Annotated in this window: 48 protein-coding genes and 5 pseudogenes (2 of these 53 cut by a window edge); 15 read left to right on the top strand and 38 right to left on the bottom strand. The window is 70.2% G+C overall.

The window, feature by feature from the left end:
• From ABTX78_RS24205 to ABTX78_RS24195, 3 genes are all read right to left on the bottom strand, one after another.
• Positions 1-595, bottom strand: the 5' portion of a protein-coding gene (locus ABTX78_RS24205; protein ID WP_352208876.1) for a wax ester/triacylglycerol synthase family O-acyltransferase. 752 nt of this gene lie to the left of the window's left edge; the window shows 595 of its 1,347 coding nt (coding positions 1-595); the start codon lies at positions 593-595; its stop codon lies beyond the left edge, outside the window.
• Positions 596-695: 100 nt separating this feature from the next.
• On the bottom strand, positions 696-2,774 hold the full coding sequence (locus ABTX78_RS24200) for a SpoIIE family protein phosphatase (RefSeq protein WP_352208875.1): 2,079 nt from the start codon (positions 2,772-2,774) through the stop codon (positions 696-698).
• 53 nt (positions 2,775-2,827) lie between these two features.
• Positions 2,828-3,865 carry a DUF6777 domain-containing protein gene (locus ABTX78_RS24195; RefSeq protein WP_352208874.1) on the bottom strand — a complete coding sequence of 346 codons (1,038 nt, stop codon included), beginning with the start codon at positions 3,863-3,865 and terminating at the stop codon, positions 2,828-2,830.
• Positions 3,866-4,168: 303 nt separating this feature from the next.
• Between ABTX78_RS24195 and ABTX78_RS24190 the strand changes: the two genes are divergently transcribed.
• The gene (locus tag ABTX78_RS24190) at positions 4,169-4,726 is read left to right on the top strand and encodes a DUF1990 domain-containing protein (protein WP_352208900.1); all 558 of its coding nucleotides are present in this window, start codon (positions 4,169-4,171) and stop codon (positions 4,724-4,726) included.
• Complete coding sequence (locus tag ABTX78_RS24185; RefSeq protein ID WP_352208873.1) at positions 4,704-6,110, top strand: lipase maturation factor family protein; 1,407 nt, start codon at positions 4,704-4,706, stop codon at positions 6,108-6,110. The genes ABTX78_RS24190 and ABTX78_RS24185 overlap by 23 nt, the downstream gene beginning before the upstream one ends.
• On the opposite strand, the gene ABTX78_RS24180 is transcribed toward ABTX78_RS24185, so the two are convergent.
• Complete coding sequence (locus tag ABTX78_RS24180) at positions 6,088-8,433, bottom strand: alpha-L-fucosidase (RefSeq protein WP_352208872.1); 2,346 nt, start codon at positions 8,431-8,433, stop codon at positions 6,088-6,090. The genes ABTX78_RS24185 and ABTX78_RS24180 overlap by 23 nt on opposite strands.
• Positions 8,434-8,750: 317 nt before the next feature.
• Here ABTX78_RS24180 and ABTX78_RS24175 point away from each other — a divergent pair, with 317 nt between their 5' ends.
• Entirely contained in the window at positions 8,751-9,596 is an 846-nt protein-coding gene (locus tag ABTX78_RS24175; protein WP_352208871.1) for a poly-gamma-glutamate hydrolase family protein, read from the top strand.
• A gap of 139 nt (positions 9,597-9,735) precedes the next feature.
• Here ABTX78_RS24175 and ABTX78_RS24170 read toward each other — a convergent pair whose 3' ends face one another.
• The 5 genes from ABTX78_RS24170 to ABTX78_RS24150 form a co-directional block, all read right to left on the bottom strand.
• A complete protein-coding gene (locus tag ABTX78_RS24170; protein WP_352208870.1) occupies positions 9,736-10,821 on the bottom strand; it encodes a C40 family peptidase in 1,086 nt (361 codons plus the stop codon).
• A 31-nt stretch (positions 10,822-10,852) separates the two neighbouring features.
• Positions 10,853-11,335, bottom strand: coding sequence for a poly-gamma-glutamate biosynthesis protein PgsC/CapC (locus tag ABTX78_RS24165; RefSeq protein ID WP_352208869.1), 483 nt, complete (start codon positions 11,333-11,335; stop codon positions 10,853-10,855).
• Entirely contained in the window at positions 11,332-12,831 is a 1,500-nt protein-coding gene (gene pgsB, locus ABTX78_RS24160) for a poly-gamma-glutamate synthase PgsB (protein WP_352208868.1), read from the bottom strand. Before pgsB ends, ABTX78_RS24165 begins: the two co-directional genes overlap by 4 nt.
• 6 nt (positions 12,832-12,837) lie before the next feature.
• Positions 12,838-15,087, bottom strand: coding sequence for a PDC sensor domain-containing protein (locus ABTX78_RS24155; protein WP_352208867.1), 2,250 nt, complete (start codon positions 15,085-15,087; stop codon positions 12,838-12,840).
• Positions 15,088-15,295: 208 nt separating this feature from the next.
• On the bottom strand, positions 15,296-16,453 hold the full coding sequence (locus tag ABTX78_RS24150; RefSeq protein WP_352208866.1) for a CapA family protein: 1,158 nt from the start codon (positions 16,451-16,453) through the stop codon (positions 15,296-15,298).
• 134 nt (positions 16,454-16,587) lie between these two features.
• Here ABTX78_RS24150 and ABTX78_RS24145 point away from each other — a divergent pair, with 134 nt between their 5' ends.
• Positions 16,588-17,478 (top strand): hypothetical protein, encoded by an 891-nt coding sequence (locus ABTX78_RS24145; protein ID WP_352208865.1) that lies wholly within the window; start codon positions 16,588-16,590, stop codon positions 17,476-17,478.
• A 477-nt stretch (positions 17,479-17,955) separates the two neighbouring features.
• Here the strand turns inward: ABTX78_RS24145 and ABTX78_RS24140 are convergent, their stop codons facing one another.
• The 9 genes from ABTX78_RS24140 to ABTX78_RS24100 form a co-directional block, all read right to left on the bottom strand.
• Complete coding sequence (locus ABTX78_RS24140) at positions 17,956-18,132, bottom strand: NUDIX domain-containing protein (RefSeq protein WP_352208864.1); 177 nt, start codon at positions 18,130-18,132, stop codon at positions 17,956-17,958.
• A gap of 337 nt (positions 18,133-18,469) precedes the next feature.
• Positions 18,470-18,643 (bottom strand): hypothetical protein, encoded by a 174-nt coding sequence (locus ABTX78_RS24135; RefSeq protein ID WP_313942786.1) that lies wholly within the window; start codon positions 18,641-18,643, stop codon positions 18,470-18,472.
• Positions 18,644-19,233: 590 nt separating this feature from the next.
• Positions 19,234-20,697, bottom strand: coding sequence for an SDR family NAD(P)-dependent oxidoreductase (locus ABTX78_RS24130; protein WP_352208863.1), 1,464 nt, complete (start codon positions 20,695-20,697; stop codon positions 19,234-19,236).
• Between the two features lie 242 nt (positions 20,698-20,939).
• Positions 20,940-21,668, bottom strand: a complete 729-nt coding sequence (locus ABTX78_RS24125; protein WP_352208862.1) for an SRPBCC family protein — start codon at positions 21,666-21,668, stop codon at positions 20,940-20,942.
• A 109-nt stretch (positions 21,669-21,777) separates the two neighbouring features.
• Positions 21,778-22,437, bottom strand: a complete 660-nt coding sequence (locus ABTX78_RS24120; protein WP_352208861.1) for an ArsR/SmtB family transcription factor — start codon at positions 22,435-22,437, stop codon at positions 21,778-21,780.
• A gap of 478 nt (positions 22,438-22,915) precedes the next feature.
• Complete coding sequence (locus tag ABTX78_RS24115; RefSeq protein WP_352208860.1) at positions 22,916-23,332, bottom strand: ATP-binding protein; 417 nt, start codon at positions 23,330-23,332, stop codon at positions 22,916-22,918.
• Positions 23,333-23,497: 165 nt separating this feature from the next.
• Complete coding sequence (gene glgC, locus ABTX78_RS24110) at positions 23,498-24,715, bottom strand: glucose-1-phosphate adenylyltransferase (protein WP_352208859.1); 1,218 nt, start codon at positions 24,713-24,715, stop codon at positions 23,498-23,500.
• Positions 24,716-24,759: 44 nt separating this feature from the next.
• Entirely contained in the window at positions 24,760-25,923 is a 1,164-nt protein-coding gene (gene glgA / locus ABTX78_RS24105; RefSeq protein WP_352208858.1) for a glycogen synthase, read from the bottom strand.
• Between the two features lie 49 nt (positions 25,924-25,972).
• Positions 25,973-26,662: a (2Fe-2S)-binding protein gene (locus ABTX78_RS24100; protein ID WP_352208857.1), complete on the bottom strand. Its 690-nt coding sequence runs from the start codon at positions 26,660-26,662 to the stop codon at positions 25,973-25,975.
• 210 nt (positions 26,663-26,872) lie between these two features.
• On the opposite strand from ABTX78_RS24100, the gene ABTX78_RS24095 reads away from it, so the two are divergent.
• Positions 26,873-27,943, top strand: a complete 1,071-nt coding sequence (locus ABTX78_RS24095) for a DMT family transporter (RefSeq protein ID WP_352208856.1) — start codon at positions 26,873-26,875, stop codon at positions 27,941-27,943.
• On the opposite strand, the gene ABTX78_RS24090 is transcribed toward ABTX78_RS24095, so the two are convergent.
• A complete protein-coding gene (locus tag ABTX78_RS24090) occupies positions 27,845-29,107 on the bottom strand; it encodes a transglycosylase family protein (RefSeq protein WP_352208855.1) in 1,263 nt (420 codons plus the stop codon). The two genes, ABTX78_RS24095 and ABTX78_RS24090, sit on opposite strands and share 99 nt — an antisense overlap.
• 127 nt (positions 29,108-29,234) lie before the next feature.
• The gene (locus tag ABTX78_RS24085; RefSeq protein WP_352208854.1) at positions 29,235-30,572 is read right to left on the bottom strand and encodes an ROK family transcriptional regulator; all 1,338 of its coding nucleotides are present in this window, start codon (positions 30,570-30,572) and stop codon (positions 29,235-29,237) included.
• A 142-nt stretch (positions 30,573-30,714) separates the two neighbouring features.
• Between ABTX78_RS24085 and ABTX78_RS24080 the strand changes: the two genes are divergently transcribed.
• The 4 genes from ABTX78_RS24080 to ABTX78_RS24065 are packed head-to-tail and all read left to right on the top strand — an operon-like array spanning position 30,715 to position 35,299.
• Positions 30,715-32,028 carry an extracellular solute-binding protein gene (locus tag ABTX78_RS24080; protein ID WP_352208853.1) on the top strand — a complete coding sequence of 438 codons (1,314 nt, stop codon included), beginning with the start codon at positions 30,715-30,717 and terminating at the stop codon, positions 32,026-32,028.
• Positions 32,029-32,038: 10 nt separating this feature from the next.
• A complete protein-coding gene (locus tag ABTX78_RS24075) occupies positions 32,039-33,067 on the top strand; it encodes a carbohydrate ABC transporter permease (RefSeq protein WP_352208852.1) in 1,029 nt (342 codons plus the stop codon).
• Positions 33,060-33,923 carry a carbohydrate ABC transporter permease gene (locus ABTX78_RS24070; RefSeq protein ID WP_352208851.1) on the top strand — a complete coding sequence of 288 codons (864 nt, stop codon included), beginning with the start codon at positions 33,060-33,062 and terminating at the stop codon, positions 33,921-33,923. Before ABTX78_RS24075 ends, ABTX78_RS24070 begins: the two co-directional genes overlap by 8 nt.
• 20 nt (positions 33,924-33,943) lie before the next feature.
• Positions 33,944-35,299, top strand: a complete 1,356-nt coding sequence (locus tag ABTX78_RS24065) for a GH1 family beta-glucosidase (protein ID WP_352208850.1) — start codon at positions 33,944-33,946, stop codon at positions 35,297-35,299.
• Positions 35,300-35,457: 158 nt separating this feature from the next.
• On the opposite strand, the gene ABTX78_RS24060 is transcribed toward ABTX78_RS24065, so the two are convergent.
• From ABTX78_RS24060 to ABTX78_RS24035, 6 genes are all read right to left on the bottom strand, one after another.
• Positions 35,458-36,372 carry a carbohydrate kinase family protein gene (locus ABTX78_RS24060; protein ID WP_352208849.1) on the bottom strand — a complete coding sequence of 305 codons (915 nt, stop codon included), beginning with the start codon at positions 36,370-36,372 and terminating at the stop codon, positions 35,458-35,460.
• Complete coding sequence (locus ABTX78_RS24055) at positions 36,369-37,358, bottom strand: zinc-dependent alcohol dehydrogenase family protein (protein ID WP_352208848.1); 990 nt, start codon at positions 37,356-37,358, stop codon at positions 36,369-36,371. Before ABTX78_RS24055 ends, ABTX78_RS24060 begins: the two co-directional genes overlap by 4 nt.
• Positions 37,355-38,248 carry a carbohydrate ABC transporter permease gene (locus ABTX78_RS24050; RefSeq protein WP_352208847.1) on the bottom strand — a complete coding sequence of 298 codons (894 nt, stop codon included), beginning with the start codon at positions 38,246-38,248 and terminating at the stop codon, positions 37,355-37,357. The genes ABTX78_RS24055 and ABTX78_RS24050 overlap by 4 nt, the downstream gene beginning before the upstream one ends.
• On the bottom strand, positions 38,245-39,207 hold the full coding sequence (locus tag ABTX78_RS24045; RefSeq protein ID WP_352208846.1) for a carbohydrate ABC transporter permease: 963 nt from the start codon (positions 39,205-39,207) through the stop codon (positions 38,245-38,247). The genes ABTX78_RS24050 and ABTX78_RS24045 overlap by 4 nt, the downstream gene beginning before the upstream one ends.
• On the bottom strand, positions 39,204-40,562 hold the full coding sequence (locus ABTX78_RS24040; protein WP_352208845.1) for an ABC transporter substrate-binding protein: 1,359 nt from the start codon (positions 40,560-40,562) through the stop codon (positions 39,204-39,206). The genes ABTX78_RS24045 and ABTX78_RS24040 overlap by 4 nt, the downstream gene beginning before the upstream one ends.
• Positions 40,563-40,687: 125 nt before the next feature.
• A complete protein-coding gene (locus ABTX78_RS24035) occupies positions 40,688-41,449 on the bottom strand; it encodes a DeoR/GlpR family DNA-binding transcription regulator (RefSeq protein ID WP_352208844.1) in 762 nt (253 codons plus the stop codon).
• Between the two features lie 383 nt (positions 41,450-41,832).
• Here ABTX78_RS24035 and gnd point away from each other — a divergent pair, with 383 nt between their 5' ends.
• Entirely contained in the window at positions 41,833-43,275 is a 1,443-nt protein-coding gene (gene gnd / locus ABTX78_RS24030) for an NADP-dependent phosphogluconate dehydrogenase (protein WP_352208843.1), read from the top strand.
• Between the two features lie 454 nt (positions 43,276-43,729).
• Here the strand turns inward: gnd and ABTX78_RS24025 are convergent, their stop codons facing one another.
• The 4 genes and pseudogenes from ABTX78_RS24025 to ABTX78_RS24010 all read right to left on the bottom strand — a co-directional run.
• Positions 43,730-44,362: an aspartate/glutamate racemase family protein gene (locus tag ABTX78_RS24025; protein WP_352208899.1), complete on the bottom strand. Its 633-nt coding sequence runs from the start codon at positions 44,360-44,362 to the stop codon at positions 43,730-43,732.
• Between the two features lie 8 nt (positions 44,363-44,370).
• A complete protein-coding gene (locus tag ABTX78_RS24020; protein WP_340476651.1) occupies positions 44,371-44,715 on the bottom strand; it encodes a GNAT family N-acetyltransferase in 345 nt (114 codons plus the stop codon).
• A 69-nt stretch (positions 44,716-44,784) separates the two neighbouring features.
• Positions 44,785-45,219, bottom strand: coding sequence for an aspartate 1-decarboxylase (gene panD / locus ABTX78_RS24015; protein WP_352208898.1), 435 nt, complete (start codon positions 45,217-45,219; stop codon positions 44,785-44,787).
• 28 nt (positions 45,220-45,247) lie between these two features.
• Positions 45,248-45,430, bottom strand: a pseudogene (locus tag ABTX78_RS24010) (short-chain fatty acyl-CoA regulator family protein); the annotation flags it as partial.
• Between ABTX78_RS24010 and ABTX78_RS24005 the strand changes: the two are divergent.
• Positions 45,392-45,633, top strand: a pseudogene (locus tag ABTX78_RS24005) (helix-turn-helix domain-containing protein); the annotation flags it as partial. The pseudogenes ABTX78_RS24010 and ABTX78_RS24005 overlap by 39 nt on opposite strands.
• A gap of 110 nt (positions 45,634-45,743) precedes the next feature.
• On the opposite strand, the gene ABTX78_RS24000 reads toward ABTX78_RS24005, so the two are convergent.
• Positions 45,744-47,168, bottom strand: coding sequence for an NAD-dependent succinate-semialdehyde dehydrogenase (locus tag ABTX78_RS24000; protein WP_352208842.1), 1,425 nt, complete (start codon positions 47,166-47,168; stop codon positions 45,744-45,746).
• Positions 47,169-47,811: 643 nt separating this feature from the next.
• Between ABTX78_RS24000 and ABTX78_RS23995 the strand changes: the two genes are divergently transcribed.
• On the top strand, positions 47,812-48,657 hold the full coding sequence (locus tag ABTX78_RS23995) for an aldo/keto reductase (protein WP_352208841.1): 846 nt from the start codon (positions 47,812-47,814) through the stop codon (positions 48,655-48,657).
• A 13-nt stretch (positions 48,658-48,670) separates the two neighbouring features.
• The gene (locus ABTX78_RS23990; RefSeq protein WP_352208840.1) at positions 48,671-49,282 is read left to right on the top strand and encodes an NADPH-dependent FMN reductase; all 612 of its coding nucleotides are present in this window, start codon (positions 48,671-48,673) and stop codon (positions 49,280-49,282) included.
• Positions 49,283-49,322: 40 nt separating this feature from the next.
• Here ABTX78_RS23990 and ABTX78_RS23985 read toward each other — a convergent pair whose 3' ends face one another.
• The 4 genes and pseudogenes from ABTX78_RS23985 to ABTX78_RS23970 form a co-directional block, all read right to left on the bottom strand.
• Positions 49,323-50,375 (bottom strand): LLM class oxidoreductase, encoded by a 1,053-nt coding sequence (locus ABTX78_RS23985; RefSeq protein WP_352208839.1) that lies wholly within the window; start codon positions 50,373-50,375, stop codon positions 49,323-49,325.
• A gap of 17 nt (positions 50,376-50,392) precedes the next feature.
• A complete protein-coding gene (locus ABTX78_RS23980; RefSeq protein ID WP_352208897.1) occupies positions 50,393-50,704 on the bottom strand; it encodes a glycogen debranching N-terminal domain-containing protein in 312 nt (103 codons plus the stop codon).
• A 158-nt stretch (positions 50,705-50,862) separates the two neighbouring features.
• A pseudogene (locus tag ABTX78_RS23975) lies at positions 50,863-51,270 on the bottom strand (DUF2267 domain-containing protein); the annotation flags it as partial.
• A gap of 434 nt (positions 51,271-51,704) precedes the next feature.
• Positions 51,705-51,875, bottom strand: a complete 171-nt coding sequence (locus tag ABTX78_RS23970; protein WP_352208838.1) for a hypothetical protein — start codon at positions 51,873-51,875, stop codon at positions 51,705-51,707.
• Between the two features lie 219 nt (positions 51,876-52,094).
• On the opposite strand from ABTX78_RS23970, the pseudogene ABTX78_RS36185 reads away from it, so the two are divergent.
• Positions 52,095-52,307 (top strand): annotated as a pseudogene (locus ABTX78_RS36185) (transposase); the annotation flags it as partial.
• Between the two features lie 275 nt (positions 52,308-52,582).
• On the opposite strand, the gene uvrA reads toward ABTX78_RS36185, so the two are convergent.
• A complete protein-coding gene (uvrA, locus tag ABTX78_RS23960; RefSeq protein WP_352208837.1) occupies positions 52,583-55,051 on the bottom strand; it encodes an excinuclease ABC subunit UvrA in 2,469 nt (822 codons plus the stop codon).
• A 163-nt stretch (positions 55,052-55,214) separates the two neighbouring features.
• Between uvrA and ABTX78_RS23955 the strand changes: the two are divergent.
• Positions 55,215-55,528 (top strand): annotated as a pseudogene (locus tag ABTX78_RS23955) (hypothetical protein); the annotation flags it as partial.
• Positions 55,529-55,572: 44 nt separating this feature from the next.
• On the opposite strand, the gene drmC reads toward ABTX78_RS23955, so the two are convergent.
• Complete coding sequence (drmC, locus tag ABTX78_RS23950; RefSeq protein ID WP_352208836.1) at positions 55,573-56,352, bottom strand: DISARM system phospholipase D-like protein DrmC; 780 nt, start codon at positions 56,350-56,352, stop codon at positions 55,573-55,575.
• Positions 56,349-56,921, bottom strand: the end of a protein-coding gene (gene drmB / locus ABTX78_RS23945) for a DrmB family protein (RefSeq protein ID WP_352208835.1). The gene runs 1,323 nt beyond the window's last position; only the last 573 of its 1,896 coding nucleotides appear in the window; the start codon falls outside the window, past its right edge; it ends in the stop codon at positions 56,349-56,351. Before drmB ends, drmC begins: the two co-directional genes overlap by 4 nt.

Here is a 56,921-nt window from a genome sequence, read left to right as displayed (position 1 = left end):
CGGCGTTGCCGAGGTCGTCGATACGGTCCCGGGCGAAGCCGATGAGCTGTCCCGGCACGCTGCGCCACGACGACGACGGCACCGGCCGGGACCGGCGCGCCCGCATCCCGCGGGCGCCGGCGATCTCGTCGAAGATGCCGGCGCCGATGGCGACCGCGCGCATCCCGTCGGCGAGGGCGTGATGGAGCTTCACGAGCACCGCGAAGGGGCCACCGGGCTCGCCGGTGAGGAGGTACATCTCCCACGGCGGGAGTCCGCGCGCCAGCGGGCGCTCCATGAGCTCACCGGCGATGCCGGTGGCAGCGGCGGTGAAGTCGCCCGCCGTAAGGCGCACATGGCGGACATGGCGCGTCACGTCGAAGTCCTGGGCCACCGACCAGGCGGCCCCGCCGACGGGCAGCAGGACGTCGCGTACCTGCATCCGCAGCCGCGGGATCGCCGCCGCGCGGGTGGCGAGCAGGTCGAGGACCTCGTCGTCGCTCCTGTCCCCTTCGGCGGAGCCGAAGAAGGCGAGGGCACCGAGGTGCATGGGGTGGCCGACGGATTCGAGGTGCCAGAACGCCAGGTCGAGGGGGGCGAGAAGCTCGCTGCTCACGGTGTCCTCATGTCCTAGATAGCCAGGGAGTGCGAAGTCAATCGTCTTCGGTCGGTTACGGTCAAGTACAATCAGTTCACGGACAGTTAACATCGGATCCTCATTCTCCGCCCTCTCTGTCCGGGACGGTGAACTCGCACCACACGCACTTGCCACTGCCGCGTGACTCCACCCCCCATGCATCGGCCAGTCGGTCCACCAGCAGAAGCCCCCGTCCGGAGACTCCTGACTCGCCCGCGTCCCGCCGCCGCGGCAGCGCGCTGGAACGGTCCTCGACCTCCACCCGCAGCCGCCGCTGCGGCCCGGAGAGGACCCGCACCGTGACGATCGCACCTCCGTCGGTGTGCATCAGCGCGTTGGTGATCATCTCGTCCGCGGCGAGTTCGATCTCGTCGGCGCGCTCGCGCGCGCCCCACGCGCGTACGGCGGCACGGACCATGTGCCGGGCCGAGCGCAGCGCCTCCGGGTCGTTCTGGGCGACGTGCTGACGCAGCCGGCCGCCCGCCCGCGGAGCGAACGCGCCCTTGCGGCGGAGCAGCAGCAGCGCCACGTCGTCGTCGCCGCCCCGCTCCTCCACCACGTCGCACAGATGGTCCGCCAGCAGCTGGAGATCACGAGGGCCGGCGCGGACCAGGGCCGTGAGCAGTTGCAGTCCGTCGTCGAGGTCCGCGCCGGGCATCTCGACCAGACCGTCGGTGTAGAGGATGAGCGTCTGTCCGGGGTCCAGCTCCACCGTGTTGACCGGGTATTCGAGCCGGCCGAACTCCGCCGACAGTCCCAGCGGCAGTCCGCCTTCCACCGGGACCCTGCGGCAGTTGCCGTCCGCGTCCCTGATGAGGGGGTCCATGTGCCCGGCGCGCACCACCTGGACCACCCCGGTCGTCAGATCGACCTCGGCGTACATGCAGGTCGCGAACCGGTCGGTGTCCAGCTCGTGCAGAAAGACGGAGGCGCGCGCCATCACGGTGGCCGGGGTGTGGCCCTCGGCCGCGTACGCCCGTAGCACGATGCGCAGCTGCCCCATCACCGCCGCGGCGTCCGTGTCGTGGCCCTGCACGTCGCCGATGACCGCCCCGACCCGGCCGCCCGGCAGGGTGATGACGTCGTACCAGTCGCCTCCGACGTCCCGGCCCATCCGGGCCGAGCGGTAGCGCACGGCGATCCCGGCCCCGGGGACCTGGGGGATCCTGCGCGGCAGCATGGCCTGCTGAAGCCCCTCCGCGAGGTCGTGCTCCTGGTCGTAGAGCACGGCACGCTGGAGGCTCTGCGCGATGCTGCTGCCGAGGGCGACCAGTACGTTGCGCTCCTCCGCGCTGAAGCCGGACTTGTCGCGGTAGAGCAGTCCGAGCGCTCCGATGGGCTGCGCCTGGGCGATGAGCGGCAGATAGGCGGCGGCCTCGACGCCGAGCCCCTCGATCTCCGGCCACAGCACCGGATAGGAGGTGGCGAAGTCCTCCGGCGACTCGATGAAGCGGGGAGCCAGGGTGCGCACCACCTCGCTCATCGGGTACTGCTCGTCCACCCGGGTGTAGCGGGTTCCCGGCACGAACGATCCCTCGGGCCCCTCCGCGACCAGATGGATGCGCCCGCCCGACTCCAGCAGTCCCATCACCAGGCTGGTCGCGCCGAAGTGCTCGAGCCCCTGCGAGTCCTTGAGCACGTCGATGACGTCCTGCACGGTTCTGGCGTGGGCGAGAGCGGCGGTGGTGCTCTCGACGACGCTGGTCTGCCGGCGGCGCTCGATGTCGACCGCGATCCGCGCGGAGGAGTCGGCCAGCTCCTCGGTGGCGTCGCGGACGATGCCGATGATGCGCACCGGCCGGCCCTGGGCGTCGCGGCGGACACGCCCCTGGGTGTGGGTCCAGCGCAGACTTCCGTCACGGCGGCGGATACGGAAGTACGCGCCGTAGTGGTCGCTGCCGGTCTTCAGCGCCTGCGCGACCATGGCGTCGAGCCGCACCGCCTCGTCGCGCGGCACGCGGAAGGCGAGGCTCTCCGGCCGGCCGTCGTACTCCTCGGGACGGACGTCGAACACCTCGAGAGCGGGCTCGTCCATGTGCATCAGCCCGCTGGCCAGATCCCAGTCCCAGAGCCCCATGCGGTTGAGAATCAGGCTCAGATCGGGGTCGGCAGGCCAGTCGTCGGGAAGCGACAGAGCCCCCGATGCCCGGTCAACCATGGAGCCACTCTGCCATCATTCGTCCGATTCTTCGACTGGTTCGGACGGCCCGCTCAGCCCTCGAAGGTGTCCGGTTCGGACGGCTCGTCGAAGGGGACGAGCAGGTTCGGATCGGAAGGATCGACGTCCTCCTCGGAGGGCATGTCGGGATCGGCCGGTGGCAGTTCCTCGCTCGGCGGGTCGGCCGGCGGGGCCACGTTCTGACCGGACGGGGACTCGGCCGGGCCGGACGGGTCGCGGGGGGCTGCGGGCTCGCTCGGAGCGCTCGGCGGAGTGGCGCCGTCGGGCTGGGGCGGTATGGCCGGCGGGTAGGTGAAGATGTCGTCCGGGGCGACGGGCGGGAGCACCTCGGGCATTCTGTCCTTCTCACCGTCGCTCCCGGTCTTCCGCTCGATCCAGGTGCTGTCGAGGATGTTGACGATGATCAGGGTGTCGACGGCCTGGGCGGTGGGCTTGATGACGACGACCCGGTCCGACCGGAATCCCGTCCACGGCCTGCCCTGGTGAATCACGGCTCCCTTGACGGCGACCGGCGGCTTCAGCGGATTTCCGCCGACGCAGCGGACGCGGGGCGCGCCGTACTCGTCGACGAGCACGGGGGTGCCCGCCTGGAGCAGGGACTGCCGGGCGACCGCCGACCCGTCCTCGAAGCCGTGGCCGGTCACCCGGGTGTCGGCGCGCAGGACGACCGGGGTCAGGGCGCGCAGATGGGCGGGCAGCTTCGCCTCGGAGACCCCGGCGGCCTCGGCGAAGGCGCGCTGCTTCGCCGCGTCCTTGCCGAGGAAGGTGATCTGCTGCTCGATGTCGCAGCTGCCGATGGTCTCGGTGCCGCCGTAGAGACCGGGGGTGCCGCCCGAGAGGGTGCGCAGGCTCTGACCGCGGGCGGGTTCAGTGCTCGTGGCGACCGACGGGGCCGGCGGGTCGGGCGCGGGCGAGGAGAGGGAGCGGACGGTCGACGCCGTGAAGGGATGCGGCCCCGGAGCGGTCGCCGACTGGAGGAGCACCTCTTCCTCGGTGTCCGTCGCCGCACTGCTGTCGCCGCCACAGCCGGCGGTCAGGAGTCCGAGTGAGAGCGCGACGGCCAGAGCCATGGCCGCGGAGTACCGACGACGAACGGGACGCACGAACCTCTCCCACCTTCCTTGTTCTCCCGATGCATTTCTCAAGTTCTGCCGGACCACCGCCACCTCCGCTACTTGAACGCGTTCAAGTACGGGCCTAGGCTTCAGCTCCAGGAAGGTGAACGTGCTCGGCCTCCGGGAGGGATGCGCGATGTCCGCGCTGGTCAACGTGATCATGATGCTCGCAGGACCGGCTCCCGTACCACGGGAGCTGCCATCGGCCCGGTGCGCGGGGCTCGCACCCATTCGGCCGACCTCACCGCCGGCGGACGTATGAACAGCGCCCACCGCACCGGCGCCCTCAGCTACCCGGAGGCCGGGGCTACCCGTCTCGGGCCGATGCCCGACGGCTACCGCCATCTGCATCACACGGTCAGGATCGGCCGCGGCCGGGCGGTGTTCGAGGCGGCGGGCGAGGCCGTGCTCACCTGGCGTGCGCACCGGGCTTCGGGGGCGCGGCTGCGCAGCAGGGCCCGGCGCGCCGAGCCGGGCGCCCGGGTCGAGGTCTCCGCGGGCTTCGGCCCGCTGCGGATCACCGCCCCCTGCGAGGTGGTCTGGACCGTGCACGAGCGCGTCCGGACCGGTTTCGGCTACGGCACCCTGCGGGGACACCCCGTGCGCGGAGAGGAGTCGTTCGTCGTCGATCTGCGGGACGACGGCTCTGTCTGGTTCACCGTCATGGCCTTCAGCCGCCCGGCGGTCTGGTGGTCCCGGCTCGGCGGGCCTCTCGTACCGCTGATGCAGATGGCGTACGCGCGCCGGCTCGGTCGCACCGTGCGCCGGCTCGCAAAGGCCGATACTGGAGGTGATGGAGTGGTTCGTCGACAGTGACTACTGGCTGAGCCGGCTGGTGTTCCAGCGGGCTCTGGCCGGCGTGTACCTGGTCGCCTTCCTGACCGCGGCCCTTCAGTACCGGCCTTTGATCGGCGAACGCGGCATGCTGCCGGTACCCGCCTTCGTACGCCGGGTGACGTGGCGGCAGGCGCCGAGCCTCTTCCAACTGCACTACTCCGACCGCTTCTTCGCCGTCGTCGCCTGGAGCGGCTGCCTGCTGTCCGCTGCACTGATGGCGGGAGCCGCCGACCACATCCCGCTCGGGGCGGCAATGGCCTGGTGGGCGGTGCTGTGGCTGCTCTATCTGTCGATCGTCAACGTGGGCCAGACCTGGTACGGCTTCGGCTGGGAGTCCCTGCTGCTGGAGACCGGGTTCCTGGCCGTCTTCCTCGGCAACGAACGCACCGCCCCGCCCGTCCTGGTGCTGTTCCTGCTGCGCTGGGTGCTCTTCCGGGTGGAATTCGGGGCGGGTCTGATCAAGATCCGCGGGGACGAGTGCTGGCGCAAGCTGACCTGCCTGGACTACCACCACGAGACCCAGCCGATGCCCGGCCCGCTGAGCTGGTTCTTCCACCGTCTGCCACGCCCTGCCCACCGCGTCGAGGTGGCCGCCAACCATGTCACACAACTCGTCGTGCCGTTCCTGCTGTTCACGCCCCAGCCGGTGGCCGGTGCGGCCGCCGCGCTGATCGTGGTGACGCAGCTGTGGCTGGTGCTCTCCGGCAATTTCGCCTGGCTCAACTGGATCACGATCGTGCTCGCGCTCTCCGCCGTCGACGGCTCACTGATCGCCGAGGCGCCAGCGCTGCCCGCTTCCCCACTCTGGTACGAGATCGTGGTCATGGCGGTCACCGTGCTCGTCCTGGTGCTCAGCTACCGCCCGGCGCGCAATCTGTTCTCCCGGCGGCAGCAGATGAACCGCTCCTACGACGCGCTGCATCTGGTCAACGCCTATGGCGCGTTCGGTACGGTCGGGCGGATCCGCCACGAAGTGGTGATCGAGGGCACCGACGAGACCGTTCTCCACGAGGGCACCGTGTGGCGGGAGTACGGCTTCCGGGGCAAGCCCGGCGATGTGCGCGCGATGCCGCGTCAGTACGCCCCCTACCATCTGCGGCTCGACTGGATGATGTGGTTCGCCGCGCTCTCCCCCGCCTACGCGGCCCCCTGGTTCGGGACGTTCATGGAACGGCTGCTGGAGGGCGACCGGGACACGCTCAAGCTGCTGCGTCACAATCCGTTCCCCGACGCGCCGCCCGCGTACGTCCGCGCCAGGCTGTACCACTACCGGTACACCACCTGGCGCGAACTGCGGGCCACCGGCGCCTGGTGGCACCGGAGCCATGTGCGCGAGTTCCTCAGGCCGACCAGGCTACTTTGAAGACCCAGGCATGCCGGCCCGCCCGGCGGGCCGCGGCCGGCACGTCGACGACGAACGTGTCCCCCTTGATGCGCCAGTTCAGCGGACGGTCGTGGCCGAGCATCGTCACGCGGTCGCCCTGGCGGACCGGAACCGGTGCCTCGACGGTGAGCGTGCTGCCGGGAGCGGCGAGCGAGTGGATGTAGAAGGCCTTGTCCGGCCGGACGGTGAAACGCAGATCTTCGCCGAGCTGCGGCATCCGTGCCCAGTACGTACTGCCGTAGATCGCCTCGCCGTTGACCTTCAGCCATGCGCCCGTCTCACGCAGCCGGCGCTCCATGATCTCGGGGATGGTGCCGTCGGCCCGCGGTCCGATGTCGAGCAGGAAGTTGCCGTTCTTGGAGACGATGTCGACGAGCGAGTGCACCACCTCCTCGGTCGTCATGTACCGGTCGTCGGGGGTCTGCGCGTTGTAGCCGTAGCTGTACGGGTCGAGTCCCCGGCTCGACTCCCACTTGTCGGTGACGATCGAGTCGTATGTCGTGTACTCGGGCGTCGTGAAGTCGTGCGGCCCGATGCCCGAGCGGTTGTTGACGGTCACCTCGATCGGGCGGGCCCGGTTCTTCGCGTGGTTGAAGTACTCCGCGAGCACCCGGTGGCTGTCGTTCGCACCGCCGATGTCGCACCACAGGACCTCGGGGTCGTAGTCGTGGATCAGCTCCAGCATCTGCGGTGCCTGGAGATCCTTGATGTAGTCGCCACGGCGGTGGCCGGTGTACGGCACGGGCTCCAGCGTGTACGGGTTCCGCGGCGCGTGTCCCGCCCAGGGGTTGTCGGGGTTGAACCACTCGGGCATGGAGAAGTACAGGCCGCGGTGCAGCTCGGGGGCGTAGCGGCGGGAGGCGTCGAAGAGCTCTTTGATCAGGTCCCGGCGCGGGCCCATCTTGACGGAGTTGCGGTCGCTGACCTTGGTGTCCCAGAGCGCGAAGCCCTCGTGGTGCTTGGAGGTGAGGACGTGGTACTGCGCTCCGGCGTCGCGGAACAGCTCGACCCAGGAACGCGGGTTGAAGCGCTCGGCCCGGAACCGCGGAATGAAGTCGTCGTAGGCGAAGGACTCCCCGTACGTCTGGCGGTGATGGGCGTACGCCGGGTTGTTCGGATCCTGCATCTGGCTCCAGTACCACTCGGCGTACTGCTTGCCGACCGGCGCCCAGGCCGGGACCGAGTAGAGACCCCAGTGGATGAAGATGCCGAACTTGGCGTCCTGGAACCAGTAAGGGGCCTGATGGGTGTTCAGCGAGGCGTCGGTGGGCTCGTAGTCGGGGACGCCCAGCGTGAGGGTGCGCCGCGAGGCGGCGGCCTGCTGCCCCCGGCCGCGGGCGAGGACGGTGCCGTCCTGCCGGGTGCCGGGCGGGCTACCGGGCCGACGGCGGATGCCGACGCGCACTCTCGCCTGCTCCCCCGGAGCGAGCCGGCCGACCGTGGCGGGGGCGACCGTGCGGGCGCCGGGCACATCGACGGAGACGCTGAGCCGGTCGGAAGGAAGGATGCCGACGGTGCCGGCGTTGACGACGGTGGCCTCGACGCTCTGTGCACCCGCGTCGAGCAGCAGGGTCGTCGAGTGCGCCTCGCGCAGCGCCAATGCCCGTCCGTCGGCCGCCGGCTGGAGGGTGAGGGCGAAGATGTGGAGCGAACTGCTGTCCGCCTCGGCGGGGTTGGTGACCGGCAGCGTCAGCGCCACGGCCTCTTTCGTCGCGTCCATGGTGAGTTCGGCGGTGGCGATGACGACCGGGTGCGGGTCCTTGGCACCGGTCGGGGTGTAGCGGTACGCGGCGGTGATCGCACCGCTGCCGGAGTACCAGTCGGGGCCGCCGAGTGCCGCGGGCCGGCTGGAGCCGTCGGCGTAGTGGACGGTTGCCGTACCGGAGGCCGCGCCGTAGCTGCTCGTGAGGAGAAAGAGCGCTGAGAGATAGCGGCCGGGCGGGAGGTCGATGCGCTGGCCGAGCGCGACGATGTTGTCCTTGGCCCCCGCGGTGGCGGTGGGGAAGAGATAGGGGATGCCGTCGATCTCCCGCTTCCCCGCGGGGAGTTCCTCACCGGGGAAGGTGTAGCCGGAGCCGTCGAAGTCGCCGCCGCGGGCGTCCGCGGTGTCGATGCCGTCGTTGTCGAACCAGCGGTCCAGCGGTACGGGCACGGCGGCCGGGACCGTGCCCCAGTCACCACCTGTGGTGCCGCGTGGTGTCGCGTGCGGGCTCGCATCGGCCGTGGCCGGGCTGATGAGGGCGGCGCCGACTGCCGCCCCCGCCGTCATTCCGAGTACCTGGCGCCTGGGAAGTTCGGTCATGAGGTCCGATGATTGAAGGGTGTCGCGAACCTGTCAATACGCTTTACAGTGCGGCACGTAGATATTCTCGCCCATCCATCGGATGAATGGGGGTTGAGGGATCGCGGCCGGCCGGCGTGGCACCCGAACCTGTGCGCTTGACGGGCGGAGGCTCTGGTGTCCCGGCGATCTGGAGAGTTCACCACGGGCCGTCTGCCGTAGCCGGCGGCGCAGGCACCTGCCCTGCACGGCAAGGAGTTCGACCACGCTGTCACCACGATGAAGTACCGGGCCTTCCCGCGGCCTCACAGGCGGCCTACACCGCGATGATTACACGCATGACATATGCCAATCGCCGCACCGTGCTGACCGGCCTCGCCGGCGCCGCCATCAGTGCCTCCGTACTCAACGCCTTCACCGTCGCACCCGCCTACGCGGCCGACCTCTACGCATCGAACACGGATTTGTACACCAAGCTCGCGGGGAAGGAGGGTACGGACTTCACCCGCCGGTACAAGCGTCATGAACTGTTCGACAACAGCGACGCCCAGAGATCCCCCATCAACCGAACCACGGTCATGGCCCTGCACGGCGGCGGAATCGAGGGCGGTACCTCCGAACTGTGCCTGGCGACAGCCGGGTACCACCCTGCCACGCTCGCCCTCGCGCCGGCAGGCGGCCCGGCATACGACTACTGGATGTTCGAAGGAGTGCGAACGTCCAACAATGGCGACCTGCACGTCACCTCGACGAACAACGACGACCGGACCGCGCTGTCCATGGCCGCCGGCAGCCTCAATGTCCTGAGCCTGCACGGTTGTACGGCGGCGCAGGCCAAAGTTCCCGCTGACCGGCCGGAGGCCGTCGTCGTCGGCGGTCTCAACACCGACTTCACAACATGTCTGCGTGAGGAATTCCGGGCCGCCGGTTTCCAGACCGTTGACGGCTCGACCGTCCCTGCTCTCGCCGGCGAGGACCCGAACAACATCTGCAACAAGACCCTGCTCGGCAAGGGCGCACAGTTGGAGATGACCACCGAACTGCGCCAGAGCATGTTCGACCCTGGCTGCTTCAACCAACTCGAACGACCCACCCACACCAATGGCCTCTTTGACGCCTTCGTCGGTGCCGCTCGCAAGGCCATCGCCCGCCTGGAGGCCCAGACGGACCAGGTCATACTCTGATCCACTGACGCCGAAGGATTCACCGAGAAGGTGAACTGGGCCTTCGTGCTCCGGACCTGGCGGCGGGCTGAGCCTACGGCAGCCGGACAGCCAGGTCGGTCTGCTCGATGCCCCCCCTACGGGGTGCGGGCAGTCACGGTCACAGCCGCTTGGCGCTGCGCAAGGTCTTCGCGTAGTAGCCGTTGCCGTCCAGCCGGGAGACGCCGCCGACGTCGCCGATGGTGGGGCCGTTGACCTCCTCGCGGCTGGAGACGAAGATCAGGTGGCCTCCGGTGTCGTACCCGAGCACCATGCCGACGTGGTCGAGCCGGTCCTTGGTGCGGGCGTCAAGCTTGAAGAAGACGAGATCGCCGGGCTGGAGCTGGTCGATGGAGGAGGGCCGGGCGGCGGCCCCCACTCCGGACAGCGGGAGCACGTCGACGCCCTCGTCGGAGCGGGCCATGCCGTTGGCGGTGCGCGGCAGTCCGTCGCCCGAGGTGTCCGAGGACATCAGCGGGTAGCGGGTGCGGTAGCCGAGCACCATCCGTATGAAGCCCGAGCAGTCCAGGGACTTGGCGCGCAGGGTCTCGGGGGTGCCGGTCTGGCCGTCCCGGAAGGGGTAGGGCAGGCCGAGGTAGTCGTAGAAGTCGGACTGCTCCAGGCGCAGGTCGCCGCCTTCGGCGCCGGCGGTGTTCAGCGGTCCGAAGTTGGCGTCACCGGCGTAGACGGTGCCCTGCTTGTCCTTCTTCTGCGGGGCGCCGGCCACGTACTGGAAGGCGATGGCGAAGAGGTCGTCCTCCTTGCTGTCCTTGTACTCGGTGTACCAGTCGGTGAACCACTTCTCCTTCTCGGCGCCCTTCTTCCAGGACTCGGGCATCAGCCGCACCCAGTCCGTGGTGGAGACTTTCGAGGAGGTGGAGGCCGGTTCGGCAAAGGTGCGGGCCGAGCCGGTGAGTGTGGCCAGGCGCGCCCCGTCGGTGAATTCCGCCCGGATCTGGCCGTCGGAGCCACGCAGCACCGAGCGCCCGGGATTCTCCAGCCGGGCCCACTGGGCCTCGCCCTTGTCGTCGGAGGCGGACCCGGATCCCTTGCCCTTGCCGCCTTCGAGGACGCCGATGTTGCGGACCTCCGTCACCCCGGGCGCCTCCTGCTTGCGCAGTTCCAGGGTCAGGTACCCGGAGGTCGCGACGAGCGCCAGCACCGCCAGACCCGAGACGACGGGCCGTGACTTCTTCTTTCCTGCCATCGGTTGCTCCTCGGTTGTTCTGGGCGGTCTGTCAGACGGTGGGCATGATGCCGAGCAGCAGCCCGGCGGCGACGACGATGTAGGCCATGAGCGAGACCGTGCCGGTGGCCAGCAGGGTGGCGCCCTTGGGCTGGCGCACCATCTGGTAGGCGATCAGGCCGGGCACGATGAAGCCGAGAGTCTGGTTGCCGTAGAGCAGCGGGAACTCCAGCGAGAGAAGGATCATCACCGTGCCCTGGAGCAGCACTCCGAGCAGCACCACCGAGGCGAACAGCCGCTTGCCGTAGAGGATCACCAGCCGTTGCATGATCTTGGTGCCGCCGTAGGTGAGAGCCGTGACGCCCACCACCATGGCCGCGCGCTGGACGTCCTCGATGAGCGTCAGGGCCAGCCAGCCCGGAGTGATCATGCCGCCGGGCGAGAGGTTGGTGGTGAGGTAGCACAGCAGCGAGAAGAACAGCCCTACGGCGATACCCAGGGCGGCCATCTCGGGGGTCAGTGCGGCGGTGGTCAACGGGATCTCCGGGCGTCATCGTGCGGCTCGTCGTAGGGCGGCCAGGTCTGTTGGGCGGATTCGTACGGCCGCTGCCGCGGCACGTCGACGTACTGCTCGGAGGGCTGGTACCGCTCCTGCTGTGCGTACTGCCCATGGGGCTCGTACTGCCGCGACGGCGGGGCCGGGATGCGGACCACCGGGATCTCCTGGGTCTGTGAAGCCTGGTAGCGCTCCTCGTACGCCGGGGGGTACGAGGCGAACGGGTCCAGACGGGGCCCCTGCACCGGGGCCGCCGTGGAGGTGGGGTTCGGCGTCTCCTCGTCCGCCTCGCTCTCGTCGGCGGGGAGTTCGGCGAGGTACTCCAGCAGTTCCTCACCCTGGCCGTGGATGTTGCCGATGGCCACCAGGGAGGAGCCGTCGGACATGCGGCCGAGCAGGGCCGGCATGAACTCCTCGGCCGACCGCTTCTCGCCGCCCAGGTCGACCGCCCGGTCCCGCCAGTCGGCGGGGATGGCGTCGATGGCGCTCTTGGCGGGGTGCCCGATGACGAAGACGTGGTCGGGCTGGAGGTCGGGGATGATCTCGCCCATCTGCCCGTTGCGCTCGACGCGGTCGGGGCGGCAGTTGATCACCACGTTCAGGGGGCGACGGATGGCGCCGAGGTCGAGGAGCTGGTTGATGTTCATCAGCGTCGACTCGGGGTCGTTGGCCGCGAAGACGTTGGCGAAGGCGAGCCGGTTGCCGCCGGGGGCGACGTAGCGCTCCACGGAGAGCACGCCGGGGTCCGGCGGGGCGTCGTACATGCCCTGGAGAGCTACCTCGCGCTCGACACCGACCAGTTCGGCGACGACCAGGGCGATCGCCACGTTCTCCTTGAAGGTGAACCAGCTGAAGCCGCGCAACTCCTCGTCGCTGACGGTCTCCGGGTCGGCGTAGATCAACTGGCAGTTCCGGGCGTCCGCCTCCTCCTGGAGGATGTGGAAGCGCTCCTTCTCGGCGGTGACACAGATGCCGTCATGGGGCATCGAGCGGCACAGCGAGCGGGCCACGTCGTCGAGGGTGGGGCCCATCTCGGCGAGGTGGTCCTCGCGGACGTTGCACAGCACGCCGATGGTGGATCGGATCAGCTTGCTCTGGTTGACTTCCTGGAGGGCCGGCATCACGGCCATGCACTCGATGACGAGCGCGTCGGGCCGGTAGGTGGCGGCCCGGCGGACGATGCCGATCTGTTCCACCACGTTGGCGATGCCGAACTTGCGATAGACCGGCTCCTCCGTGGCGTCGGGGTGGATGAAGCGGGCCGCCGTCCCGGTCGTCTTGGCGACGGTGATCAGGTCACCGCCTCGCAGCGCGCCCGCGCAGAGCCGGGTGATGGAGGACTTGCCGCGGATGCCGTTGACGAGCACCCGCGAGGGGATGGTGTGCAGCGCGGCGTAGTGCCGCCGCTGCTCCACGATGCCGGCAGCGAGCAGGAACAGACTGCCGGTCAACAGGACGAAGTAGAGGTAGAGCACGCTTGGTCACCTTCCTCCGGCGTCGAGCCGGGGCTCGGCGGGCCGGCGCGCCTTGTTCTGCCGGCGGGCCTGCAATTGCTGGCGGATCAGTTCGAGGCTCCGGACGACGGCGCCGACCTCGTCCTGGTAGCGGGGGTAGTGCACGGTCTTGAGGTCGCCGTCGGCGAGCTTCTCGGCGTCGGCAGCGAGAGCCCGCAGGGGACGTACGACAACGAGGTGGATCCAGCCGAGGCAGACCACGATCAGGGCGAGGCCGAGCAGACCGGCGAGCACCGCCCGGTCCTCGCGTTCGTAGGCGGTGATCTCGAAGCGGTCGGCTTTCTGCCAGCTCACGACGGTCCAGCCGAGGTCGGAGGCGACGCCGCCGCCGGTGAACGGCGCTGCGGCGGCCACGGTGACGGCGCCGCCGTCCCGGATGAGCAGGCCGTTCTCCACCGGCCCGGCGCCCACCTGCACATTGCCGGCGCGCACCAGGTCGGGCAGCGCGTCGTTCGGCAGCCCCTCGAAGGCGAGGAAGCCGTCGCTGGCGGCGAGGGTCCGCGCGTCGGGGTTCACGATCCGGACCTCGCCGAGGCCGGGCCGCTTCAGCAGCGAGTTGAGGAACTCCACCCGTACTTCGCCGACGAGGGTGGTGCCCTTGTGCTTCGGCACCGGCGCCCCGGTCTGGACGACGGGCTTCTTCTGGCCCTTGCCGGAGACACGGACCAGTGCCCCCTCCTTCTCCTCGCTCCACCCGTGCGGGTCGCCACCGGCCCGGGCAACGGTGTCGCCGTCCTCGTCGACGACGTAGAGAGCCTGGTAGCGGGTGTGCTCGCGCAGGGCGTCCTTCAGCAGGATCTCGGTGGCGCCGGGGTCGTCGACGTCGATCAGCCGTGAGATGGAGAGCACGTCGGCCTGGGCCTCGTTCAGCGCCCGCCGGACCCGGTCGGCGACCAGATCGGTACGGTCACGCTGGTCGTTGACCATGGCGGCGGGGATGCTGACGCTCCCGTCCGTGCGGTTGAGCAGGAGCCCGACGGGGACGCACCACAGCAGCAGGAGTACCGCCGTCAGCGCCAACGGCCCGCGTCCGCCGAACCGGAATCTGCTGCGGCGGTCATCAGCGCCGCTGTCCGGATCGCTCGTGCCGCCGAGTTGGCCTCGGGTGCGCTCCAGTGCGGAGCCGATGCGGGCGGCCTCGCCCCAGCGGGGCACCGTGACGGGGCGGATCAGGTCACCGCGGGCGAGCCGGCGGGATTCCAGGAACAGTCCGAGCAACGGACGCTGCACGGTCACCCACAGCACAGCGACCGCGAGCAGTCCGAGCAGGACCAGGGCGCCCGCCGCGAGCAGTCCGAAGAGCTGCCTGCTGTCCGCGGCGCTCTGCTGCTGGACGACGGGGAGCATGGCGACGACCGTGAGGCCGAGGCCGGCGGCGACGCTCTCCCCGTCCTCCGGGTCGGAGGCGGCGAGGGAGGCGTACCCCGCGGTCGCGACGCGGCCGTTGTACGCATCACCGACCAGTGTTCCGCTGACGCCGGGATAGCCGCCGGAACCGGGTTCCCGGGCGCCGATGGGGTTCTGCTCGGTCTCCTCGGCGGCGCTGTCGGACAACCGGGACATCTGCTTCTGCAGGAAGGTGAGTTCTTCGCGCTCCGCGTCCGAGTTGAGTGCCTCGGACTGCTCGAAGCCCGCTGTGGCGAGGACCTCGCCGCCCCGCGCGACCACGGCCATGCTGCGGAACGGGCCCAGGTTGATGGAGGGCACGGAGAGGCTGTTGGAGGCGATCAGCAGTTGCTGCGTCTCCCCCTTCCCCTCCAGCACGGCCATGGTCATCAGCCGCACATCACCGGTCTCCAGCCGCACCATGCGCGGGGTGAGCGCCTCGTCACCGCTGAGGACGTCCTTGTCCAGCCAGGCGAGCGGGATGCGCTCCCCGCGGGCGGCGAGCACCTCGCCGCTCTCCAGGTCCAGCACCGTGGTGCCGGTCCACTTCTGGTACGCCTTGCCGAGGTCCGACAGGACGCGCTCGGGGTCGGCCCCACTGCCCCTGTTGAGCGCGGTGGCGGTGCGTTCGAGGTCGGTGACCCGCTCGTCGATCGAGGCGCGCAGCGCGATGGCGCCGTCCTGGGCGAAGTACTGCTGCGAGGAGAGCACCGCCTTCGGCACGACCGGTTCCGCGTCCGGGCCCAGCACCTTGGCCGTCAGACCCGCGAGGGCCAGCACCAGCACGCACAGCAGCGCGATCGGCGGCCGGATGCCGCCAAGCAGCGGCATGTCCGCACGTCTGCGGCTGCGCCGCCGGCCTTTCGGCACGAGAGGCGCGGCAGGAGTCGATGTCACTGGTCTTCTTCCTTGATCGCTGCGGGTGCTCAGCGCCCGAAGGAAGCCGCGCCGGCGCGCGGCAGCGAGACACTGCCACATAAAAGACTGATAAAAGCCGACAAGGTTGCGTCCGTTGGGACACAGGGGTGTGTGGCTCTGATCACTTCTCCAGCGACAGCCGTCTCAGGCCGTCACCGCCCGGCGCTCCCCGGTTGTAGAGGAAGCCGCGTGTGCGGTCCTCGGCCAGCCGGTAGCGGGCGATCCGGTCGTCGGACAGCCCCTTGGGGTTCTCCAGCTCGTGCTGGACGTCCACCACCCGGAGTTCCTCGACCGCGCCCTCGGGCGCCTTGTCCCCGGCCTCGATCTCGGGCGGGATGTTCACCAGCGTGGTGCGGTAGCGGGCGGAGACGTCCCACCCGTCAGCGGTCTCGCGGAACTCGAACCAGCCGATGGCACCCTCCTCGGTGAGGCCGGTCGGCGAGGAGTGCCGGGCCACCTGGTTGCCGAGGCTGTAGGCGACCCAGGTGCCGTTGACCTTCTGGATGGGCTGCACGACGTGGGAGTGGTGCCCGATGATCAGGTCGACCCCGGTCTCCTCGGTGATCCGCTGGGCCATGTCCAACTGCGGGACGCTCGGCTCGTTGTAGTGCTCCAGGCCCCAGTGCAGGGAGAGGATCACCACCTCGGCACCCTGGTCGCGGGCTCGCTTCTCGGCCTTCTTGACCTTGTCCGTGCTCGAACGGTTGAAGGCCCAACTCTCCGTCTTCGGTGTGGGGTTGAGGAAGGACTCCCAGGAGTAGGAGAGGTGGGCGACCTTGACGCCGTTGACGTCACGGATGTTGATCTGCTCTGCTTCCTTCGGCGTCCGCGCCGACCCGGTGTGCCCGAGGCCCACCTGGTCCATGGTGTTCAGCGTGTGGCGCACCGCCTTCAGCCCGTGGTCGAAGGTGTGGTTGGAGGCCGTCGAGCAGGTGTCGTACCCCACATCCTTCAAGGTGGTCAGGATCTGCGGCGGAACCAAGAACTCCGGATACCCCTCGAACGGGCCCTTGGGCTTCCCGACGGGCGTCTCCATGTGACAGATCGCCAGGTCGGCTTTGCTGACCACGGGCTTCACCCCGGCCATCAGAGGGCCGAAGTCCAGTCCCGCCGCTCCGCGCCCGGTCTCCTCGGCATCCCTTGCCGCCTGCTCGACCAGCTCGGGATGGATGAGGACATCGCCGGCCGCGGCAACGGTGAAGCTGCGACCGTCGGCCTTGGCCTGCGGCTGAGCCGTCTGAGAGCCGCACGACACGGTCAGACCGGTGGCTGTCGCCACTACCGCCAGCAAACGACCTATACGGAGAGACTTACGGAATGTCACTGAGCAATATTCGCATGATCCGCACAGGCGACCTTCGGATTTCCATCACGAGGAGATCACGCTTCTTGCACACTTTCGCTCAAATAAGTTTGCTTCTCACCCTGTTCGGTTGCCAGGCCGGCACGTCCCCGAACTCGGAGGATTCCGTTCCGCACACGCGAGAACTCGTCGACCTGCGCAGCCGCATCCTCGCGTACACGGCGAAGTTCCGCGCCGACTCCCCCTACACTCCACCCCGCAAGGCAGAGCGGGCGCGGCTGGCGAAGGCGGTCGGAAGCCTGCTGTCGGGCGACACCCAAGAGGCGGAACGGCAGCTCGCCCCGCTCGGCCTCGGGCTCACCCGCCTCACCGACACCGACTCCGGCCGCCGCTACGACGAGATCGCCGCTACCGGCACCGGTGAGAGCACCCGCTGGGGCCGCCTGTACCTGAACGCCGACGCCACCGTCCGCTGGGTCGCCCAGGTCCCCCACCCCGTCTCCGACCGCGACACCGAGGCCCTCGGCATCCGGCTCTTGGAGGAGAACCCCGGCGGCGCCCTCGTCCTCGCCGGCACACACCGCCGGGCAGGCCGCGACGACGCGGCCGATGTCGCCCACCGCGAGAACAGCGCCTTCCATACGATCGTCGTGGAGCTGCAGAAGCGCGGGGTGCCCGGCGTCCAGCTGCACGGTTTCACCGACTCCTCCGACCGCCCCTACGACGCCGTCGTCTCCACCGGCGCTGTCGAGACCGCGCCGGCCGAGGTGGCCGCCTTGGCCGACCGCATGGACGGCGACGGACTGCGGGTCTGCCGGGCCTGGGCGGCAAGGTGCCCGCTCGAGGGCACGATCAACGTCCAGGGGCGTTCGGCGCAGCGCGAACACGCCGGGTTCGTCCACGTCGAGCTGGCCCGGCACGCCCGCGCGGGCGACGGCCGCGACAGCGAAGAGGCCGCCGAGGCCCTGGCCGGGCTGGTCACCGCATGGAATGAGGGCTGACCCGAGACCGGCGGGGACTATTCCCTGCTGACCGAGTGCGCGGGTTGGAGCCGGCCCAATTGGCGCGGACACCGCAGCCGAGGATCGCCTTCGCCGCCGCCCCTTCAACTCGGTTGGAGTGCATCCATGTTCGCCGATTCGGCACAGGACCCCCGATGAACGGGCGAGCAACCGCCGCTGCTGCTGATCAGCGGGGACGATGGACACCTGGGTGACCCGGTGTCCCGCCGTCGGCTGGTGGAGTGCGCCCGGCTCATGGACCGACCGCCGATCGTCGTAGCGGCCACCGAGTGCGGTCCCGTGGGCGGGACCTCGGTCAGTGCGAGCGCACCGGACCCTCAGCCGCCAGGCGGCACACCGGCACACATGTGCGCGGATGTGGTCGCGGTCCTGTGGGAACACCGACTCCCGCTGCTCGTCGAGCGCGAACCACCGCGGGGGGCTGCCCGGCTTCGCCGCCCAGCGGCACATCGCGGCTCACGATGGCGGCGTAGGAAAGACCCGCCTCGGGACTCCGTGGGACCGGTACGAACGCACGGAGACCGCCGCCGGACGTGGCAGAAGATCCGCCCGCACGCCGGTCCCCTCGGCGAGTTCGCGGGCTGCGGCGGCGCGAGGCGTCTCGTCCGGTTCGGCCTTCCCCCCGGGTGGCATCCAGCGGGCGCCGGCGGTGCTTCACCAGCAGGATGGGGCCGAAGGCCGGGTCGACCACCCAGGCCTCTGCCGCCGGCAATGCCATCGGGCGGTGTCTCGACTGGTCGAACCAGGCCCGCGCCTCGTCGAGCTCCAGAGCAGCGAGCCGGACATCGGTCACGTCCAGGATCGGGGACGCGGGAGTCAACTGCCCACCACACAAGCCTTGTCGGGGTCGCACTCGCCGACGGGACGGCACAGACTCGGCCAGGACGTACTCGTCCGACGGGATGCGCGCGGCACGTTGGCCGTTCGTGCCCCCTGCCGACGGCAGGGGGCACGGGGTGAAGCGATCCGCTCAGTCGATGCCGGGCAGGATGTGCGGCTCTGCCAGGTCGTCCTCGTAGCCGGCCAGCCGGATCGGGGCCGAGCGGGCCCAGACTTCCAGGCTTCCGAGCTCGTCGGGACGACGGGACCGCTCACCGCTGAGATCCAGCGGTCGCTTCTCGTGTTTCTTCACATCAGGTGTCACCGCGCACTCCTCTGTGTCGCGTAACTGGGACAAGGGCAGTTCGGTCGCGGTGGCGCCGGTCTTCGGGCGGGACCGCAGCCTGGTTGCAGGCTTGTCCCAGGACGGCCAAGGGATTTTCGTGAACCCCTTGGTGGCGTCCGTTCGCCCCAGAGTAACCAAATGAGCAGAGGAGCGCTCTATGGGGGCCGTAAAATCAACGCAAATCCGGCCAACGATCTCTGCCTGTTTGGGGCTTCGAGGATCAGGGGCAGACGGCCTCGAGACGATCACCGAGATCGCCTCGACTCCGGTGCGGCAGCGGAGACCGGGGCTGCCTCGGCAGAGGTCCGACGGGTGACCGGAGACCTGCTGACGGGGAGGTCGGGCGGGCGGCACGGCCCTCGCCCGGACACCCGGACGGAGTAGCGGCCGTGGTGTCCGGCCGCGGACGAGAGGCGCACGAGAGGCGGCCGCGGGAGGATGGGTGGAGCAGGTCGACGGAGCCCGGAGACCGGCGATGCGGTCTTCCACAAGGGCCTCCCGCCGGGACGGCGTGCGGTACGCGAAGACGGCGTACGGGAGCCCCGCACGCCGTCCACCAGCAATGCCGGCTACCAGTTCGCCTGAGCGTAGTCCTTGAGGAAGCAGCCGAAGAGGTCCTCGCCCAACTCGCCGCGCACGATGGGGTCGTAGACGCGGGCGGCACCGTCGATCAGGTCGAGCGGGGCGTGGAAACCCTCGTCCGCGAGACGCATCTTGTCCGGGTGCGGGCGCTCGTCGGTGATCCAACCGGTGTCGACGGCCGTCATCAGGATGCCGTCGCTCTCGAACATCTCCTGGGCGCTGGTGCGGGTGAGCATGTTCAGCGCGGCCTTGGCCATGTTGGTGTGGGGGTGGCCCGCACCCTTGTACCCGCGGCTGAAGACACCTTCCATCGCGGAGACGTTCACCACGTAGGTGCGCTTGGCGGCCGAGGCGGCCATCGCCGGGCGCAGCCTGCTGATGAGGATGAACGGGGCCGTGGAGTTGCAGAGCTGGACCTCCAGCAGCTCCACCGGATCGACCTCGGACACCGTCTGGATCCAGCTGTTGGTGTGGTGCAGATCGGGGACCAGACCGCCCGCGTCGATCGCGTTGCCGGCCGCGATCCGCGCCGGGGAAGCGGAGCCGCTGACCAGGGCGAGCCCGGTCACGTCCTGGGCGGTGAGGCCCTCGCCCGCCGCGGAGGGCAGCGCGGCCACGGTCTCCACCGCGCCGCTGCCGAAGGTGCCGATGACCTCGGCGGGCGGCAGCTCACCGGCGGGCAGCGGGGCGGACTCGGCGCTGACCAGTTCGCTGTACGCCTGCGGGGAGCGGCGTACCGTCTGGGCCGCGTTGTTGATCAGGATGTCCAGGGGGCCCTGTGCGGAGACGGAGTCGGCGAGCGCGACGACCTGAGCCGGGTCACGCAGGTCGATACCGACGATCTTGAGGCGGTGGATCCACTCGTCACTGTCCGGCATCGCCTTGAAGCGGCGGATCGCGTCGTTCGGAAAGCGCGTGGTGATCGTGGTGTGGGCGCCGTCACGGAGCAGCCGCAGCGCGATGTACATACCGATCTTGGCGCGCCCGCCGGTGAGGAGTGCCCGCTTGCCGGTGAGGTCGGTACGGGCGTCGCGGCGGGCCCGGTTCCCGGCCGCGCAGTTCTGGCAGAGCTGGTGGTAGAAGGCGTCGACCTCGACATAGCGGGTCTTGCAGATGTAGCAGGACCGGGGGCGCTGGAGTATGCCGGCGATCTCGCCCGTGGCCGACGACGACGGGAGGACGCCCTCGGTCTCGTCGTCGATCCGCTCGGCCGATCCGGTGGCGGTGGCCTCGGTGACCGACTTGTCGTGCGCGGTCTTGGCGGCCCGGCGCTCCTGGCGGCGGCGCTGCTTCACGGTCCGGTAGATACCGGCGGTGGCCCGGCGGACCGCGATGGCGTCGGGGTGGTCGACGTCCAGCTTGTCGAGCTCGTCGAGCACGCTCAGGCAGACGGCCATCCGCTCCGGGTCGATGCCCGGACCGAACACCTGACTGTCCTCTATCACCGTCATGGGCCTTTGCCGTTCCTCGGTCGCTCGCGCGCTGTGGGGGTTTCAAAAGCGCAACTTTACTGAGCAAATGGGTGACGGCAAAATCCTGTGACCGGGGGCTTCCAGCCTGCCCGCGGACGCCCGCGCCCACCGACCATCCGCCCGCGCGCCCCGTCCACCCGGCCTCGGCCTCCCCGTCCGGCCGGCGTCGGTCTCCCCCGGCCCGGCTGATCCGGGGTGACCGACGGCGCGGCACGGGACGCCTACGCGAACAGGCCGGTCAGCCAGGTGCGCCAGGCCTCCTCACTCTTCCGCGCGTCCGCTCCGGCAGCGAAGTCATGGACGCTGACCCCGACGGGGGCACCGAAGTGGTTGCGGCCGAAGACGCGGTACATGGCGTCGTCGGTGCGCAGCCCCACGAAGTAACGGTTGCGGTAGTCCAGGACGGCGTCGACCGGGCCGGTGCCGGGCAGTTCGACCCGTACGGTCGCGCCCTCGGCCGCGTCGTCCGCCAGCCCGAGGCCCCGGCTCACGACGTCGAGACCGCCCGGCTCGTTCGAGGCGTCGGGCGCGTCCACGCTCATGAACACAGCCGCCTTGCCGGTGTAGTGCAGCAGGTACTGGCGCAGGGTGTGCAGATAGAAGTCGGTGTGCTTGTCGGCACCGTCGTACTGGTTGTCCCAGTCCTCGACCAGGATGCCGCTGTGGACGTAGCGCACCCAGGAGCCGCCGCCCTCGCGGGGCTCGATGACGTGATCGAGCTGGTTGAACGTCTGCTGGGTGATGCCTTCCACATCCTCGGTGCGGCCGGTCAGCCGGTGGGGCGGGTCCCAGGCGGTGACGGTGCCGCCGTGGGGGGCGGCGCCTCCCTCGCGGGGTTCGTACTCCATCGGCCAGAGCCAGCCGGCGGTCCCGATGGTGATCGCCTCCCATACCTGCTGGGGCTCCGCGTCGACCTCGAACTCCCGGACGATCTCGAACTCCTTGGACATGACGTCTCCTTGTGTCGTGCTCGGGTGCGTGAATGACGGATGAGGGTGGCCGGTCAGGCGCGCCGCGGCGCCCCGGCGCGGTGATGGACGCGCGGACCGGGTGGCCTCGTCATGACGGATCCCCGGGCAGCGCGGCGAGGGTCCCGGCATCCGGACCCTCGGCGTCCGGGCTCTCGACGGCGTCCGGGATCTTCACGGTCGGGTGGAGCGCCACGACCAGGCGGTGATCGCGGCCGCCGGGGGCGTCCTCGGCGTGGTACCGGGCGATCAGCGCGCTCACGCCCTGGGTGAGCTCCTCGACGAAGGCGGCGCGGTCGGCGGCGGAGGCGAAGCGCACCTCGCCGTCGAGCGCGTAGGTCGCGAGTCGCTTGCGCGCCTTGGTCGCGCCGGTGATCAGGCTGCCGACGTCGCGCACGAGGCGGGCGGCGACCGCGAGCATCCAGCGCGCGGAGAGCTGGTCGCGGAAGCCTGCCGGGTCCGGCTGCACCGCGGCCAGAGCAAGCGGAGAGATGACGTACGAGGCCGCTGTGGCCCGCATCAGTCGCTCCGTGACGTTGCCCTTGCGGCGTTCACCGGCCAGCTCGACGAGTCCGTGCCGCTCCAGCGCCTTCAGGTGATAGTTCACCTTCTGGCGGGGCAGCCCGATCCGGCCGGCGAGCATGGCCGCCGAGGCGGGACCCGCGGCGAGCTCCGCCAGGAGCCGGGAGCGCACGGGGTCCAGCGAGACGGCGGCTGCCGCGGAGTCCTCGATCACTGTGACGTCCAACATGGCTCCACGGTCTCCGGAAACTTTTCTTGTCCAGCACTCTTTTATTGTCGGTCATGGCCATGGCCGGACGACGGTGGGCCGCACCCCAGGCTTGGGCAGGTACAGAACATGGGACGTTTGGTTGTCCGGGAGGGCGTGAGAGCACCAGGATCAAGCCGTGTCGCGAGCACGGGTGCGACGCTGTCGACCCGATCTGCCGGACGCTTGTCTCCAGGAGACCGGCTTCCCGCCGACCACCGCTCACCAGCCCGCGTACGACCGGATGATCGCTGCGTACGAAAGACCGGCGTCGGCGGGGTCAGGAACGACGTTCGTGGCGGTCGGCGCGGCCCTGTTCCACGTCGAATACGCCCCGTCGGCCGACGAGTTCTGACACTACGCGCGGCGAGCGGGGCTCAGCTCTATGCGTGAAGCCCGGCCTCGGTGTGTGGCATGGCGTCAGCCGTGCAACGGCAGCGGCGAGAGTCCCTGAAACTCCTCAGGACGCGGCGAGCACCGCCTGAACGGTCTTGCCTCCGCCCGGTCCGCCCCGTACCGCGAAGTGCCGGGAGAGCTCGCGCACCATGACGATGCCGCGCCCGCCCTCGTCGCTCTCCAGGGGCGAGCACACCCTCGGGTGTACCGGACTGGCGTCCTCCACCTCGACGGTGACCAGGCCCGGGTCGACGTGCAGCCGGAGCCGGCAGCCGCTGCGGCCGTGCCGCGTGGCGTTGGTGACCAGCTCGGACACGACGAGGGTGGCGTCCTCGATCTGGTCCCCCGTCACCGGCTCGCCGCAGCGGCGGCTCAGGAAGACCGTCGTCAGATGGCGCGCCCAGCGGGCGGATGTCTCCGCCTGCGGCAGTTGGTATGTCGCACGCGCGGCACGCCGACGGGTGCGCCCTTGCGTACGCATCCTCATCACTCCGTTCCGGTCGACGACACCCTCAAAGCCGAGCGGGGCTGCCGTGCTCCGCGGATGCGCGACGGCGTGCCCCTACCCCTCAGTGGTGCCCGGACAGGGTGATCCGCAATCGGGGTTCACGTCACTGCGCGTTCACAGGACAGATCCCAGGACGGTTCACAGGACCCGCTGGTCCTTGCCGAGCGCGATGACGCCGTTCTTGGAGACGGTGTAAAGCTCCTGATCCCGCTCGGGGTTGACGCCGATGGTCGCACCGGGCGGCACGTCGACGTTCTTGTCCAGGATCGAACCGCGGACGACGGCACCACGGCCTATGCGGACGTTGTCGTGCAGCACCGAGCCCTGCACCACCGCGCCCTCCCCGATGACGACACCGGGAGACAGGACGGACCGAGTGACCTGCCCACGGACGACACAGCCGGGGCTGACGATCGACTCGCTCGCGATACCGGCGCCGATGAAGCGGGCCGGGGGAAGCTGACCCGGGTGCGTGTAGATGGGCCAGCGGCGGTTGTAGAGGTCGAAGGCGGGCCGGTCGGGTATCAGGTCCATGTGGGCGTCGTAGTACGAGTCGAGGGTGCCCACATCGCGCCAATAGCCGTGTTCCCGCGGTGTCTCCCCCGGCACATGGTTCTCGTTGAAGTCGTAGACCTGCGCCATGCCCTGCTCCGTGAGCATCGGCAAAATCGAACCGCCCATGTCATGGACGGAGTTGTCGTCCTCGGCGTCCCGGTACAGCGCGTCGACGAGGACCTTGGTGGTGAAGAGGTAGTTGCCCATGGAGGCGAAGACCCGCTCGGGATCGCCGGGCAGTCCGGGCGGGTCCACGGGCTTCTCCAGGAACCGCTCCACTCTCGCGCCGTCGGGCGCGGGCGTGATGATCCCGAAGGACGACGCCTCGGCGCGCGGAACCCTGATCCCGGCGACGGTGACGCCTGCTCCGCCCTCGATGTGCTGCTTGAGCATCTGCCGCGGGTCCATCCGGTACACATGGTCGGCGCCGAACACCGCGATGTAGTCGGGCTGTTCGTCGTTGACCAGGTTGAGCGACTGGAGGATCGCGTCCGCGCTGCCGAGGTACCACCGCCGGCCGAGCCGCTGTTGGGCCGGAACGGGCGTCACGTAGTTGCCGAGAAGACTCGACATCCGCCATGTCGTGGTGACATGGCGGTCCAGCGAGTGCGACTTGTACTGCGTCAGCACGCAGATGCGCAGAATGTCCCCGTTGACGAGACTGGAGAGGACGAAGTCGACGAGACGATACATCCCGCCGAAGGTCACCGCCGGTTTCGCACGGTCGGCGGTGAGCGGCATCAGCCGCTTGCCCTCCCCGCCGGCCAGAACGATCCCGAGCACCGAAGGTCCACCGCGCATCGTGCCCCCTCACACCTGCTGTGCGTGTCGCACTGCCGTCCCTGTCACACCTGCTTGAGCAGGTCCTCGTAGAGCTCGTACGTCCGCCGGGCCACCTGGTCCCAGCCGAACTCGCGCACCGCGCGCTGCCGTCCGGCAGCGCCCATCCTGGCTGCCTCCGCCGGATCGTCGAGTACCCGGTTCACCGCCTGTGTAAGACCGGATTCGAAATCCTCCGGATGGCGCGCCTCGTAGGGCACCAGCAGACCGGTGCGTCCGTCGTCCACGACCTCGGGGATGCCGCCGACCGAGGAGGCGACAACAGGGGTGCCGCACGCCATGGCCTCCAGGTTGACGATGCCGAGAGGCTCGTAGACCGAGGGGCAGACGAACACGGCCGCATGGCTGAGGAGTTGGATGACCTGCGGCCGTGGCAGCATCTCGGGGATCCAGTGCACGCCGTCGCGCACCCGCTCCAGTTCGTCGACCAGTTCCCGGAACTCGGCGCCGATCTCGGGGGTGTCCGGCGCTCCGGCACACAGCACCAGCTGGGCGTCGGGGTCGAACGAGCGGGCCGCGCGCAGCAGGTGCGGGACTCCTTTCTGGCGGGTGATGCGGCCGACGAACAGGACGAAGGGCCGGTCCGGGTCGAGCCCGATCCGTCTCAGCGCGGCCGTCTCGTGATCGGGCCGGTAGAGCCGGGTGTCGATGCCGTTGTGGATCACGTGCACACGGTCGGCGTCGAGGGCGGGATAGCAGGCGAGGATGTCGTCCCGCATGCCGCGGGACACGGCGACGACCGCGTCGGCCGACTCGATCGCCGTGCGCTCGGCCCAGCTGGAGAGGGCGTAGCCGCCGCCGAGCTGCTCGGCCTTCCAGGGCCGCAGCGGCTCCAGGGAATGCGCCGTCATCACGTGCGGGACGCCGTGGAGGAGCTTGGCGAGATGGCCCGCCAGGTTGGCGTACCAGGTGTGGGAGTGGACCAGTTCGCGTCCGCCGAGCTCGGCGGCCATGGCGAGGTCGACGGCGAAGGTGCGCAGTGCGTCGTTCGCCCCGTCGAGCTGGGAGGGCGCCCGGTGCCGCAGCACCCCTTCCGCCGCGCCCTCGCCCCAGCAGTGGACCTCCAGGTCGGCGAGGGCTCTCAACTCCCGGGCGAGGAACTCCACATGGACACCGGCGCCCCCGTACACGTCCGGGGGGTACTCGCGTGTGAGCAGTCCGACCTTCACCCCTTGATGGTCACCCACGCGCGGCGTACGGGGAAGAGCGCGGTCAGGATCACTGCGCCGTCCGGCGGGGCGGGCGGTCGAAAACGCAGTCGCCGCACAGGCCGCCGCCGGGAACGCGGTAGTAGAGGCAGCAGGTGCTGCGGCGCATGGCCGGGCCGCGGACGGTGCCCGCCAGATCGGGGTGGCTCAGCAGCTCGGCGGCGAGGGCGGCGGCCCGTTCGGCCACACCGGTCCTGCCGCCGCGGCGGGCCCAGTCGGCGAGCGTGCGCGCGGCTCCGGCGAGTGCCGAGCCGGCGTTTCCCCACAACAGCTGCCGGGAGACGGTCGTGTCCCGGCGCAGCGCGTCGGCGAAGGGGACGAGATGCCCGTACTGGACCGCCTCACGCACGGTGGCCGCGGTGGCGGACCGTGAACCGGAGCCGGTGAGCCACAGATCGTCGGGTGCGCCGCGCTCGGGAGCCCAGTGCAGTCGCGCGGGATCGAGATCGGGGATCTGGCCGTAGAGCGCGGCGGACCCGAGGGCGATGGACCACAGCCGGGCCGCGAGTCCCAGATGCGCGACGGACGCGGCCACACGCCGCTCGGTGGCCCCGAGGCGTTCGGCGACGGTGTCGATCCTGGTGATGAGGGGAGCGGTCTCTCCGGCGTACAGCCGGGCCAGGGGCGCCGCTCCGCCGCCGGACGGACCCGTGCGCAGTGCGAAGAAGCCGCCGACAGCGTCCAGCTCCGTCAGGTCCATCCCCTGCTCACCGCCCTGTTCTCGAGCATTTCTCGACCACCGCGCAACACCGGTCACCGTAGCGTCGGGCGTACACCGGTCCACCCGCGCTGACCTGCTCGACCGCCGCACGGGGGACTTTTGGCCCAGGCTCGTACTACGTCGGCAGTACGTCCAAATGCCTGCTCAAGGACGACGACGCGAACGCGGAACAGGGAGATCGTGGTCTCTATGAGTTCCCTTGTGCCGGCAGTGCTGCTGTCACTGGTCTCCGCGGTCGCCTATGCGGCCGGGGCGATCGTGCAGGAGCGTGTCGCGGCATCCACGTCCGCCCGGCCCTACGCCCCGCTCCACCACGCGGGGTGGTGGTTCGCCGTGGCCCTGAACGCCCTGGGTGCGGTGCTCCACGTCGTCGCGCTGGCGTACGGGCCGCTCAGCCTGGTGCAGCCGCTCGGCGCGCTCACGATCGTCTTCGCCCTGCCGATGGCCGCCCTGTTCGTCCGGCGCGGGGTGGGCGCCACCGCGTGGAAGGGCGCGCTGATGGCGACGGCCGGCCTCGCCGGTCTGCTGGCACTGACCGACACGGCGGACGCGAACTCGCTGGGGACGGGCCGGCGCGGGGTGCTCGCGGCAGTGACGTTCGGCGGGGTGGCTCTCCTCTTCCTCGTCGCCCAGACCATTCACCGGCCGGTCCTGCGCAGTGTGCTGCTCGCGGCGTCGGCCGGTGTGGCCTTCGGTATCGCGTCGGTGTTCACCAAGACGGTGGCGGTGGACTGGGACTGGTCGGCGCCGCTCGCCCAGTGGAGCAGTCTGCTGGTGATGGCGGTGCTGGCGATCGGCGGTCTGCTGCTGTCGCAGGCGTCGTACCGGGGCGCGGGTCTGGCCGCACCGCTGGCCACGGTGACCGTGGTCAATCCGGTCATCGCGGCGGCCGTCGGCATCACGATGTTCGGCGAATCGTTCCGGGGCGGCATCCCGGGCACTCTGTTCGCGCTCGGCTTCGGCGCCCTGGCGGCCGGCGGTCTGATCCTGCTGACGACGGAACGTCTCGCCGCCGCGGGGACGAAGGACACGGACGGTTCCCCGGCGGCGGGAGACGCGGACGGGCGCGGGCCCCGGGACGACCGGGGCGCGCCCGGGGGCGACCGGTCGTCACAGACCCCCGGGACGCCGGACAGGACGCCCGAGCAGCGGGCCGCCGTCTCAGAGCGAGACGCCGCCCGCCCTGAGGTAGGCGAGGGGATCGATGTCGGATCCGTACCCCGGACCCGTGCGGATCTCGAAGTGGAGATGCGGTCCTGAGCTGTTGCCGGTGGACCCCGAGCGGCCGATCCGCTGGCCGCCGGCGACCTGCTGTCCGGAGCGCACGGTGAGCGCCGACAGATGCGCGTACTGGCTGTACTTGCCGTCTGTGTGACGGATGACGACCTGGTAGCCGTACGCACCGCCCCAGCCGGCCGAGATGACGCGGCCGGAGGCGACGGACTTCACCGAGGTCCCGGTCGGGACGGGGAAGTCGACGCCCGTGTGGTAGCCGCTGGACCAGGACGAGCCGGCCTTGCGGTACGGCGTGCCGGTGGAGGCGTCCACCGGGGCGCTGAAGCCGGACCTCTGCGCGGGCTTCTTGACGTGTGCGGGCTTGGCCGCCTGCTGCTTGGGCGCCTGCTGCTTCGGGGCCTGCTGCTTCGGGGCCTGCTGCCTGGGGGCCTGGCGGGGCTTCGCCGCGGGCTTGCGCTCGGGTGACTCGGCGGACGGCACGGGGCCGGTGCGGCTCTTGGGCGCCTCGATGCGCAGGATCAGCTTCTGGCCGGGATGGATGAGGTCGGGGTCGGGCCCCACGACCGTACGGTTCTGTGCGTACAGGCCCTGCCAGCCGCCGCGCACCTCTTCGGCGTCGGCGATCCGGGAGAGCGAGTCGCCGCGGGCCACGGTGTAGCCCTCCCGTTGCGTGGGCACCGTCGTCGGCGTCGCCTTCGGGGGCGCCGACTGCCGCTGGGCCACGGGTCTGTCCCGTCGGTCGCTCTGCCCGCTCTTCGCCTCGGTCTTCGCAGCCGATCGGCGGTCCGGCGCGATGTCCGGGGCGTCCCCGCCGCGGGTGAGACCGGCGCGGGCCGAGCAGACGGGCCACGCTCCCGGGCCCTGCCCCTTGAGAACCTTCTCGGCGACGGCTATCTGCTGGTCCTTGCTGGCGAGGTCGGCGCGCGGGGCGTACTGCCTGCCGCCGTAGGCCTCCCAGGTGGACTGGGTGAACTGGAGGCCGCCGTAGTAGCCGTTGCCGGTGTTGATACGCCAGTTGTTGGTGGACTCGCAGGCGGCCACCTTCTCCCAGACGTCCACCGAGGCCGCATGGGTGGTGCCGGCACCGATGAGCGGCAGCGCCATGCCCGCTCCGCCCGCGGTGACGGTGAGTGAGGCGCGGTTGATGCGGCTCGGCTGATATCGGCGGTGCCGACCGGTTGCGGCCATTTCGAGACTCCCCCACTGACATGTAGGTCACGTCGCAAGCGGTCAACTTAGGTGCTGGACAACGACCGTGACAAGGGTTCAGCCCCGGCGTACCGAGGCGGAGGAAGTGGGAGAGCCGTCGCCGTGATCAGCCGGCCGCGCCCTCGGTCGCGGCCGGGGCGGGTGACCAGCGGCGGCCGGCGCCGACCCGCTCGGCGCCCTCCGGATCGCCGGCTACGGCAGCCGGCGGACGACTGCCGCCCCGGGCGAGGAAGTCGGCGAGCGGAAGGGTCGCGGCGCCGACGGTGACGGCGTCGGGGCCGAGCTGACCGAGTTCGATGGTGGTGCGGGCGGCGGCGTGGTCGAGGGCGTACTCGCCGGCGTACCGGCGCACTTCGGGGAGCAGATGGGGTCCGATCAGCAGTCCGGCCCAGCCGCCGAGCAGGATGCGTTCGGGACGGAAGAGGTTGATCAGGTCGGCGACGGCGGCACCCAGGTACTCGGCGGTGTCGTCGAGCAGGGAGAGTGCGACCGGGTCCGGATCGGGGCCGTGGGGCCCGGGGAAGGCGGCGGTCAGCAGAGTGGCGAGCGCGGTCTCGTCGTCGGCGGCGGCCGGGAGCGGGCCACCGGCCTCCTGCCAGCGTTCGCGCAGCGCCTCAGCGCCGGCGTACGCCTCCAGACAGCCGAGGGATCCGCAGCGGCATCGCCGCCCCCGGATACGGACTGTGGTGTGACCCCATTCGAGGGCGCTGTTGCTGGCGGACTCCTCGCGGGTGGCGGCGTGGACGACGCAGGCGCCGACGCCGGACCCGATGAGGGCCACGGCCGCTTCCCGGGCGCCGCGGCCGCCGCCGAACCACATCTCGGCCTGGCCGAGGGTCTTGGCGCCGTTGTCGATGAACAGCGGTACTTCCCGGGGCAGTCGGATGGCGTCGCGGAGCAGTTTCTCGAAGGGGACGGCGGTCCAGCCGATGGTCTGGCCGTGCACGATCGCGCCGTCCCGGGCGTCCTGCTCGATGATGCCGGGCACGCCGATGCCGATGCCGAGCAGACCGGCCGCGTCCACGCCCGCGTCCCGCAGGACGTCGGCGACGCCGATGCTCACATGGGAGACGACGCGGTCGACGTCGTAGCCGTGCTGGGCCAGCAGCCGTTCGGTGCGGGCGAGTTCGGTGAGGGACAGGTCGAAGAGTTCGACCCGTACGCGGGTCTCGCCGATGTCGATGCCGATGAGCAGACCGCCGGACGGCGTGACGCGCAGCAGGGTGCGCGGTCGGCCGCCGTCCGAGTCGACGACTCCGGCCTCTTCGAGCACTCCTTCGGCGGCCAGTTCGGCCACCACGTTGCTGATAGAGCCTGAACTCAGTCCGGTGGCCGGTCCGAGCTCCTGGCGGCTCAACGGGCCGTCGAAATACAACCGTTGCAGAACCCTGGCCCGATTGCCGCGCCGCAGGTCACGCACTGTCCGTCTGTTGCGTTCCGCCATGGTGCTCCTTCCCTCGTCGCAACATACCCCGGTCGCAGACCTTGACGCGACCTTCCCTCACCTCTTAAATCACGATCTAAATTAAGTCATGGATGCCGTTCGGGAGTCGAACGCAGCCATCCCCGGGAAGGGGCCATCTCTCATGCGCACCATCAGAGCCGCAGCAGCCGTCACCGTCATCAGCGCGCTCGTCGCCATATCCGGCTGCGGCGGTGGTTCCTCCACCGACGGAAGCGGCAGCAACGAATCACCCGAAACACTCACGTACTGGGCCTCCAACCAAGGCCCCAACATCGAGGCCGACAAGAAGATCCTCACGCCCGAGCTCAAGAAGTTCGAGAAGGAAACGGGCATCAAGGTCAAGTTGGAGGTCATTCCCTGGTCCGACCTCCTCAACCGGATCCTCGCCGCCACGAGTTCCGGGCAGGGCCCCGATGTCCTGAACATCGGCAACACCTGGTCCGCCTCGCTCCAGGCGACGGGTGCCCTGCTGCCCTGGGACCAGAAGAACTTCGACGCGATCGGCGGACGGGACCGCTTCGTCGACTCGGCCGTCGCCTCCGCGGGCGCCGAGGGCAAGGACCCCGCGGCCGTGCCGCTGTACTCGCTCGCCTACGCCCTCTACTACAACAAGAAGATGTTCGCCGACGCGGGCATCACGCAGCCGCCGGCCACCTGGGACCAGCTCGTGGCGGACGGCAAGAAGATCTCCAAGGACGGGAAGTGGGCGCTGGGCGCCGAGGGCGGCAACCTCGCCAACAACATCCACCAGGTCTTCGTCCTCGCAAAGCAGCACAACGCGGAGTTCTTCGACTCCGCCGGCAAGCCCACCTTCACCTCCGACGGCGCGGTCGCCGCGGTGAAGCAGTACGTGGACTTCATGGCCAAGGACAAGATCGTCGCGCCGGGCAACGCGGAGTACGCGCAGAACCAGTCGCTCCAGGACTTCGCCCGCGGCAAGACGGCGATGGTGCTGTGGCAGGCGGCCGCGTCCACCTTCGCGGCCCAGGGCATGAAGCCCGCCGACTGGGGCGTGGCCCCCGTCCCCGTCCAGCAGGGCGCGCCCGGCGCCGGCGCGAACACCAACTCCATGGTCGCCGGCATCAACATCGCGATCTTCAACAACACCAAGAACGTGGACGGCGCGAAGAAGTTCGTGAAGTTCATGACCAGCGACGCCGAGCAGACGCTCCTCAACAAGACCTACGGATCGATCCCGCCGGTCACGGCCGCGCAGCAGGACCCGGCGTTCGCCGCACCCGACCTGAAGGTCTTGCGCGACACGCTGTCCACGAGCGCCGCGCCGCTGCCGCAGGTTCCGACGGAGTCGCAGTTCGAGACCACGGTCGGCACGGCCGTGAAGGAGCTGTGGGCGGACGCCGCGGCGGGACGCCCGGTGACCACGGCGTCCGTCAAGGAACGTCTGAACAAGGCCCAGCAGCAGATGCAGCAGTGAGGCACACCCGATGACCACCACCGTCACTCCCGGCCGCACCGGCCCGGCGGACAGCGGTGAGCGGGTGGGGAAGGGGGATGCGCGGCGCAGGATGCCGCGCATCCCCGACCGGATCCGCCACGGCGGTCTGCCCTATCTCCTCCTGCTGCCCGCGGTCCTGCTCGAACTCCTCATCCACCTGATCCCGATGGTGATCGGGATCGTGATGAGCTTCCGTCAGCTCACGCAGTTCTACATCCGCAACTGGGGCGAGGCCCCCTGGACGGCCTTCGACAACTACCGGATCGCTGTCGACTTCAGCGCGCCGATCGGCGAGGACCTGCTCAACTCGTTCCTCGTCACCTGTGCGTTCACCGTCCTCGCCGTCGGTCTGTCCTGGCTCTTCGGCGTCGCCGCGGCGATCATGATGCAGGAGAACTTCCGCGGCCGGGGACTGCTGCGGGCCGTCTTCCTCACGCCGTACGCCCTGCCGGTGTACGCGGCCGTCATCACCTGGGCGTTCATGTTCCAGCGGGACAACGGCATGATCAATCACGTCCTGCACGACCAGCTGGGGCTGACCGATCAGCCGTCCTTCTGGCTGATCGGCGACAACGCGTTCTTCGCCGTGGTCGTCGTCGCGGTCTGGAAGTCGTGGCCGTTCGCGTTCCTGATCGTGATGGCGGGGCTCCAGAACATCCCGCGCGAGCTCTACGAGGCCGCCGCGATCGACGGCGCCGGCGTCTGGCAGCAGATCCGCAAGATCACCCTGCCGTCGCTGCGGCCGGTCAACCAGGTGCTCGTCCTGGTGCTGTTCCTGTGGACGTTCAACGATTTCAACACGCCCTACGTGCTCTTCGGACGGGCGGCCCCGGAGGCGGCCGACCTGATCTCGGTGCACATCTACCAGTCGTCCTTCGTCACCTGGAACTTCGGCCAGGGTTCGGCGATGTCCGTCCTGCTGCTGCTCTTCCTGCTGGTGGTGACGGCCGTCTATCTGCTGCTCACCTCCCGCACCCCGCGAGGAGCCTCCCGCGTAAGGAAGAGCGCCGATGCCTAGGCCGCCCCGATCCCCGATCGCACCGCCGCAGTCCTTCCTCTGGACCCGCCGGGTGGTGCTGACCCTGCTGACGGTATTCGCCCTGCTGCCCGTCTATGTGATGCTCAGCAGCTCGCTGAAGCCGCTCCAGGACGTCTCGGGCCAGTTCCGCTGGATTCCCTCCGGGCTGACCATCCGGCCCTACATCGACATCTGGAACACCGTTCCCCTCGCCCGCTACTTCGTCAACTCGCTGATCGTGGCGGTGTCGGCGACGGTGCTGTCCGTGGTGATCGCGGTGTTCGCCGCGTACGCCGTGAGCCGCTACCGCTTCCGCGGCAAGCGGATCTTCACCGTCACCGTGCTGTCCACACAGATGTTCCCGGGGATCCTGTTCCTCCTCCCGCTGTTCCTGATCTTCGTGAACATCGGCAACAGCACGGGCATCGCCCTGTACGGCTCACGCGGCGGACTGATCCTCACCTATCTGACGTTCTCGCTCCCCTTCTCGATCTGGATGCTGATCGGCTACTTCGACTCCATCCCGCGAGACCTGGACGAGGCCGCCATGGTGGACGGCTGCGGCGCCCTCGGGGCGCTCTTCCGGGTCGTCGTGCCCGCCGCCGTCCCCGGCATCGTCGCCGTGTCCGTCTACGCGTTCATGACCGCCTGGGGCGAAGTCCTCTTCGCCTCCGTCATGACGAACGACACCACACGCACGCTCTCCGTCGGTCTGCGCGGCTACGCCACCGAGAACGACGTGTACTGGAACCAGGTCATGGCCGCGTCGCTGGTCGTCAGCGTGCCCGTCGTCGCCGGGTTCCTCCTCCTCCAGCGCTACCTCGTCGCCGGCCTCACCGCCGGCGCAGTCAAGTGACCTCAAGCGAAAGGCAGTCCGTGAACGACCTCAACGCCCTTCCGCCCGATTTCACCTGGGGCGTCGCCACCGCCGCCTACCAGATCGAAGGTGCCGTGGCCGAGGACGGCCGCTCGCCCTCGATCTGGGACACGTTCTCGCACACCCCGGGCGCGGTGGACAACGGCGACACCGGCGACGTGGCCTGCGACCACTACCACCGCTGGCCCGAGGACATCGGCTTGATGCGGCAACTGGGCGTGGGCGCCTACCGGTTCTCGATCGCCTGGCCCCGCATCGTCCCCGGCGGTGACGGTCCGGTGAACCCCGCGGGCCTCGCCTTCTACGACCGGCTCGTCGACGGACTGCTGGAAGCGGGCATCACCCCCTTCGCCACGCTGTACCACTGGGATCTGCCCCAGGCGATGCAGGACCGCGGCGGCTGGCCGGCCCGCGAGACCGCCGAGCACTTCGCCGCGTACGCGTCGGCCGTCGCCGAACGGCTCGGCGACCGCGTGAAGGACTGGGCGACGCTGAACGAGCCGCTGTGCTCGTCATGGATCGGCCATCTGGAAGGCAAGATGGCGCCCGGTCTCACCGATCTGACGGCAGCGGTACGCACCTCGTACCATCTGCACCTCGGGCACGGGCTCGCCGTGCAGGCGATCCGAGCGGCCTCGTCCGACGCGCGTATCGGCATCGTCAACAACCTCTCCCCCATCGAGCCCGCGAGCGACCGTCCCGAGGACCGGGCCGCCGCGGTGCGGGCGGACGGTCACACCAACCGCTGGTGGCTCGACCCGATCCACGGCCGCGGGTACCCGCAGGACATGCTGGACCTGTACGGGGTCGAACTCCCGGAGAAGGCGGGCGACCTGGAGACCATCGCGGCTCCGCTCGACTGGCTCGGGCTCAATTACTACTTCCGCCAGATCGTCACCGCGGACCTCAGCGGCCCGGTCCCGTACGCCAAGCAGATCTACACGCCCGGCGCCCGGCACACCGCCATGGACTGGGAAGTGCACGCCGACGGTCTGGAGCAGCTGCTCGTGCGGCTGTCGGAGGAGTACGGCGCGCAGCGTGTCTTCGTCACGGAGAACGGCTCGGCGTATCCCGACGTCGTCCGCGCGGACGGGACCGTCGACGACCCCGAGCGGGTGCGTTATCTGGAGGAGCACCTCGCGGCGTGCGGCCGGGCGGCTCGCCGTGGCGCGTCCGTGGCGGGCTACTTCGCCTGGTCGCTGCTGGACAACTTCGAGTGGGCGTACGGCTACGACAAGCGCTTCGGTCTGGTGCATGTCGACTACACCACGCAGAAGCGGACCATCAAGGGGAGCGGCTACCGGTACGCGGACATCGTCCAGGCCGCGTCCCGCAGGGCCCGCCGGGCGGCCTGAGCCGATGACGGGCCCCGCCGGACCGGCTCCGGCGCGGCCCGTCTTCTCGGCCTTCGCTCTCCTCCGGCCGGACCTCGAACGCCGCGGCAGCCCTGCCGTCGGGCCTCACACCGCGACGGGGGCTGTCGGCCTCACACCGCAGCAGGGGCTGTGGGGCCTCACACCGCGGCCGGAGCCGTGGGCTCGGTCCCCGTCCTGGCGCAGACGGAGGCGGCGACCTGGGAGGCGAACTCCAGCATGGTCCTGGCGGACGACGGCGACAGCGCCAGGCCCCAACTCCTCTCGGTGCCCAGCCAGGTCAGGATCCCGGTCATGAACGCGTCGCCCGCGCCGATGGTGTTGACCACCTCGACGGGAACGGCGGGGACGGAGACGGGTTCCGCACCGGGCACATAGGCGGTCGCGCCCCGAGCCCCGCGGGTCACCACCACCAGCCGTCCCTCGTCCGCCAGTCGGCGACAGCTCCGGTCCGGGTCGGTGTCCGGCCAGAGCCGCACCAGGTCCTCGTCGCTGGCCTTCAGGACATGGGCGAGGGCGCACAGGTCCCGCAGCCGCCGAAGACCGCGGACGGCGTCGACGGTACGGTCCTCGCGCACGTTGGGGTCGACCACCAGGAGCGAGTGCCGTGCCGCCTCCCGCGCGGTGGCCGCGACCGCCCTTGCCGCCGGTTCGACGACCGCCGCGAGACCGCCCACGTACACGGCACCGAAACGGGCCGCCTCCTCGGCCGGCTGCGGCAGCCGGAAGGTCGCCGTGTCCTCCAGGTGGAAGTGGTAGGCGTTGCCGCCGCTGCCCGGGTCGGCGACCGCGAGCGCCGTCGGGAGGTCCGACCTCGCGCTGAGCCCGAGGTCGACGCCCGCACCGGTCAGCCACTGCTCGACGGTCCGGCCGAAGCCGTCGTTTCCGAGGCCGCCGGCGAAGGAGGCCCGTCGGCCGAGCCGGGCGAGGCCGACCGCCACATTGGCGGGCGCGCCGCCCGGCTGGGCGCGCAGCACACCGGGCTCGCCACGGACCGGGACGAGGTCGATCAGCGCCTCGCCGACGACGAGGACCGCATCGGACGCGCCGGTCACGGCTCCACCACGATCTTGCGCCCGATGCCGGCCTGGAAGCGTTCGATGGCCTGCGGGTACTGCTCCAGGGGCAGCCGGTCGCTGATGAAGACGGACGGGTCGAGCACGCCGGCCGCGAAGAGGGCGGCGGCCCGTTCGTAGCTGTGGAGCACCGCCATCGAACCGGTGATGGTGATCTCCTGGTTGTAGATCCGGTAGGGCTCGATGACGGCGGTCGTCGCGTAGTCGGCGACCCCGAACTGGAGGAAGGTACCTCCCTTGGCGACCCGGCCGAGGCCGTCCTGGATGGCTCCGGCGTTGCCGGTGGCGTCGATGACGACGTCCCAACCGCCCGGCCGGTCCAGCGCGTCGGCGCCGGATGCCGTCCGCGAGCAGCCGAGCAGGCTCGCGGTGGCGAGGCGCTCGGGGTTGACGTCGAGGACGTCGACGGAGGCGGCGCCGGTGCGCTTGGCGAGCTCCAGCATCATCAGGCCCATGGTGCCGGAGCCGTAGATCAGCACTTCGGCGGCGAGCGTGCTGTTCAGTACGTCGTAGCCGCGCACCGCGCAGGACAGCGGCTCGATGAGGGCCGCGTCCTGGACGTCGATGTGGTCGGGCAGGCGTACGCAGTTGGCCACCGGCGCGACGGCGTACTCGGCCGCGCCGCCGGGGACGGTGACCCCGATGGCGGCCCACCGGTCGCACAGATTGCCGCGGCCCGACCGGCAGTAGCGGCACTCGTGGCAGTGCAGCGAAGGATCGACGGCGACCTTGTCCCCGACGGCCAGTTCGGTGACGTCGGCGCCCGTGCCGACGACCTCACCGGCGAACTCGTGACCGGGCACGATCGGCAGCGTCGGCGCGAACTCGCCCTGGAGGATGTGCAGATCGGTGCCGCACAGCCCGCAGGAGGCGACGTCGACGACGACCTCGCGGGGCCCGGGGGTGGGGTCGGGAACCGTGGTGACCGAGACCTTGCCGGGGGCTTCGACGATCGCTGCCCTCATTTGACTGCTCCAAGCGAGAGGCCCTGGACGAGCTTGTCCTGGGCGGCGTAGCCGGCGGCGAGCACCGGCAGGGACACGATGACGGAGGCGGCGCACAGCTGGGCGAGGAAGAGACCCTGGCTGGTGACGAATCCGGTCAGGTACACGGGGGCCGTCTGGGCGACGACGCCGGTGAGCACCCGTGCGAACAACAGCTCGTTCCAGCTGAAGATGAAGCAGATCAGCGCGGTGGCCGCGATGCCCGGCCCGGCGACGGGTGCGACGACCCGGGCCAGCACGGTGGGCAGCCGGGCGCCGTCCACCTGGGCCGCCTCGATGATGGAGACCGGCACGTCGGCGAGGAAGGACTGCATCATCCACACCGCGATCGGCAGGTTCATCGAGGTGTAGAGGATGACGAGCAGCCAGATGTTGTCCAGCATCCCGGCGTTCTTCGCGAACAGATACACGGGCAGCAGTCCGGCGACGACGGGCAGCATCTTCGTGGAGAGGAAGAAGAACATCACGTCGGTCCACTTGCGGACCCGCCGGATGGACAGGGCGTACGCGGCCGGCAGAGCGAGGACGAGCACCAGGACGGTCGAGAACAGCGACGCGGACAGGGAGTTGATCAGCGGCGGCCAGGGGGTCGGTCCGCCTCCGCCGCCGAAGAACTGGCGGTAGCCGTCCAGTGTCAGCGACGCGGCGAGCGAAGGCGGGTTGGTGGCGGCGTCGGCCTCGGAGTGCAGCGAGGTCAGCACCATCCACAGGGCGGGCAGGCAGAAGGCGAGCCCGACGATCCAGGCGACGACTGCGAGGGCCGCGGAACGCCTTCTGGCTTTGCGCGCGGCGGGAGGCAGTTGGGGGGTACGGCCGGTGGCCGCGGGCGGAGTGGTGGTGGCAGCGCTCATGCGCGGTTCGCCTCCTCACGGAAGAGGGAGGAGACCACCCGGAGAGCGAAAGTCGCGATGATCATGGTGCCGATCACCACGACGACTCCCGCGGCGGACGCCAGCCCGTACTCGTGGGCTCGGTAGAAGGTCTCGTAGATCGTGTAGGGAAGATTGGCCGTGCCCAGTCCGCCGGAGGTGATGGTGAACACCGCGTCGAAGTTCTGCACGATGTACACGGAGCCGAGCAGGACGCCCAGTTCGAGGTAGCGGCGCAGATGCGGCAGGGTCAGATAGCGGAAGGTCTGCCAGCCGCTCGCGCCGTCCAGCCGCGCGGCCTCCATCATCTCGGCGGGCCGGCTCTGCAGACCCGCGAGCAGGATCAGCATCATGAACGGGGTCCACTGCCACACCAGCGCCGCCTCGACGGCGAGGAGCGGCATGCCGGAGATCCAGTCCGGCTGCGACATGCTCTCGATCCCGAAGAGGTCGCCGACCCAGGTGAGCGCTCCGTTCAGGAGGCCGTACTCCGGGTTGTAGAGCGCGTGCTTCCACAGCAGGGCGGCGGAGATCGGCACGATCAGGAAGGGCGTGATGAGCAGCGTGCGCACCATGCCCCGGCCGAAGAACGTGCGGTCGAGGAGGAGGGCGAAGAGCAGGCCGAGGACCACCGTGACGAGGACGACCGCCACCGTCAGCACCACGGTGGTGATGACGGAGTCCCGCAGCGCCGGGTCGGTGACGACGGAGCCGTAGTTGGACAGGCCCGTGAAGTGGCGCTTGTCCGGGCTGAGGGAGTTCCAGTCGAAGAGCGAGATCACCAGGGTGGCCACGAACGGCAGCTGGGTGACGGCGATCAGGAAGACGAGGGCGGGCAGCAGGGGGGCGCGGGTGGCCCATGCGCGGGCCCGGCCGCTCTTTCCGGTTCGCGCCACGGCGGGCCGGCGCGACAGAGCCGGGCGGCTGATCGATGTGGTCATCGGTACTCCTCGGCGACCTTCTCGGCGAGCTTCTGGGAGGCGGAGAGGGCCTTGTCCACGGACTGGCGGCCGGCGATGGCGGCACTGATCTCCTGTGCGACCTTGGTGCCGAGGTCGGTGAACTCGGGTACGCCGACGAACTGGATCCCGGCGGTCGGCCGGGGCTGGGTGCCCGGGTTCTTCGGATCGGCGCTGGAGATGGCCTGCTCGGTGACGTCGGCGAACGCGCCGGCTTCCTTGCGGTAGTCGGGGTTGGCGTAGGTCGACGCCCGTTTCCCCGCGGGCACGTTCGCCCAGCCGCTCGTTTCGCCGACGAGGGCCTCGTAGTCCTTGCCGGAGGCCCAGGAGATGAACTCCCAGGCGTCGTCGGACTTCTTGGAGGCCTTCTGCATGCCCCACGCCCAGGTGTAGAGCCAGCCGGAGCTCTTGGTGCGCTCGACCGGGGCCGGTACGTAGCCGATCTTCCCCTTCACCGGGGAGCCGGACGCCTCCAGTGATCCGGCGCCGGCGGTGGCGTCGTACCACATGGCCGTCTTGCCCTGCGTCATGTTGTTGAGGCACTCGGCGTAGCCGGACTGCGGTGCGCCCAGCTCCCCGTGCTCGCGGACCAGGTTCACGTAGAACTCGGTGGCCTTCTTGAACTCCGGCGAGGTGAGCCGCGGTTCCCAGTCCTCGGTGAACCAGGTGCCGCCCATCGTGTTGACCACGGTGGTCAGCGGGGCGATCACCTCGCCCCAGCCGGGCAGGCCGCGCAGACAGATGCCCTTCATGCCGCGTTCGGCCCCGTCCGCCTTCGCGGCGAGGTCGGCGACCTGCTGCCAGGTGGGTTTCGGGGGCATCGTCAGCCCCTTCTTGACGAAGACGTCCTTGCGGTACATGAGGAAGGACGACTCGCCGTAGAAGGGTTCGGCGTACAGCTTGCCGTCCTCGGCGGTCAGGGAGTCCCGCAGCGGTTCGAGGATGTCCTGCTGGTCGAAGGCGGTGTCGGCCCGGGCGTACTCGTCGAGGGGGCGCAGCCAGCCGTTCTTCGCGAAGAAGGGCACCTCGAAGTTGCTGATGGTGGCGATGTCGTACTGGCCCGCCTGATTGGAGAAGTCCTGGCTGATCTTGTCGCGGACGTCGTTCTCCGGGAGCACCGTGAAGTTGACCTTGATGCCCGTCTCCTCGGTGAAGTGCTTCTTGGTGAGCTTCTGCAGCTCGACCATCTGCGGGTTGTTCACCATCAGGACGTTGAGCGCGTCGCCGCCTCCGAAGGAGGTGCCTCCCGCTCCGGCGCAGCCTGCCGCGAGGAGTGCCATCGCTGCCGTGCCCGCGCCCGCACGTACGCGGATTCCCCGTCGTCGGTGGTGGGGCATGAGTTCTCCTGATCAGTCGTAGCGGCTCGGTGATCGGTGGTGCGGGACATGGCCGGCCCGCCCCCCGCCGGTGACGGGGGCTGGACGGGACATGTATGGGGGCTGTGGTGGAGGTCCGGTCCTCCTCAGACGCGGACGACCTGGGGGCCGAGGAGTGAGTAACGCTGGGCCTCGGCGGAGGGCAGCCCGGCGTCGGTGACGATGGCCTCGAAGTCGCCGACGTCGGCGAAGCGGCAGAAGCTGACCGCGCCGAACTTCGTGTGGATCCCGGTGAACACCCGCCGTCGTGAGCTGCGCATGGCCTGCGCCTTGACCTCGCTGACGGCCGGGTCGGGCGTGGTCAGTCCGTACTCGCGGGAGATTCCGTTCGCGCCGACGTACGCCAGGTCGATGACGAAGTCGGCGAGCATCCGGGTGGCCCAGTGGTCGACGGTGGCCATGGTGCCGCCGCGCACCCGGCCGCCGAGGAGGAGTACGGCGATCTTCTCGGCGTCCGCGAGGACGGTCGCGACCGCGAGGGACGCGGTGACCACGGTCAGTGGCCGGTCCCTCGGCAGTGCCTCCGCGACGAGCTGCGGGGTGAAGCCCTCATCGACGAAGACGGTTTCCGCGTCACCCAGCAGATCGGCGGCCGCGGCCGCGATCCGTGACTTCTGCGGTACATGACGCGTGGTGCGCACGGCGAGGGTGGTCTCGAAGCCGGCGGACTCGACGGGGTACGCCCCGCCGTGGGTGCGCCGCACGAGACCGTGCTCCTCCAGGGCGTGCAGATCGCGCCTGATGGTCTCCTTGGCCACCCGGAAGAGACCCGCGAGAGCGGTGACGTCGACCGACCCGTCCCGCCGGGCCGTGTCGAGAATTCCCCGTCGGCGTTCCTCGGTGTCCACGACACACTTCCCTGCTTCGCTCCGTGCACTGTTCGCGCCGGGCCCGAAGTCCGTTCGGGCCCATGCGTCGTTTGTACAAGCACTCCCGGCCGCTCGACCAGGCTCTACGCCGAATCCGGTGCGCCCGTATGCGCCCGTTTCCCGGACGCGATCCGCGCTGGTCGCGGGGCCGGGCACGGGGTTCGCGGGCCCCGGCCGTGCCCGCTTGGGCCCCGGTGGCGTCCGAACGGTGCCCGAGGGCGGAGACTGGAGCCGCACACCCCTTCGGGACCCGGAATGCGGTGAGCTCCCGAGGGCTGGAAAATCGATGAATGGCTGGGTCCGCCCGTACGTATGCGTAGGCGCGGACATGGATTCTCCGACGGACTTCCAGGAGCACACGTATGAGTGGTACAGCCCAGATCGGTGTCACCGGGCTCGCGGTGATGGGGCGCAACCTCGCCCGCAACTTCGCGCGCAACGGCTTCACCGTCGCCGTGCACAACCGCACCGCGACGAAGACACGGGCGCTGGTGGAGGAGTTCGGCGACGAGGGCACGTTCGTCCCGGCCGAGTCGGCGGAGGAGTTCGTCGCGGCGCTGGAGCGCCCGCGGCGTCTGGTGATCATGGTCAAGGCCGGTGATCCCACGGACGCGGTGATCGAGGAGTTCGCGCCGCTCCTGGAGGAGGGCGACGTCATCATCGACGGCGGCAACGCCCACTTCGCGGACACCCGGCGCAGGGAGAAGGACCTGCGGGAACGCGGCATCCACTTCGTCGGCGTCGGCATCTCGGGCGGCGAGGAGGGCGCACTGCACGGACCCAGCATCATGCCGGGCGGCTCGGCCGAGTCCTACGCGACGCTGGGCCCGATGTTGGAGAAGATCGCCGCGAAGGCGCCCGACGGCACGCCGACGGTGGCCCACATGGGACCGGACGGCGCCGGTCATTTCGTGAAGATGGTGCACAACGGCATCGAGTACGCCGACATGCAGCTGATCGCCGAGGCGTACCACCTCCTGCGTTCGGTCGCGGGCTACTCCCCCGCGCAGATCGCCGAGACCTTCCGGACCTGGAACACCGGCCGGCTGGACTCGTATCTGATCGACATCACGGCGGAGGTGCTGGGCCACACGGACGCCGACACCGGGAAGCCGTTCGTCGACGTCGTCACCGACCAGGCCGAGCAGAAGGGCACGGGCCGCTGGACCGTGCAGATCGCGCTCGACCTCGGTGTGCCGGTCTCCGGTATCGCCGAGGCGGTCTTCGCCCGTTCGCTGTCGGGGCACGCGGATCTGCGCACGGCCTCGCGCGGGCTGCCCGGCCCGACGCCCCGCGCGCTGAGCGACGAGGAGGCCTCGCGCTTCGCCGACCAGGTCGAGCAGGCCCTCTACGCGTCCAAGATCGTGTCGTACACGCAGGGCTTCCACCAGATCCAGGCCGGCAGTGAGGCCTACGACTGGAACATCGACCTCGGCTCCGTCGCGGCGATCTGGCGGGCTGGATGCATCATCCGGGCCGTGTTCCTGGACCGGATCCGTGCCGCCTACGACGCCCAGCGGGACCTGCCGAGCCTGCTGTCGGACAAGGAGTTCGCCTCGGAGATCGGCGCCGCGCAGGACGACTGGCGCGATGTGGTCGCGACGGCGGCACACCAGGGCGTGCCTACGCCCGGCTTCTCGGCGGCTCTCGCGTACTACGACGCGCTGCGGGCCGACCGGCTGCCGGCCGCGCTCACCCAGGCGCAGCGGGACTTCTTCGGTGCGCACACCTACCGGCGGGTGGACCGGGAGGGCTCGTTCCACACCCTCTGGGGTGGCGACCGTTCCGAGGTCGGCACCGACTGACGGCGTCGGCGTCGGCGCCGCGACAGCCGCGCTTCTCAGCCCACCGGGCCCGTGCCTTTCGGCCGGGCCCGGTGCGGGTTCTGTGTCCGTCACGCGGCCCGGAGCGGGTCCGAGGCGCGTGCTCATCAGTTTTCCGGGCGAGTCCGGGCGCGGGCCGTTCGTGATCCCGCGGTTCCCCGATTCTCATGCAGGTCCGGGCGCGGGTTCGGGCTCCGGCGACGGGTCCGGGTCGGGGCCCGGCGGCTTGGGAATCGGGTCGGGCGCCGGCCCCGGCGGGGGCGAGGGCACCGGCACGGGACCGGGCAGCGGGCCCGGTGTCGGGCCGGGCGGTCCCGGCGAGGGGACGGGTGACGGTGGTACGGGCGGCTGGGTCATGCCTGACCTCCAGGGTTCGGAGTCGTGCCTTCCCAATGTCTCCCGCTGCGCCTGCCCCCGCGCGCCGGATCCACACGCCTCAAGATCTCGAACGCGCCGCTTCCACGGCCGCCCGCAGGCCCCGACGGGGGCTGGACAGGACGGGGAGAGCTGTCGTCGTACGGTCGGCGGCGTCCGCCATCGACGCCTGGGCCAGCACGACGACATCGGCGTCACGCACGGCGTCGACCTCGGCGGCCACCCGGTCGAGGTAGGACTCGCGATCACCCGCGAGGAAGTGCTTCCAGGCCTCTGCGGCCAGGACCGTCCGCAGCTCGACCCGGCGCCCGGCGGCCTCCTCGCGGATCAGCGAGGTGGTTGGCTCCAGAGTGCTCTGCAGGGCGGCAACCACGACAATGCGCTGGTGGGCCGCCGCCTCGGCGGCCATCGGCCGGTCGACCCGCAGCACGGGCACGCCGATCCCCGACGCCCGCCTCTCGGCGACTGCTCCGATCGTGGAGCAGGTGCACAGCACGGCCCGCGCCCCGTCGGCCACGGCCTCCCCGAGCACGGCGGCGACATCCGCGCCGACGGCTTCGGGCCCCTCCGCCACCGCGCGGGACAGCAGCTCTTCCCGTACGTAGTGGCGCAGGGGGACGCCGGGGTGATCGGCGTCCCGCAGGGAGTCGAAGACCGGCACGTGGACCGGGGAGGTGTGGAGGAGGGCCGGCATGTTCTCGCTCACCAGAGGTCGGGGTTCGCCTTCAGCTGGTCCTCGGCGGCCACGACCAGTTCGGACGGGGGCGTCGGGCCTTCGTCGGGGTGCTTCTGCACCCAGCGGGCGGCGTACGGGCAGAGAGTCACGACGGGCACGCCCTCCCGCTCGGCGATCCGGAACAGCTCACGCACCAGGGAGCTCGCGATGCCCTTGCCCTCGTGCTCCGGCTCGACGATGGTGTGCACCGCGACCAGGGCCGGCGGCTCCGCGTCCAGCGTGAAGTAGGCGATGTGCCCGGTGACCTGGCCGTCCTCGTACGCCTCGAGGAGGCCCTTCGACCGGTTGTCGCGGATGTCGGGCTCGGACATGGCGGCGGGCTCCCTCGCTCGGATCTGGATCTGCTGTCTTCGGATCTGGATCTGCTGCCTGACGGGCGATCATGTTACGGCGTGGGGACTGCGCTCGGTGCCGCTGCCGGGCACGGGCGCGGCGGCGTGAGGACTGTGCTCGGTGCCGCTGCCGGGTACGGGCGCGGCGGCGTCCGAGCCGAGCTCGACGATGCGGTTGCGCGCGTCCACATGCACGACGGCGGGCACGAGCGCACGCGCCTCGGCGTCGTCGACCTGGGCGGAGCTGATCAGGATGACGATATCGCCGGGGTGGACGAGGTGGGCGGCGGCCCCGTTGGTCCCGATGACACCGGAGCCCCGCTCGCCCTCGATGACATAGGTCTCGAGGCGGGCGCCGTTGGTGATGTCGACGATGTGGACGAGCTCGCCGGGAAGGAGGTCGGCGGCGTCCATGAGGCCGCGGTCGACGGTGACGGATCCGACGTAGTGCAGATCGGCCTGGGTGACGGTGGCACGGTGGATCCTGGGCGGTGGGCGGGCGGATCTCGCAGCGGAGGCCGAGTGTGAAGGTCTTACCGGGTTCGCCCCCGTCGCCCCAGTGCCGGGTGACGGGACGCCCGGTCCACAAGTAGCGCTGTCCCTCGGGCATTTCGGCGATCTGTACGTGGATGCGGCCGAGGGCGGATGCGGTGACGAGTGGCTCGGGCAGCTCACCGACTGCGACTCCTGGCATCACGCGACCGTGATGGAGACCCTGTCCCGGTATTTCGACTGCGGCGGCAACTACGACGAGAACCGCAGAATGCCCAGCCACCCACCGCAGCACGCTCCGCTATCGGCCGCAGCGCATCCGCCACATCAGCGGCCACGACCTCGCGAAACGTCGAGGACCGGCTGAACCTGTCGGATCGCGGCGCTCATCGCGAGGACTCGTGACATGACACGGGTGCCCGACACGGCCGGGCGTGCCCTCGGTATTCCTCGGCAAGGATCGCTTCAGCCTCTGACGGTCGGCCCCGGGCGAGCGCGGTCGACCGGCTCGGAGGTCAGCCCAGCACCTCTGCGATCGGGGCGTCGGCGTCCACGTAGCGCACGAGCTTGCGGTTCGCGAATTCCACGATGCCCACGTCGCCGAGTTCGCGACCGTAGCCGGAGCGCTTGACGCCGCCGAAGGGCAACTCCGGTCGGGACGCGGTCGGGTGGTTGATCCACACCATGCCCGCCTCCAGCCGGTCCGCGACCCCGCGAGCACGTTCCGGGTCGGCGGCGAAGACCGCGCCACCCAGTCCGTAGGGGGAGGTGTTGGCCAATGCCACGGCCTCGTCCTCGTCGGCTACCCGGTAGACCGTGGCAACGGGGCCGAACAGCTCTTCCCGGTAGGCCCGCATGTCCGGTGTGACGTCGGTGAGGACGGTGGGCTCCACGAAGGCGCCCGGCAGGTCGGGCCGCCCGCCGCCCAGCACCACCGTGGCCCCCTTGTCCACCGCGTCACGGACCTGCTCCATCAGGAGTTCGGCCGCGGCCTCGGAGGACAGCGGGCCGAGCGTGGTGGCGGGGTCGACCGGATCTCCCGGTCGCACCTCGCTCATCCGGTCACGCAGCCCGGTGAGGAAGGCGTCGTAGACGTCGGCAAGGGCGATGAAGCGCTTGGCCGCCACGCAGCACTGCCCGGTGTTACCCATCCGGCCGAGGAACGCGGCGTACACGGTGCGCTCGAGGTTGTGACCGTCCAGCACGACGAAGGGATCACTGCCACCCAGCTCGAGGACGGACTTCTTGACATTGCGGCCGGCGATCTCGCCCAAGCTCACGCCCGCCCGCTCGCTTCCGGTCAGTGAGGCTCCCTGCACACGGGGGTCATCGATGATCTTCCCGACGTCCCTGCCCCGCACGAAGAGATTGGTATAGACCCCGGTCGGCACGCCCGCATCCATGAACAGCTGCTCGAGTGCCAGCGCGGACTGGGGGCAACTGCTCGCGTGTTTGAGCAGGATCGTGTTGCCGAGGACGAGGTTCGGAGCCGCGAATCGGACCACCTGGTACAGCGGGAAGTTCCAGGGCATCACACCGAGAAGGACGCCGAGCGGCTCGTTCACCAGCACGGCCATGCCCTCGGACACCGGCAGGGGTCGCTCTTCCAGCAACTCGGGGCCACGCTCGCCGTAGTAGGTGAGGATGTCGGACGCCAGGTCGACCTCTGCACGGCTCGAGTCGATCAGCTTGCCGACCTCAAGGGTCAGCAGCCGCGCCAGTTCCTCCTTGCGCTCCGCCATGAGCCGGCCGGCGCGTTGCACGAGGGCCCCACGGTCGGCCCTCGACCGGGCACGCCAGTCCGGAAAGCTACGGTGCGCCGCGTCGATCGCGCGCCCTACGTCCTCCGCGCTCAGCGCCGGGAACTCCCGAACCCTTTCACCGGTGTACGGATTGACCGTGGCAATGGGGCTCCCCTGGGCAGTGACACTGGCGTCCATGGCGCCTCCCTGGAATCGGGGCACTTCGGGTTTCCACGCCGGACCCGCTCACACCTGCTGATGTCTCTGCCGTGGCTCGGCCTGCCGTGGACCCTTGACGAGGGCGATGGCAGTTGAACGACAACGGCTGCCCGCCTGGGGCAGGGATCGGGGTGCTCTGCTCAGTGGCCGGGTGGGGCGGGTCGGTCCCCCAGAGGCCCGGTCCGGCCGAGAAGGCGCAAGCACCGGAATACAGCGGCGGGGGACCATTTTTCAACACCATCCCGGCCGGCGAGGCCCTGCACACAACGGTACACGGAGGCGTCGCTCTGTGGGTGGTCGTGGTCACCGCCGTCCGAGCGCGGGCGCGGGCCCGGTCGGCGTGGCAGGCTTGTACGGGGGCCGCGCCGTTCGGCATCGCCCTGCGGCACTCGCGGTGCAGACCGCGGTGATCGCCTTCGCGGCGGTGCTCTCCTGCGGCGTCGTTGTGCCGGTCGCCGTCGCGTTGCGCGACCGCGCACCCGGTCCCGGCTCGCCCTCGGCGCAGTCCGCTCGCCCCTCTTGAACTCCTTTGCGGCGCATGCGACATGGGTTGTCCGGACAGCGCGGAACTGGGCATTGCGGCTGCGCGTGACACGAATCCGCGGCAGACGGGAGGCACGAGATGTCTGCGGAATCGGCCAGAACGATCGCGCTCCCCTCCGGTGAGGAGATCGCGGCACTCGGGCAGGGCACCTGGTATCTGGGCGAGGACCCGGCCCGGCGTGAACAGGAGATCGCCGCGCTGCGGTTGGGTGTGGACCTGGGCATGACCGTCGTCGACACGGCGGAGATGTACGGCGACGGCGCAGCCGAGGAGCTCGTCGGGGAGGCCCTGCGGGGACGCCGGGAGGAGGTCTTCCTCGTCAGCAAGGTGCTGCCCGGCCACGCCGACCGGAAAGGCACCGTCGCCGCCTGCGAGGGCAGCTTGCGGCGGCTCCGTGCGGAACAGCTGGACCTCTACCTGCTGCACTGGCGCGGACGGTGGCCACTCGAGGAGACCCTTGCGGGATTCTCCGACCTGATGGAGGCGGAGAAGATCCGTTACTGGGGCGTGAGCAATCTGGACGTCGCCGACATGGTCGAGCTGGCCACCCTCCCCGGCGGCGTCGACGTGGCCGTCGACCAGGTGCTGTACAACCTCTCCCGGCGCGGCATCGAGTGGGATGTGCTCCCCTGGTGCCGCGAGGCCGGGGTGGCGGTCATGGCCTACTCCCCGATCGAGCAGGGGCGGTTGCTGAAGGTCGAGGCTCTGGGTGCCGTGGCCCGGGCCCTCGGAGCCACGCCGACCCAGGTGGCACTCGCCTGGGTGCTGGAGCAGGGGGTGTCCGCGATCCCTCGTTCCGGATCACCCGACCACGTTCGGGAGAACCGCGGCGCGGCGGACCTCCACCTTCCCGCCGAGGCGCTCGACGCCCTCGACGAGGCGTTCCCACCGCCCAGCGGGCCCACGCCCCTGGAGATGCTCTGAAGGAGTTGACGAGATGGCGCGCCCCCCGTTCGTCGTCGGAATGGGGGGATCGCTGCGCACCCCCTCGACCAGCCTCACCGCACTGTCTGTGGCGGTCGAGGGGGCGGCCGAGGCGGGCGCCGACACCCAGGTGATCGACCTCAGGCGGTTGGATCTTCCGTTCTACACGTCCGAGCACGGGATCCCTCCGTCCGCCCGCCGGCTTGCGGACACCGTCGAGGCAGCGGACGCCCTGCTGTGGAGCAGCCCGACGTACCACGGGTCGGTCAGCGGCGTGTTCAAGAACGCGGTGGACTGGCTTGCCCTCCTGGCCGACCACGACCCGCCCTACCTGAGCAACAAACCCGTGGGGATGCTGACAACCGCCGGTGGAGTGCAGGGCCTGCAGGCGATCAACGTGATGGAGTTCATCGTCCGGTCGCTGCGCGGCTGGGCCGTGCCGCTGGTGTTCGCGGTCCCGCGGTCCTCCCGGGTCTTCGATGGCGAAGGACGCCTCACCGACCAGGCGGTCGCGGACCAAATGCGCGGCCTCGGCGCGGAGGTGACCAGGGCGGCCCTGCAGTTCCGGGCGGAGGGCACGTGCGACTACGCGCAGGAGCGGCCGTCCGGGGCCGTCCGGGACTGAACCCGGCCCTGTCACCCAGGGCGCCGGGGGTCGTCCTTCCTCAGGACCCGGTCCGCCCCACGGGCCGGTGTTCGCCGCGCGCCCCGGTGCGCCCGGGCGGGAAGTGCGGCAGCACGTGCTCGGCCAGTTCGTCGATCACCTCGGCGACCGGGCGGCGGCTGTGCTTGAAGTTGATCATCAGCTGGTCGATGCCGATGTCCTGCCAGGTCCGCATCATCGCCAGGAACGACTCCCGGCCCACCGAGAAGCCCTGGTGGATGCGCCGGGGCAGGGCCAGCGGGTCCTCGGTCAGGTCCAGATAGGTGGCCTGGGCGTACGGCTTGAACCCACCGTCGTCGCCTCGGGTCAGGTCCCGCCACCGTGCGATGTTCTCGGCCTGCTGCTGGAGCGGCGGGGTGTAGTACAGCCAGCCGTCCGCGTGGTCGGCGATCCACCGGACGTCCTGCCTGCCACGTCCCGTCATCAGTACGGGGATCCGCCGGTACACCGGCTTGGGCAGCAGATCGGTGCCGCGCATCCGGCCGAGGGGCGAGTCCACCTGCGGGAAACGGTGCTCGAGGACGACGCGGAAATACTCCAGCGACTGCCGGAACCTCTCGGCCCGGCCGTCCGGGTCCTGACCGAAGGCCGGGAACTCCACGGGCCGGTCACCGGTGGCCACCCCGAGCAGGAGCCGTCCGCCTGACAACTGGTCCACCGAGGCCGCCGCCTTGGCGGTGTGCAACGGATGCCGCAGCGGCATGACGATGCTGGCGGTCCCCAGGGTGATCGAGGTGGTGCGAGCGGTGAGCTGCCCCAGGTACACCCACGGGTCGAAGACCTGCCCGGCGTCCCCGAAACTCGGGTCCAGCAGCGGCACGTCACGGACCCACACCGAGGCGAAGCCGGCCCGCTCGGCCTGCTGGATCCGCTCGATGTGCCCGGCCAGGGACGGCAGGGGCCCGTCGAAGCCCTCCAGGGGCGTGATGGCGCCCACGGTCATCCTGCCTCCGGGATACGCTCTGGCCATGGCCGCGTGCTCGGAGAACGGCCGCTGCGCCCCGCCTTCGATGTCCACGGGTGCGCCGTCTGAGGGAACTGTCGGTTGTGTCATGCGATCCTCCGGCGATTTCATGCCGAGTCCGGGTCCGCATCGGACGCGTCTGAGCTTGCGCAACCCGAGGTCCTCGCGCATCCCCTCGCCGGCGTAGCGCCGACGTTCCGACAGGAGTTCGCTCTGCGCACCGTGCGGCGGGACGCAGAAGGCGAACGTGGTGCTGTGGGGTCGTGGGAAAGCACGGTGAGGTGGTGCGGCCGGTGGCCGTCCACCCGGATCTGCCAGTCGGAGACGACCCGCACGTCGCGGAAGAACGGCCCCTGCGGCACCTCGGCCTCCATGTCGCCCGAGGTGCCCGAGACACAGAACGCCGGCCCCTCGACCAGGGTGACGGTGGCCGCAGTGAGAACGGCCGGTTCCGTCTCTTCGATGATGGCGCCGACCTCGTCGGTGATGGCTCCTTCCGGCCCGGGTCGCCGACGAGAGCCTCGAAGTCCCAGGCGACCTGGGACATTACGTGGCGGAACTCGTCCTCACTGACCGCGTCCTTCGGGGTGCTCAGCTCCGCCCGTACGCCCTCGCGGGCCTCGTCCGGGCTCACCGCTCGCCTGCTCACCCGATTGATGAACTCCTCGAGTCCGAAGGGCTCGGCCCCCGGAGTGCGGGAGACCAGCGGTTCCTTCAGCGGCTTGGGCAGTTCGGACGCGGGGTCCTCCTCCTCACCCCCCTGGTGAAGCGGTTGGCAGGAGTTTCCAGGGTCGCGCGGGTGAGGGGCTCCGCCTTCTCCGGGGGGACAGGGGCGCGCCGGGTGATGGTGTCGAGGAAGGTGTTGCAGTCCATGAGCCGTCCTTTTTTCTGAAGCTTTGCAACTGCCTGGCGTGGGCCCTGAGACAGGTACCGAAGGGTGCGTCGTGCGTGTGGGGGTGGCGGGCTGATGCGCGTCATGGTGCATGCGCCTCAGCAGAGGCCGAGTGAAATCTGACATTTCCATGTTCCGGATGTGGGCCACACCCTGCCTGCTCCCGGCGGGAGGAAAGGCGGCGGGCTCGCTAGGCCTCCGAGCACAAGTGCAGACGGCCTCCGTTACGGCAAAGGGGACGTCGGCGCCGGTCTGCCGGATGTGCGTCAGGGCGCCGTGCCTGTGGGCGCGGTCGGCTTTCCCGCCGTCGCGCTTCCGGCCGGCCCGTTCGGCGTCGAGAGCGTTCGACGGCGGCGAGCTGTCGGGCGATGTCCATCGCCCACGTCCAGGTCGATGGACCGTGGGGGCACGGCCGGCGCGGCTCTCACACCAAGAGATGGGCATGACCTCGTCAGACACCGTGCTGGCCGACCCCAGCTTCCTCCAAGGCCCTCGAAGCTGGGCCCGCTCTCCACCCCACGGGCCGGTCAGCCGGGGTGGTCGCCTCCGTACGGCTGCCGGTCCGTAGCGTCGCGCAGCCGCGTCGAATGCCGGCACGCCCATGTGGTGGTGGTCGTCATAACTACGATGAGCGCTTTCAGGATGACCGGCTCGATGCCGTGGGGATTCCACTCCCCGGCGGCGGTCACGATCAGCACCGCCGGACGCCGCAGCACGCCGGCGCCGAACGGCGGACGCTGCGGGACTGCCGGGCCTACGGGTCGCCTTGCCCAGGGTGCGGGCCCCCACCCTGGGCATGTTCCTGCGCTCCTTCACCCACGGGCACGTCCCTCAACCGAACGCGGTGCACCGCAGGTTCCGGGCGCAACTGGGCCGTGTATCGAAAATGGATCTTGGGCTGTGAATGATCACGGTTCATGGGGCGGGGAGATCTCGCGGACGAGCAGTGGGCGGTGGTGGAGCCGTTGTTGCCGAAGGGTGCCAGGAGGGGCGGCCGCCTGTCTGGCCTCGGCGGCAGTTGATCGACGGCATACGGTTCCGGTGTTCCGTGGCGGGACATGCCCGTCGAGTACGGGCCGTGGGGCCGGGTCTACGACCTGTTCCGCCGATGGCAGCGGAACGGCGCCTGGCACCGCACCAGCATGCGGCCGGGGCCCGCAATCAGGGCGATCGGCATCGTCGCCACGCTGGCCGACCTGCGCGCCGAGGACGGCCGGGACGTCCTGCGGGAGATCTCCCAGCACACCGACATCGAGATGCGCCACGTCGCCGAACTCATCGTGGAATGGGCCCGGACGGGACACCTCGCGAGCGATATCCGCCACCAGCTGGAACGCGGCATGGCGACGCGCGCGACCCTGCGCCCCGAACCCGGCTGACCGGTACTCAGCCCCTCGCACCGTCGTCAGGAGCGCGCGAGCCGGGCCGCGAGATAGGGCGCGGTGGCGCTGCGGCGGGCCCTCGCCACCTTGGCCGGCGGGCCCGCCGCGACCACCCGCCCGCCCGCGTCACCGCCGCCCGGCCCGAGGTCGATGACCCAGTCGGCGGTGGCGATCGTGTCCAGGTCGTGCTCGACGAGGACGACCGTGTTGCCGGCGTCGACGAGCCGGTGCAGCTGTCGCAGCAGCAGCGCGATGTCCGAGGGGTGCAGCCCCGCCGTCGGCTCGTCGAGCAGGTAGAGCGCGTGCCCGCGGCGGGCTCGCTGCAGTTCGGTGGCCAGTTTGATGCGTTGCGCCTCACCACCGCTGAGTTCCGTCGCGGGCTGGCCCAGCCGCAGGTACCCCAGTCCCACCTCGCGCAACGTCTCCAGACTGCGGGAGGCGGCCGGGACGTCGGACAGGAATTTGGCGGCGGCGTCGACGGACAGCGCCAGCACTTCCGCGATGTTCTTGCCGTGGTAGGTGACTTCCAGCGTTTCGGCGTTGTACCGGGCGCCCTGGCAGGTTGGGCACGGCGCGTAGGTGCCGGGCAGGAACAGCAGTTCCACCGCGACGAACCCTTCGCCCTGGCAGGTCTCGCACCGCCCTTCGGGCACGTTGAAGGAGAACCGTCCGGCCGAGTAGCCGCGCGCCCTGGCCGCGTCCGTTGCCGCGTACAGCTTGCGCACCGCGTCGAACAGCCCTGTGTACGTGGCCAGGTTGGACCGGGGAGTTCGGCCGATGGGCCGTTGGTCGACCCGGACCAGGCGGTCGAACGACTCGACCCCCGACGCGTCCTGGACGTCGACCTCCAGGTGCGCCTCGTCGGGCTCCTCGGGTACGAGTCCGAGGTGGCCGCGGACGACCTCGGCGAGTACCTGCGTCACCAGCGTCGACTTTCCGGAACCGGACACGCCCGTCACCGCCGTCAGTACGCAGAGCGGTACGTCGACGGACACGTCGTGCAGATTGTGGCGGGAGACGCCGCTCAGGTGCAGCCAGCCGTGCGGTGTGCGCGGGCGGTGATCGAGCGGCTGGGCGCGCCCGAACAGGTACTGACTCGTGGCCGACTCACCGACCCGCTCAAGACCGGCGACCGGGCCGCTGTACAGCACGCGTCCGCCGCCCTCGCCCGCGCCGGGGCCGATGTCGACCACCCAGTCCGCCCGCCGTACAACGTCCATGTCGTGCTCCACGACGAACAGCGAGTTGCCCGCCGCCTTGAGGCGGTCCAGCACGTCCAGCAGCGGTTCCGCGTCAGCCGGGTGCAGGCCCGCGGAGGGTTCGTCGAGGACGTAGACGACGCCGAACAGCCCCGAGCGCAGCTGGGTGGCGATCCGCAGGCGCTGCGCCTCGCCGGGCGACAGGGTCGTCGAGCGGCGCCCGAGGCTGAGATATCCGAGGCCCAGGTCGAGCAGTACGTCGATCCGCGCGACCAGATCGCCGCAGATCCGGACCGCGACCTCGGTCGTCTCCCCGGATCGGGCGGTCGACGTGGTGGCGTCGGCCTCGGACCGCCCGGCGACGGGCCGCAGCAGCGCCACGACCTCGGTGAGCGGCATCGCGTTGATCTCGGCGATGGAACGTCCGGCGAAGGTCACGGCGAGCGCCTCGGGCCGCAGTCCGCTGCCGTGACACTCGGGGCAGGGCACACTCCTGACGAACCGGAGCGCCCGTTCGCGCATCTTCTCGCTCTTGGAGTCGGCGAGGACGTGCATGACGTGCTTGCGGGCGCTCCAGAACTTGCCCTGGTAGCCGTAGTCGACGCGGTCCTCCTCCGGCTCGATGTACACGGAGGGCTGCTCGTCCGTGTAAAGCAGCCAGTCCCGGTCCTTCTTCCTGAGCCTGCGCCACGGTCGGTCGATGTCGATCCCCAGGCCTTTCACGACACTGCGCAGGTTGGCGCCCTGCCAGGCGCCCGGCCAGGCGGCGATCGCCCCCTCGCGGATGCTCAGCGAGGGGTCCGGGACGAGCAGGTCCTCGGCGACGTCGTGCACGACGCCCAGTCCGTGGCACTTCGGGCAGGCGCCGGCCGCGGTGTTGGGTGAGAACGACTCGGCTTCCAGCCGTGCGGCCCCGGGCGGATAGGTGCCGGCCCGGGAGTACAGCATGCGCAGCAGATTGGACAGTGTCGTGATGGTGCCGACCGTCGAGCGCGAGCTGGGCGACCCGCGTCGCTGCTGAAGGGCCACGGCCGGTGGCAGTCCGGTGATTTCCTGCACGTGCGGTGCGCCGACCTGTTGCAACAGCCTTCGGGCGTACGGTGCTACGGACTCGAAGTAGCGCCGCTGGGCCTCCGCGTAGAGCGTGCCGAACGCGAGCGAGGACTTGCCCGAACCGGAGACGCCGGTGAAGGCGACCATCGCGTCCCGCGGAACGTCGACGTCGATGTTCCGCAGGTTGTTCTCACTGGCGCCCCGGACATGCACGAAGGGGTCGGTCGCGTCCTTGTTCACCGTTCCTGATTACCTGATCGTGCCGGGAACCGCGCGACAGGCGCCGTCACCGGGCCCCGCTCACACGAGCATCCGGAGAGTCCCGGTATGAGCCGCTCCCAGGGAACATTCGAGGGTGCTTCACCGTTGATCCGTATGTGGGCGTGAAGGGAACTGTGTCCCCTACGTCGTCAGCGGGCCGCGCGGTTACCTGGGGGTGCTCGTTGGTATGGTCCGCGCCAAACCGGCCGTGGCGCTTGGTGCCGGGCTTGTCGAAAGCCCTGGCGGCCACACTCGCCACCGGGGGCCATCGCCACCCTGGACTCCACCCTCTGGAGCCTGTCCGAGGCCCTGAGCGTGCCGCGCCTCGTGATCGCCATGGTCGGGTCCGTCGCGCTCATGATCGGCTGGCTGATCGTGGACGCACAGCTGTGGCATCGATCAGCGGAGGTCTCGCCGGAGGTGAGGAAGAGGGCGCGGCTCTACAACGCCTCGACGGACATAGGGAGGCTTCGATCAGACCGCGAGCACTGTTGCCGTGGTCAGCCGGGAGCGTGATGTGGCGGGAAAGGCCTGAGTATGCCGAGACGCTGCATTTCGACAATGTGCTCTGCCGTACGACGCGGTGCTTCACCGCCGGTCACCAGCACACCCGCCTCGATGTTGCGCCGAGCGGCGGACTCGGTCAGGTTGGCGCTGCCGAGCAAGAGGGTGCGACGGTCGGCGACCGCCAGCTTGGCGTGCTGGCGGGAGCGGCCCTGTTCGGCAGGGTCCCTAGCCCAGGCCCACAGCCGCAGTCCGGGCACGGACGCGAACGCTTCGGCCGGTTCGCTCCCCGAAAGCAGGCCGCCCGCGCCGGCCACGGTTTCGACCACGACGTGCGTCTGGACGCCCCTGCCCGCAGCCTCTGTCAGGGCCCTGGTCAGGGCGGGATACGGACGAGCCGCGTACGTCATTGCCAGCAGTTCGTGCTGCGCCTCGTTGATGACCTCGACCAGCACTTGGGCGGTCGCCCGCACCGGTACCGCCGGTGTCGAGGGACCGCTCCACACGGTGCGGACCCGGACCGTGTCCCGGGCCTGCCGCCGTGCGGCGACGTAGCCGCGCACATAGGCAGCCGCCTCGGAGGCGGGCACCGACTCCGACTCCATGGCGTCGTAGAGCGCCGCGACAGCCGCGCTGACTCCCGGCGTCGCCAACTCGGTAAGGATCCGATCCCTGGTGCGTCCCTGGGCGAGCATGCCTGCGAGGTCCTTGCTGCGTGAGAGGCCGAGAGCCGCGACGGCGGCCTCGGCAGCGCCCTCGAATGCGGGTCGGCTCACGGCAGCAGAGCGACCGGCGTCAGCACCGGATCCCGGTCACCGGTCAGCGGGACGAGGAACCGACGGTCCAGGAACCGGTTTCCGCGTTCGCACGTGGTTTCCGACACGAAGAGGCAGACATGGCATGCGGCTCCGTGGAGGAAGTCGGCCGGGTCCTGCGGCAGGCGCTCGGCGCACAGCGGGTCGGCGGAGCAGTGGCGGGCGTCGGTCAGGGCCCGGCGCACGATCCGGTCGAACTCCCGCTCTTCGGCCAGGGACACCAGACCTCCCAGGGTGCCCTCGGCGTCCGGGACGGCAGTGTAGATGAGGATGCCCGTCCTCGGATTCTGTTCGTCCCCCGCGTAGATCCGTTCGGCGAGGGAGGCGGAGTTGTAGCCGCACTCCAGGGCGATGGTGCGGATCAGCAGGTGGGAGAGGGTGTGCAGGGCGATGTACCGAGCCCTTGGCCAACCGTAGTAGGGGTCGAAGTCGCTGGTCTTGCGGTCCGACTTTCGGTTGGCGCGGAACCGTGCGTACGCCTGTCTGTGCGCCTCCATATGCGGTGATTTCTCCATACGAGCGGTCCACTC

It is taken from the genome of Streptomyces sp. NPDC096193 (assembly GCF_040302905.1).
Classification (GTDB): domain Bacteria; phylum Actinomycetota; class Actinomycetes; order Streptomycetales; family Streptomycetaceae; genus Streptomyces.
Note: the sequence above shows the minus strand (reverse complement) of the source record. Positions and strands in the feature narration are given on the sequence as shown.

Coding starts and splice junctions, on each gene's coding strand:
- ABTX78_RS24200 (WP_352208875.1), bottom strand. CDS start 2,774: ATGGTTGACCGGGCATCGGGGGCTCTGTCGCTTCCCGACGACTGGCCT.
- ABTX78_RS24195 (WP_352208874.1), bottom strand. CDS start 3,865: ATGGCTCTGGCCGTCGCGCTCTCACTCGGACTCCTGACCGCCGGCTGT.
- ABTX78_RS24190 (WP_352208900.1), top strand. CDS start 4,169: ATGAACAGCGCCCACCGCACCGGCGCCCTCAGCTACCCGGAGGCCGGG.
- ABTX78_RS24185 (WP_352208873.1), top strand. CDS start 4,704: ATGGAGTGGTTCGTCGACAGTGACTACTGGCTGAGCCGGCTGGTGTTC.
- ABTX78_RS24180 (WP_352208872.1), bottom strand. CDS start 8,433: ATGACCGAACTTCCCAGGCGCCAGGTACTCGGAATGACGGCGGGGGCG.
- ABTX78_RS24175 (WP_352208871.1), top strand. CDS start 8,751: ATGACATATGCCAATCGCCGCACCGTGCTGACCGGCCTCGCCGGCGCC.
- ABTX78_RS24170 (WP_352208870.1), bottom strand. CDS start 10,821: ATGGCAGGAAAGAAGAAGTCACGGCCCGTCGTCTCGGGTCTGGCGGTG.
- ABTX78_RS24155 (WP_352208867.1), bottom strand. CDS start 15,087: ATGCCGCTGCTTGGCGGCATCCGGCCGCCGATCGCGCTGCTGTGCGTG.
- ABTX78_RS24140 (WP_352208864.1), bottom strand. CDS start 18,132: ATGCCACCCGGGGGGAAGGCCGAACCGGACGAGACGCCTCGCGCCGCC.
- ABTX78_RS24130 (WP_352208863.1), bottom strand. CDS start 20,697: ATGACGGTGATAGAGGACAGTCAGGTGTTCGGTCCGGGCATCGACCCG.
- ABTX78_RS24125 (WP_352208862.1), bottom strand. CDS start 21,668: ATGTCCAAGGAGTTCGAGATCGTCCGGGAGTTCGAGGTCGACGCGGAG.
- ABTX78_RS24120 (WP_352208861.1), bottom strand. CDS start 22,437: ATGTTGGACGTCACAGTGATCGAGGACTCCGCGGCAGCCGCCGTCTCG.
- ABTX78_RS24115 (WP_352208860.1), bottom strand. CDS start 23,332: ATGCGTACGCAAGGGCGCACCCGTCGGCGTGCCGCGCGTGCGACATAC.
- glgC (WP_352208859.1), bottom strand. CDS start 24,715: ATGCGCGGTGGACCTTCGGTGCTCGGGATCGTTCTGGCCGGCGGGGAG.
- ABTX78_RS24100 (WP_352208857.1), bottom strand. CDS start 26,662: ATGGACCTGACGGAGCTGGACGCTGTCGGCGGCTTCTTCGCACTGCGC.
- ABTX78_RS24095 (WP_352208856.1), top strand. CDS start 26,873: ATGAGTTCCCTTGTGCCGGCAGTGCTGCTGTCACTGGTCTCCGCGGTC.
- ABTX78_RS24090 (WP_352208855.1), bottom strand. CDS start 29,107: ATGGCCGCAACCGGTCGGCACCGCCGATATCAGCCGAGCCGCATCAAC.
- ABTX78_RS24085 (WP_352208854.1), bottom strand. CDS start 30,572: ATGGCGGAACGCAACAGACGGACAGTGCGTGACCTGCGGCGCGGCAAT.
- ABTX78_RS24080 (WP_352208853.1), top strand. CDS start 30,715: ATGCGCACCATCAGAGCCGCAGCAGCCGTCACCGTCATCAGCGCGCTC.
- ABTX78_RS24075 (WP_352208852.1), top strand. CDS start 32,039: ATGACCACCACCGTCACTCCCGGCCGCACCGGCCCGGCGGACAGCGGT.
- ABTX78_RS24070 (WP_352208851.1), top strand. CDS start 33,060: ATGCCTAGGCCGCCCCGATCCCCGATCGCACCGCCGCAGTCCTTCCTC.
- ABTX78_RS24055 (WP_352208848.1), bottom strand. CDS start 37,358: ATGAGGGCAGCGATCGTCGAAGCCCCCGGCAAGGTCTCGGTCACCACG.
- ABTX78_RS24050 (WP_352208847.1), bottom strand. CDS start 38,248: ATGAGCGCTGCCACCACCACTCCGCCCGCGGCCACCGGCCGTACCCCC.
- ABTX78_RS24045 (WP_352208846.1), bottom strand. CDS start 39,207: ATGACCACATCGATCAGCCGCCCGGCTCTGTCGCGCCGGCCCGCCGTG.
- ABTX78_RS24040 (WP_352208845.1), bottom strand. CDS start 40,562: ATGCCCCACCACCGACGACGGGGAATCCGCGTACGTGCGGGCGCGGGC.
- gnd (WP_352208843.1), top strand. CDS start 41,833: ATGAGTGGTACAGCCCAGATCGGTGTCACCGGGCTCGCGGTGATGGGG.
- ABTX78_RS24025 (WP_352208899.1), bottom strand. CDS start 44,362: ATGCCGGCCCTCCTCCACACCTCCCCGGTCCACGTGCCGGTCTTCGAC.
- ABTX78_RS24020 (WP_340476651.1), bottom strand. CDS start 44,715: ATGTCCGAGCCCGACATCCGCGACAACCGGTCGAAGGGCCTCCTCGAG.
- ABTX78_RS24000 (WP_352208842.1), bottom strand. CDS start 47,168: ATGGACGCCAGTGTCACTGCCCAGGGGAGCCCCATTGCCACGGTCAAT.
- ABTX78_RS23995 (WP_352208841.1), top strand. CDS start 47,812: ATGTCTGCGGAATCGGCCAGAACGATCGCGCTCCCCTCCGGTGAGGAG.
- ABTX78_RS23990 (WP_352208840.1), top strand. CDS start 48,671: ATGGCGCGCCCCCCGTTCGTCGTCGGAATGGGGGGATCGCTGCGCACC.
- ABTX78_RS23985 (WP_352208839.1), bottom strand. CDS start 50,375: ATGACACAACCGACAGTTCCCTCAGACGGCGCACCCGTGGACATCGAA.